General features: G+C 51.8%; 43 protein-coding genes (2 of these 43 running past the window's edge). 40 read left to right on the top strand and 3 right to left on the bottom strand.

From position 1 onward, the window contains the following. The 6 genes from AC0YOB_RS07500 to AC0YOB_RS07475 form a co-directional block, all read left to right on the top strand. A protein-coding gene (locus tag AC0YOB_RS07500) for an extracellular solute-binding protein (protein ID WP_475792238.1) crosses the window boundary here: on the top strand, positions 1–1,232 show its 3' portion. 235 nt of this gene lie to the left of the window's left edge; 1,232 of the gene's 1,467 nt are visible here — the last part of the coding sequence; the start codon falls outside the window, past its left edge; it ends in the stop codon at positions 1,230–1,232. Positions 1,233–1,316: 84 nt separating this feature from the next. Next, on the top strand, positions 1,317–2,225 hold the full coding sequence (locus AC0YOB_RS07495; RefSeq protein ID WP_475792237.1) for a carbohydrate ABC transporter permease: 909 nt from the start codon (positions 1,317–1,319) through the stop codon (positions 2,223–2,225). Between the two features lie 28 nt (positions 2,226–2,253). Then, entirely contained in the window at positions 2,254–3,576 is a 1,323-nt protein-coding gene (locus AC0YOB_RS07490; protein ID WP_475792236.1) for a carbohydrate ABC transporter permease, read from the top strand. Between the two features lie 30 nt (positions 3,577–3,606). Next, positions 3,607–4,395 (top strand): SDR family NAD(P)-dependent oxidoreductase, encoded by a 789-nt coding sequence (locus AC0YOB_RS07485; RefSeq protein ID WP_475792235.1) that lies wholly within the window; start codon positions 3,607–3,609, stop codon positions 4,393–4,395. Between the two features lie 101 nt (positions 4,396–4,496). Continuing rightward, a complete protein-coding gene (gene dgoD / locus AC0YOB_RS07480) occupies positions 4,497–5,630 on the top strand; it encodes a galactonate dehydratase (RefSeq protein WP_475792234.1) in 1,134 nt (377 codons plus the stop codon). 298 nt (positions 5,631–5,928) lie between these two features. Next, positions 5,929–6,969, top strand: coding sequence for a Gfo/Idh/MocA family protein (locus AC0YOB_RS07475; protein ID WP_475792233.1), 1,041 nt, complete (start codon positions 5,929–5,931; stop codon positions 6,967–6,969). Positions 6,970–7,042: 73 nt separating this feature from the next. On the opposite strand, the gene AC0YOB_RS07470 is transcribed toward AC0YOB_RS07475, so the two are convergent. After that, positions 7,043–8,116: a GntR family transcriptional regulator gene (locus tag AC0YOB_RS07470; protein WP_475792232.1), complete on the bottom strand. Its 1,074-nt coding sequence runs from the start codon at positions 8,114–8,116 to the stop codon at positions 7,043–7,045. Between the two features lie 717 nt (positions 8,117–8,833). On the opposite strand from AC0YOB_RS07470, the gene AC0YOB_RS07465 reads away from it, so the two are divergent. From AC0YOB_RS07465 to AC0YOB_RS07355, 23 genes are all read left to right on the top strand, one after another. Then, positions 8,834–9,715 carry an ABC transporter permease gene (locus tag AC0YOB_RS07465; RefSeq protein ID WP_475792340.1) on the top strand — a complete coding sequence of 294 codons (882 nt, stop codon included), beginning with the start codon at positions 8,834–8,836 and terminating at the stop codon, positions 9,713–9,715. Positions 9,716–9,726: 11 nt separating this feature from the next. After that, a complete protein-coding gene (locus tag AC0YOB_RS07460; RefSeq protein ID WP_475792231.1) occupies positions 9,727–10,623 on the top strand; it encodes a carbohydrate ABC transporter permease in 897 nt (298 codons plus the stop codon). Between the two features lie 80 nt (positions 10,624–10,703). Continuing rightward, a complete protein-coding gene (locus AC0YOB_RS07455) occupies positions 10,704–12,329 on the top strand; it encodes a type 2 periplasmic-binding domain-containing protein (RefSeq protein WP_475792230.1) in 1,626 nt (541 codons plus the stop codon). Between the two features lie 46 nt (positions 12,330–12,375). After that, positions 12,376–13,995 (top strand): hypothetical protein, encoded by a 1,620-nt coding sequence (locus AC0YOB_RS07450; protein WP_475792229.1) that lies wholly within the window; start codon positions 12,376–12,378, stop codon positions 13,993–13,995. A gap of 298 nt (positions 13,996–14,293) precedes the next feature. Next, positions 14,294–17,308: a pectinesterase gene (locus AC0YOB_RS07445; RefSeq protein ID WP_475792228.1), complete on the top strand. Its 3,015-nt coding sequence runs from the start codon at positions 14,294–14,296 to the stop codon at positions 17,306–17,308. Positions 17,309–17,684: 376 nt separating this feature from the next. Beyond that, positions 17,685–20,126 carry a glycoside hydrolase family 2 TIM barrel-domain containing protein gene (locus AC0YOB_RS07440; protein WP_475792227.1) on the top strand — a complete coding sequence of 814 codons (2,442 nt, stop codon included), beginning with the start codon at positions 17,685–17,687 and terminating at the stop codon, positions 20,124–20,126. A gap of 213 nt (positions 20,127–20,339) precedes the next feature. Then, positions 20,340–21,908: a response regulator gene (locus tag AC0YOB_RS07435; RefSeq protein WP_475792226.1), complete on the top strand. Its 1,569-nt coding sequence runs from the start codon at positions 20,340–20,342 to the stop codon at positions 21,906–21,908. Then, positions 21,905–23,692, top strand: coding sequence for a cache domain-containing sensor histidine kinase (locus AC0YOB_RS07430; RefSeq protein WP_475792225.1), 1,788 nt, complete (start codon positions 21,905–21,907; stop codon positions 23,690–23,692). The genes AC0YOB_RS07435 and AC0YOB_RS07430 overlap by 4 nt, the downstream gene beginning before the upstream one ends. Positions 23,693–23,824: 132 nt before the next feature. Beyond that, entirely contained in the window at positions 23,825–24,808 is a 984-nt protein-coding gene (locus AC0YOB_RS07425) for an ABC transporter permease (RefSeq protein ID WP_475792224.1), read from the top strand. 12 nt (positions 24,809–24,820) lie between these two features. Next, complete coding sequence (locus tag AC0YOB_RS07420) at positions 24,821–25,705, top strand: carbohydrate ABC transporter permease (RefSeq protein WP_475792223.1); 885 nt, start codon at positions 24,821–24,823, stop codon at positions 25,703–25,705. Between the two features lie 49 nt (positions 25,706–25,754). Further along, a complete protein-coding gene (locus tag AC0YOB_RS07415; RefSeq protein ID WP_475792222.1) occupies positions 25,755–27,362 on the top strand; it encodes a DUF3502 domain-containing protein in 1,608 nt (535 codons plus the stop codon). 16 nt (positions 27,363–27,378) lie between these two features. Next, positions 27,379–28,227, top strand: a complete 849-nt coding sequence (locus AC0YOB_RS07410) for a phytanoyl-CoA dioxygenase family protein (RefSeq protein WP_475792221.1) — start codon at positions 27,379–27,381, stop codon at positions 28,225–28,227. A gap of 30 nt (positions 28,228–28,257) precedes the next feature. After that, the gene (locus tag AC0YOB_RS07405; RefSeq protein WP_475792220.1) at positions 28,258–29,076 is read left to right on the top strand and encodes a phytanoyl-CoA dioxygenase family protein; all 819 of its coding nucleotides are present in this window, start codon (positions 28,258–28,260) and stop codon (positions 29,074–29,076) included. 531 nt (positions 29,077–29,607) lie between these two features. Next, entirely contained in the window at positions 29,608–30,486 is an 879-nt protein-coding gene (locus AC0YOB_RS07400; protein WP_379113669.1) for an ABC transporter permease, read from the top strand. Continuing rightward, positions 30,486–31,355 (top strand): carbohydrate ABC transporter permease, encoded by an 870-nt coding sequence (locus tag AC0YOB_RS07395; protein WP_210045910.1) that lies wholly within the window; start codon positions 30,486–30,488, stop codon positions 31,353–31,355. The genes AC0YOB_RS07400 and AC0YOB_RS07395 overlap by 1 nt, the downstream gene beginning before the upstream one ends. Positions 31,356–31,438: 83 nt before the next feature. Beyond that, positions 31,439–32,983 (top strand): extracellular solute-binding protein, encoded by a 1,545-nt coding sequence (locus AC0YOB_RS07390; protein WP_475792219.1) that lies wholly within the window; start codon positions 31,439–31,441, stop codon positions 32,981–32,983. An 81-nt stretch (positions 32,984–33,064) separates the two neighbouring features. Further along, entirely contained in the window at positions 33,065–34,420 is a 1,356-nt protein-coding gene (locus AC0YOB_RS07385) for a Gfo/Idh/MocA family protein (protein WP_475792218.1), read from the top strand. After that, entirely contained in the window at positions 34,417–36,609 is a 2,193-nt protein-coding gene (locus AC0YOB_RS07380) for a glycoside hydrolase family 88/105 protein (RefSeq protein WP_475792217.1), read from the top strand. Before AC0YOB_RS07385 ends, AC0YOB_RS07380 begins: the two co-directional genes overlap by 4 nt. Positions 36,610–36,697: 88 nt before the next feature. Next, positions 36,698–38,977: a helix-turn-helix domain-containing protein gene (locus tag AC0YOB_RS07375; protein WP_475792216.1), complete on the top strand. Its 2,280-nt coding sequence runs from the start codon at positions 36,698–36,700 to the stop codon at positions 38,975–38,977. 44 nt (positions 38,978–39,021) lie between these two features. Beyond that, complete coding sequence (locus tag AC0YOB_RS07370) at positions 39,022–41,097, top strand: glycoside hydrolase family 65 (RefSeq protein ID WP_475792215.1); 2,076 nt, start codon at positions 39,022–39,024, stop codon at positions 41,095–41,097. Between the two features lie 32 nt (positions 41,098–41,129). Then, entirely contained in the window at positions 41,130–42,272 is a 1,143-nt protein-coding gene (locus AC0YOB_RS07365) for an oligogalacturonate lyase family protein (RefSeq protein ID WP_475792214.1), read from the top strand. Positions 42,273–42,289: 17 nt separating this feature from the next. Then, positions 42,290–43,456: a glycoside hydrolase family 88/105 protein gene (locus tag AC0YOB_RS07360; RefSeq protein WP_475792213.1), complete on the top strand. Its 1,167-nt coding sequence runs from the start codon at positions 42,290–42,292 to the stop codon at positions 43,454–43,456. A gap of 43 nt (positions 43,457–43,499) precedes the next feature. Beyond that, positions 43,500–45,914, top strand: coding sequence for a glycosyl hydrolase family 95 catalytic domain-containing protein (locus tag AC0YOB_RS07355; protein WP_475792212.1), 2,415 nt, complete (start codon positions 43,500–43,502; stop codon positions 45,912–45,914). A 145-nt stretch (positions 45,915–46,059) separates the two neighbouring features. Here AC0YOB_RS07355 and AC0YOB_RS07350 read toward each other — a convergent pair whose 3' ends face one another. Together AC0YOB_RS07350 and AC0YOB_RS07345 are read right to left on the bottom strand one after the other, a co-directional pair. Continuing rightward, a complete protein-coding gene (locus AC0YOB_RS07350; RefSeq protein ID WP_475792211.1) occupies positions 46,060–46,692 on the bottom strand; it encodes a ThuA domain-containing protein in 633 nt (210 codons plus the stop codon). 17 nt (positions 46,693–46,709) lie between these two features. Beyond that, positions 46,710–47,429, bottom strand: a complete 720-nt coding sequence (locus AC0YOB_RS07345; RefSeq protein ID WP_475792210.1) for an SDR family NAD(P)-dependent oxidoreductase — start codon at positions 47,427–47,429, stop codon at positions 46,710–46,712. 325 nt (positions 47,430–47,754) lie between these two features. On the opposite strand from AC0YOB_RS07345, the gene AC0YOB_RS07340 reads away from it, so the two are divergent. From AC0YOB_RS07340 to AC0YOB_RS07290, 11 genes are all read left to right on the top strand, one after another. Further along, positions 47,755–48,633, top strand: coding sequence for a zinc-binding dehydrogenase (locus AC0YOB_RS07340; protein ID WP_475792209.1), 879 nt, complete (start codon positions 47,755–47,757; stop codon positions 48,631–48,633). Continuing rightward, complete coding sequence (locus AC0YOB_RS07335) at positions 48,612–48,869, top strand: hypothetical protein (RefSeq protein WP_475792208.1); 258 nt, start codon at positions 48,612–48,614, stop codon at positions 48,867–48,869. Before AC0YOB_RS07340 ends, AC0YOB_RS07335 begins: the two co-directional genes overlap by 22 nt. Before the next feature lie 196 nt (positions 48,870–49,065). After that, complete coding sequence (locus AC0YOB_RS07330) at positions 49,066–50,274, top strand: ROK family protein (RefSeq protein WP_475792207.1); 1,209 nt, start codon at positions 49,066–49,068, stop codon at positions 50,272–50,274. Between the two features lie 242 nt (positions 50,275–50,516). After that, positions 50,517–51,467: a 6-phosphogluconolactonase gene (locus AC0YOB_RS07325; protein ID WP_475792206.1), complete on the top strand. Its 951-nt coding sequence runs from the start codon at positions 50,517–50,519 to the stop codon at positions 51,465–51,467. Positions 51,468–51,484: 17 nt separating this feature from the next. After that, a complete protein-coding gene (locus AC0YOB_RS07320) occupies positions 51,485–52,186 on the top strand; it encodes a PIG-L deacetylase family protein (protein ID WP_475792205.1) in 702 nt (233 codons plus the stop codon). A gap of 36 nt (positions 52,187–52,222) precedes the next feature. Beyond that, the gene (locus AC0YOB_RS07315; RefSeq protein WP_475792204.1) at positions 52,223–53,239 is read left to right on the top strand and encodes a Gfo/Idh/MocA family protein; all 1,017 of its coding nucleotides are present in this window, start codon (positions 52,223–52,225) and stop codon (positions 53,237–53,239) included. A 146-nt stretch (positions 53,240–53,385) separates the two neighbouring features. Further along, entirely contained in the window at positions 53,386–54,336 is a 951-nt protein-coding gene (locus AC0YOB_RS07310; RefSeq protein WP_475792203.1) for a carbohydrate ABC transporter permease, read from the top strand. Positions 54,337–54,359: 23 nt separating this feature from the next. Next, the gene (locus AC0YOB_RS07305) at positions 54,360–55,232 is read left to right on the top strand and encodes a carbohydrate ABC transporter permease (protein WP_475792202.1); all 873 of its coding nucleotides are present in this window, start codon (positions 54,360–54,362) and stop codon (positions 55,230–55,232) included. Positions 55,233–55,352: 120 nt separating this feature from the next. Next, positions 55,353–56,714: an ABC transporter substrate-binding protein gene (locus AC0YOB_RS07300; protein ID WP_475792201.1), complete on the top strand. Its 1,362-nt coding sequence runs from the start codon at positions 55,353–55,355 to the stop codon at positions 56,712–56,714. A 92-nt stretch (positions 56,715–56,806) separates the two neighbouring features. Next, positions 56,807–57,637 (top strand): sugar phosphate isomerase/epimerase family protein, encoded by an 831-nt coding sequence (locus AC0YOB_RS07295; protein ID WP_475792200.1) that lies wholly within the window; start codon positions 56,807–56,809, stop codon positions 57,635–57,637. Positions 57,638–57,664: 27 nt separating this feature from the next. Beyond that, positions 57,665–57,671, top strand: the start of a protein-coding gene (locus AC0YOB_RS07290) for a sugar phosphate isomerase/epimerase family protein (protein WP_475792199.1). The gene runs 857 nt beyond the window's last position; only the first 7 of its 864 coding nucleotides appear in the window; it begins with the start codon at positions 57,665–57,667; its stop codon lies beyond the right edge, outside the window.

Below are 57,671 nucleotides of genomic sequence, written 5' to 3'. Positions count from 1 at the left end.
TATGGGACCAGCCGCAGCCCGAGGATCCGAACAAACCGGTATGGGAAGAAATCCAGGCCGGCTTCGAAGCGGCGAATCCGAACATCAAGGTCACGCACGAGACGATGCCGCAAGGCACAAACGACCGCGAGGTGTTCGTGACGTCGATGGTCGGCGGCAACGGCCCGGATGCCTATCAATCGGCGCATTTCCCGATCATCGGCGACTGGGTCGGCCAAGGCCTGGCGCTCGATCTGACGCCTTATTGGGACGGATATGCGGATAAGGATCAATTCATTCCTTCTTCGATGACGGCCGGCACGATCGACGGCAAAGTGTACGGCATTCCGCATGACATGTACGCGACGGGGCTGTTCTACAACAAGAAGATGTTCACGGCCGCGGGGCTCGATCCCAATAAGCCGCCGGCAAATTGGGACGAACTGGTCGCGGACGGCATCAAGCTCACGGATACGGCCAAGAAACAGTACGGCATCACGCTGCTCGGCATGGAATGGGCGGACTGGTGGTTCGAGTATTACGTCTGGCAGGCGGGCGGCGACCTGACGCATCTGAACGACGACGGTACGGTGACGCTCGCCTTCACGGAAGAGCCGTCCGTTACGGCGCTGCAATTCTACAAGGATCTGAAGTGGAAGCACAAAATCGTGCAGAACAACGTGCTGCAGAGCTACCAGGACAACATGAACGATATCTTCCAGGGACGCGCGGCGATGTCGAACGGTGCGTCCAGCGGCTTCGGGGATTACGCTGCGAACGGCATGGATCTCGCGGACGTCGGCTTCGCGCCGTATCCGGTCGGTCCCTCCGGCCAAGGCCCTAGCCAGATCGGCGGCGCGTACTGGATCATCAATCCGAAGACGTCCAAGGAGAAACAGGACGCAGCCTGGAAGTACATCACCTACATTAATTCCAAGGAAGTGCTCGAGAAATACCTGCAATTCCAGTCCGACAACGGCATATTCCCGAACCTGCTGTCGGTCCGCAGCGACGTGAACCCGGCGGATTTCGCGGAGAACGTCTCGCAGGAGCTGATCGACAACGTCAACAAGGCGGCAGCCAATACCCATCTGGAGTACTTCCTGAAGGAACGCTTGACGCCGTACGTGGTCAAAGCAGTCCAGAAGGCGCTGACCGACGAGAATTCTGATCCGGAGGCGCTGCTCGCGGAAGCGCAGGCGGCCGCGCAGAAGGAAGTCGTCGATGCGTACAACGCATCCGTGAAGAAATAAATACCGGAGCGGAGACTTGAAGCGGGGCCAGGCGGCCGCAGAGGGCTCCGCTCACCAATTTCACGCGAAAGGATGCGGACGAGAATGAAAACAGCCCTGCAGCAGCCGGGAACGCCGTTGCGAGCAAAGCCCGGCTTCCGCTTCAAGATTGCCTGGACGCCGATATTGTTCCTGACCCCGGCGGTGCTCGCTTTTTTGATATTCAAATATTATCCATTGTTTCAAGCGGTCTACATGAGCTTCTTCGACTACAAGGTCATCGATCCCCCGGGACGCTTCGTCTTGCTTGACAACTATGCGTACCTGATCCATTCGACCGAATTCTGGAATGCGCTCAAGAACACGTTCGCCTTCTTCGGCATTTATTTCATCCTGACGTTCTGGATTCCGATCATGCAGGCGATTCTGCTGAACGAAGTCACGACGGCGAACAAGACGATCCGCGTCCTGTACCTGCTGCCGACGGCGGTTCCGGCGGTCGCCGGCTACCTGCTGTGGAAGTGGCTGTACAACCCGGATTACGGGTTGCTGAATTACCTGCTGCACTTCGTCGGGCTTGGTCCTTACGGCTGGCTGAACGACCCGCACATGGCCAAATGGGCGATCGTGTTTCCCGGCGTGTTCGGCACCGGGCTCAGCATGCTGATCTATTACTCGGCGCTCAAGGGCATCCCGGCGGAGAACATCGAAGCGGCCAAAATCGACGGCGCCGGACCTTGGAAGCGGATGTCCGCCATCGTTTTCCCGAGCTTGAAATTCGTTATCGGCATCCAGTTCGTGGCGTTCATCTCCGGTGTGTTCCTGACGTTCGACCCGATGTACATCATGACCGGCGGCGGGCCGGCGAACAGCACGCGAACGCTGTCCATGCTCGTCTTCGACAGCTCCTTCAAGGAGTTCCGCTTCGGGGTGGCGGGCGCCGTCTCCTTCGTGATGTTCTTCATCATCGCGCTCATTACGTACGCACAAATCAAAATGTCGGGCAGGGAATGACTCTGAACCTGCCGGGAAGGAGCCAGCCATGGCTGCACGGAACAAACGCATAAGGGAGCGCGGCGCTTTATCCGTCAAAATCGTTTCCTATTCGGTCGCCGCGTTTTTCATCATCGTCTCCGTCATTCCGTTATTGTGGATGATCAGCTCGTCGATGAAGGACAACATCTCCATTTACAAGTTTCCGCCGACCTGGGTCCCGAAAGTGCCCAAGTCCGTCAACATTACCTTGAATTACGACGGCACGAAGCTGCAGAAGCCGGAAGAGCTCGAATTGGACGCCATGGAGGCGATCTGGTTCACGTGGAAAAAAATGCAAAACGAAGCGATCGGCTCCATGCGCGTGACAGGAATCAAGGATGGCCATGTCGTATATATAGCATACATGCCTGCGTACAACTTCACGATCGGACGGCCGCAAATCGTGCCGACCCAGCTGGCCACGGACGCGACGATGCGGATCAAGCTGCCGCAAATCCGCGAGCGGGGCCTGACTGAATTCCGCATGCCCGGATCCGGCGGAGCTGAGTATAACGGAGCAATGACGGTCCCGGCTGAGCTGCCGGAGACGGCGAGCACGGTCCAGCGGCTGATCTTGGAATCCAAGGTCATCAAAGGAGAATTGCAAACGATTTCAGAGTCAGGGGACTGGAAGCGGCTGTTCGATAATTATATCGTGCTCTGGCAGATGGCAAGCGGCGATGATAACGCTTACGGCTTCCAGCACTTCCTGCTGAACAGCGTGATCGTGACGGGCGCGACGATCGTGTCCCAGCTGCTGATCGGCGGCATGGCGGGCTATGCGCTGGCCCATCTCGTGCGCAGGCGCATTGGCGGCTGGCTAACGCTTTTCTTCGTCGCGACAATCATGATTCCGGAGCTGGCGATCCTCGTTCCGCTTTACTTGACGATGGATAAGCTGCATTTGGTTAACACGCTGTGGGGCATTATTCTGCCGCATACCGCGTGGGGAATCGTGATCTTCCTGTTCAAGGGGTTCTTCGATCAGCTGCCGGGCGAGCTCATTCAGGCGGGGAGAATCGACGGAGCCTCGGAGGTTCATATTTTCTGGCGGATCATCATTCCGATGTCCACGCCGATCTTCACGGTCGTCTCGGTCATGACGTTCATCGCCGTATGGAACGAATTCCTGTGGCCGCTCGTCGTGGCGAAATCGCCGCAGGTGTGGACCTTCACGGTCGCGTTGAACGATTTTCAGAACCGGCAGAGCATGGGAGCGAACGTCATTATGTCCAGTCTCGTCATCGCCACCATCCCGCTTATGATCATTATTATTTCCTGCCAGAAGCTGATCGAGAAAGGCGTGTCGTTTACGGGGCTGAAAGGATAACAGCAGTTGCGGCTGCGGTCGCGGCCGACAGTGCGAGGAAGCGAGGGATGGAATATGGAACGCAAAGTAGCATTGGTTACGGGCTCCGGCAGAGGCATCGGCAGAGGCATCGCGCTGGCATTTGCGAGAGCTGGCTATGATGTCTGCGTGAATTACAACCGCAGCGCGGAGAAGGCGGAGGCTGTCGTGCAGGAAATTCGGGCCATCGGTGTGCGCGCCGAATCGGTACAGGCGGATATCTCGACGATTGAAGGCGTGGACGCGTTGTACGACGGCGCGCGCGCGGCGTTCGGCCGATTGGACGTGAGCGTGGCGAATTCCGGCATTACGCGGATGCAGCCGTTTCTGGAGACTACGCCGGAGCTGTACGACGAAGTGATGAACACGGATTTGAAGGGGCTCTACTTCTGTTCGCAGCGGGCGGCGCGCATCATGGCGGAGCAGGGGACGAAAGGCGCGCTCATCCATATCAGCTCCAACCATGCGGAAGGCACGTGGTCGAACGCGACGGTGTACGCCGCGGCGAAGGCGGCGGTCAACAAGCTGACGAAGAACATGGCGCTTGACCTGGCCGGCTACGGCATCCGCGTCGTTGGCATCGCGCCGGGCTACACCCTGCTCGGCGAGCCGAAGGATGAGCAGGTGCGCGCGCGCATTGCCGGCGTGGCCTCGCGTATTCCGCTCGGCCGATTCGCCACGACGGACGAGGTCGGCGAGGCGGCCGTGTACCTTTCTTCCGACAAAGCGGGCTATATGACGGGCACGACGGTATACATGGACGGCGGCGCACTGCTGCCGGTATGGGCGGATAAAGGCTAGACGGAAGCGAAACCGAGAATGCGGCATAAGTGACCGGTAAACGGATGACGGCAGGCGACGCAGTACGAATCCAAGTGAAACGCAGGAGGAGACGGATCGTTATGAAAATCACCGATATGAAGCTATACCATGTGAAACCGCGCTGGTTGTTTCTGAAGATCGAGACAGACGAAGGGATAAACGGGTGGGGAGAACCGATCGTCGAAGGCCGTGCGCTTACCGTCGCGACAGCGGTGGAAGAGCTGAAGCGCTACTTGATCGGCCAAGATCCGCTGCGCATCGAGCACCACTGGCAGATCATGTACCGGGGCACCTTTTACCGCGGCGGCCCGGTGCTGGTCAGCGCGATCAGCGGCATCGAGCAGGCGCTGTGGGATATTAAGGGCAAGTTCTACAACATGCCCGTCTACGAAATGCTCGGCGGCAAAGTACGCGAGACCATCCGCATGTACAGCCACTGCAGCGGGGCGACGCCGGACGAGATCGCGGCGAACGCGAAGAAGCGAATGGAAGCGGGCTTCACCGCCATCAAGATCGGCGTCGACGCGCCGGTGCGACAGGTCGACACGCTGGCGTTCGTGGAGAACGTGGCGAATAAGTTCGCGGCCATCCGCGAAGCGGCCGGCAGCGGTCTCGACATCGCCATTGATTTCCACGGGCGAGTCAGCCCGGCGATGTCGATCCGGCTTGCGGCCGCCCTGGAGCCGTATTACCCGATGTTCATCGAGGAACCGTGCCTGCCGGAGAACGTGGACGCGCTGCTTCGCGTCGCTCAGTCGACGAGCATTCCGATCGCCACCGGGGAGCGGCTGTTCACCCGCTGGGGCTTCCGCGAGGCGCTGGAGAAAGGCGCCGTCGCCATTGTCCAGCCGGATCTGTGCCATGCCGGCGGCATCTTCGAGGGCCGCAAAATCGCGGCGATGGCCGAGATGCACTATGCAACAGTGGCCCCGCACAACCCGCTCGGGCCGATCTCGCTCGCTTCCTGCCTCCAGCTCGACGCCTGCACGCCGAACTTCCTCATCCAGGAGCATCCGTCCATGGCGGAGAAGTGGGACCTCGGCGAAGGCTACCTGAAACAGCCGTTTGTGGTCGAGGGCGGCAATATCGCCGTGCCGCAAGGCCCGGGCCTCGGCATCGAGATCAACGAGGAAGCGTTGATCGAACGCGGCTACGGCGGCGATTGGGATACGCCGAGACTGGCTTACGACGACGGCTCGTTCGCCGAATGGTAGGCGAGCTGGAAGAAGGCGGAGCCGTCGCATTCAAAGGAGCGGAAAGACCCGAAGCCATACAGGACAGAGGAAGGTATTGCGAAAGTTCGGGAGCTGACGAATGGGGAAGCGACTCGTGCACAAGCAGCTTTCGTGTTCATCAGAATGTTGCGAGCGCTAGGAATGATTGACTGATTCGTCGTGACTTGCGAAAGTCAAATCCAGCCTGAGTGGAATATCTCCACTCAGGCTGATGGCATTCGGGATCATAACGATCGATAGACACGCACTAATGATAAATAATTTGCGAGGGGAAACAATGATGAAATTGAAAGTCGTACTTGTCGGAACGAAAGGCTGGGCCGATGCTCATGCCAGGGCATATCAAGCAAGCGACGGTATCGAACTTGTCGGGATTTGCGGACACTCGAATACAGAGAGATTGAATAAACTGGCTGACCGCTATCAGATTGCAACCCGTTCGTTGGATTTGGCCAAATTGCTGCAAGAGACGAGCCCCGATATCGTAGACATTGTCAGCAGTGCCGACGCTCGTCTGGAATTGATAAAGGTGGCCGTCCGGTTTCCTGGCGTTAAGCTGATCAATATTGAAAAGCCGCTGGCGCTAACCCCGTCGGAAGCCTGCGAAATCGAGGAACTTTGCAATACATACGGCAAGATGGTGCTGGTCAATCATCAGCATAAATATTTGCCGGCATGGCGCAAGGCGCAGCAATTGCTGCGTGATGGCGCGATCGGAGAGATCGAGTTTATTCGCGCTTCCACCAAGGTCAACATAATGGAGCAGGGCTCGCATCTGATTGATATGGTAATGTACTTTAATGATTTTAGTCCCGTCCGCTGGGTGATGGGACAAACCGGTCCGTATGAGGGCAAGGACAGCTCTTCGATCGTCGCGCCGGACGAGGCGATGGCCTCGATTTTGTTTGCCAACGGCGTGCGGGCTACGATTGAATGCGGCGCATTTGCGCGGTCGCTCAAAGGTGAAACGAACCCGTTCTATCATATCGGAGTGGATGTATACGGCACAGAAGGGCACCTGAATATCGCACTTAATCAATCGCTGGAAGTGAGAAATTACATAACGGGCGAGCATACGATCGAAAAGTCGAGTTGGGAAGACAGTTACATGGATGCTTTGATCGATTATGTCAATTCCATTCCCCGATACGTGGCGAATCCGCAAGCCGGTCACATCTGCGATTTGGCTCATGCGATACTGTCGTATCAAGTCATTATGGCCATCTACCATACTGCTGAATACGGCGGCAAGGTTGAATTGCCACATCGGTTCGAGGACAGTATTGTGGAGCGGTTTGCCGCCGATGCGAACCGGTGAACCAGCTCCATAAAACCGCTCGAAGGCTGCCGGCTTAATGGATTCGAAAGCTGAAATGAGGATATCGGCGGCGTTAAATTGTACTGATCGATTTTCGAATGACAAGATTGGTGGACAGTAATACTTTTTTGTAACCTTGCGAGGTATTGTTGATGCTCTCGAAGAGAAGTTTTGTGCCTTCATAACCAAGCACGTCGAAATGCTGCTTGACGGTGCTCAAGGATACTTTGGCGAATTTGGAGCTTTCAATGTCATCGAAGCCCATGATGGATAGTTGCTCCGGTATTTTGACGCCTTGCAGCGTAAGCTGCTCAATCACTTCGAGAGCCCGTCTGTCGTTCACGCAAAAGAGAGCGGTAAGCTCACCTTTTTGAATTTGTCTCAACAGCTTGGAATAGTCCAGATCCCGCTGAAGATATAAAATATCGTCATCTGGAGTACGTGAGGCGTTTACCATGGCATTGCGGTACCCGTTGTACCGTTCGTTCTCCGTACTCAGATGAAAATCATAAGCGGCAAATCCGATATTTTGGTGGCCTTGGGCTATCAAATACTCAACAGCTGCATATGCGCCGTCATGGTTGTTGCATGTAATACAGTTGACCGGATATCCGGACGGAAAACGGTCGAGCATGACAAACGGTATTGATTTTTTGCGAATTTCGTTGAGATACTCTTTTGCTGCGTCGGGGTTGGCTGAATAAATAAGCAGCCCCCGGTTCTCTGATTGAATCAGTTTCAGAATGAGTTCCCGTTCCTGCTCAACATCATTCTCCACAAATTCAATAATGAGCTTGCAGCCCTGCTGGTTCAAGAAGGACTGAACTCCTTTAATGATCTGCATATAGGAACTGTCATACATTTCGTTGCCGGAAATAATAAAGGTAACGTAATTGGACGTTTTATTGACAGAAGCCTCCTGATTCGCGACAAAGCTCCCTTTTCCCCTCACCCGATAAATGACCCCTTCATTGACCAGCTCCGTCAACGCTTTTCGCACCGTAATCGAGCTAACATCGAGCAGTTTGGAAAACTCCGATTCGCTAGGAATTCGATCATCCTTGCCGAGCTCATTTTTCTCTATTTGTAAAAGCACATAATCCTTTACCAGCTGATACTTTGGCAATATCGAATCTTTCTTGCTCATGTAAGCTCTCCTCTTATTGGACATATGTTCAATTATAACGCACTTTATAATAGAATGTATACTAACTTATTCTAACCCACTCGACTTCCATCGGCAAATAGCCCTTCCTGGCCAGACAAGCATTTCAGCGCTTGAGTTGACACAGATTAAGGATAGCGATCACCCGTCAATCCTATATTCCCGGCGTGTTTCATTTCATCAAACCGGCTGTTCCCCAGCTTCCAGCCCATGGGGCGTGAGCGGATGATCACGCAGTAGAAAATTAAGTATACTAACTTTTGATATTAAATTAAAAAAATCCATATTGACGCATAAAATAGTATGTGTTATTCTTCGCTTAGCATAATAAGCCAAGGAATAGGGCATGGAGAAACCGGCATTTTCGTATAACTAACGGAAGTGCAAAGCCGTATGGATGGAGCTTCGGCAAACACGCTGCATGTCTATATTGGAAGCGTTTAAACGTTGGCAGAAGCGCACAAGATTCGAGTTTGCAAGCTTATTCGGCTCATGTCTATTGGCATCTGCGAAGGGAATGTTTAATCATTGCTCTAGTTGTAATGCAGTTAGTATGCGATGTTAAAGGCAAACTTGTTTAAGCCGAAATTTGAATGCGCTTCCAATTGCGGGACTGACGGGGTAGCAAATGATGACACGAAGCAAAAAGTAAAAGGGGTGTTTTTTTTGGAAACAACCAATAAAATTCGATGGTCAAAAATGTGGAAACACCGATACCTTTACCTGATGGTGCTGCCTGGTTTTCTAACGGTACTCATATTCAGTTACTTTCCGATGTATGGGATAACCATAGCGTTTAAGGATTTCAGCGCTTCAAAAGGGATCATAGGAAGTCCCTGGATCGGATTTAAATATTTTAACACTTTTTTTCATGACCCGATGGCATTCAGAGTTTTAAAAAACACATTGCTTTTGGGTCTGTATACGTTGCTCTGGTCATTTCCTGCACCAATTATACTTGCATTATTATTTAACGAACTAAGAAACAAGCATTTTAAAAAGATTGTACAGACGGTTTCTTACTTTCCTCATTTTATATCTGTTGTAATCGTTGCTGGAATGCTTAAGGATTTTACTGCAAGAGATGGTCTCTTTAATCATATCATTACATATTTTGGCGGAAGCCCGATCATGTTTCTCCTGGAACCGGGCTATTTCAGAACAATATTCATTTCTTCAGGCATATGGCAGGGCGTTGGTTTTGGAACCATAATCTATCTTGCCGCTTTGAGCGGGATAGACCCTACCTTTTATGATGTTGCTGAAGTGGATGGTGCCGGCAGATGGAAAAAACTCGTGCACATCACTTGGCCGTCAATTAGGCCGACAACAATCATATTACTCATATTCGCCTTGGGCGGAATACTGGGAACGGATTTCCAGAAAATTATTCTGCTTTATTCACCCGAAACTTACAGTGTGGCTGACGTGATCGGATCCTATGTATATCGACAAGGAATTTTAGGTGCAAGATATGAGTATACCACTGCAATCGGATTATTCATGTCCGTTATATCCTTTATCATTCTTTATATCTCAAATTGGGTTAGCCGCAAGGCTTCAGAAACGAGTTTGTTTTAGGGGGGAGAACATTGAGAAAAGTCAGTTTGGGTTCCAGAACGTTTGATGCGATTAATATTTTCATTATGATATTGATTCTTGTCGTTGTGCTATACCCCATATTGAACATTATAGCTACATCCCTGAGCAGTGCACGGTACATATCCTCGGGAAGCCTTACGATTTGGCCGAGAGGTTTCACTATACAGGCATATGTAGATGTATTTCACGACGCGCTTATTTATAAGGGGTATATGAATTCTATCCTTTACGCAGTTGGTTCGACCGGCATCATGTTGTTGTTTACATCCTTATTGGCTTATCCGCTCACGGTTCCAGGATTTGCGGGAAAAAAATTCATTACCATATTTCTCATGATCACGATGTTTTTCAGTGGAGGCTTAATCCCTACCTACTTGCTTATGCGCAGTATGCATTTGTTAAATACGGTTTGGGTTATGATACTTCCCGGCGCGGTTGGAGCATACAATGTGTTTTTATTTAGAATTTTCTTTTTAAATGTTCCGGCAGAGTTGAAAGAATCCGCGGTCATCGATGGAGCAAATGATTTTGTGGTTCTATTTAGAATTATTTTACCTTTATCGAAAGCCCTTCTTGCAACTTTTGCTTTGTTTGGTTTAGTAGGAAGCTGGAACAGCTGGTTTGAAGCTTTAATCTACCTCAAGGATCAGGACAAGTATCCATTGCAGATGATTCTAAGAAACTATCTGTTCACCATGGATACAAGTGCTATTCAAGGAAGAGTAGGGGCTGGTAATATTGCCATTAATTCATCAGGAACTGCCCTCGATCCCAAGGCAATAAGAATGAGTGTAATCATTATTACCATGTTCCCCATTATGGTCATTTACCCATTTTTTCAAAAGCACTTTACAAAGGGTGTATTGGTCGGAGCGATTAAGGGCTAATGAAAGGGATCAAGGATTTGATGTAAAAGATTCTCTTTTACGTCTTATCATAAAAAATATATTCATAGGGAGGAATTTGGGTGATTAAAAAGGCAAAAAAGCTCAGCCTGATCATGATTTGTTTGCTCGCCTTTTCCGCATCGGCCTGCACCAACACAAATGAAGCTTCAGATGATTCGAATGAAAGTGATACCTTATCTTTTTCTGTGACTCTAAGTTCGAATGGGGTGGATAACGAGAATAGTTTGGTCGGAAAAGAATGGAAGAAGCAGATGGAAGCAAAGCTGGGCAAAAAACTGAATATAACGTTTAATTATATTCCTGCATCCGAATATGATGAAAAAGTTAAACTCATGATTGCAAGTGATGATATGACAGATTTCTTCGTGACTCCTTTATTCTATGATATTACGGATATGGCCAAGCAGGGCCAGATTCTTGAGTTAAGTCAATACAAGGATGATATGCCTAACTATATGAATTATCTCAGCAAGGTTAAAAATGGCATGGCACGAGTAACAAATTCCGAAGGTGAAATGTATTCTTTCAAAGAAACATCTACGCCCCGTTTTCCTTTGGATAAAGGAATGTTGATTCAGAATGTATCTGCATACAGATATGATATATTTCAGGCAAATAATATAAAAATCCCGCAAACGCTTGATGAATTCTATGACGCGGCAATAAAACTCAAACAGCTCTACCCGGATAAATATCCTGTTGATACAAAATGGAACAGCTTAAGATCGCTTTTCTCTGCCAACCACGTGAAGGATGATATTTTCTGGGATGGAAGCAAATATGTGTATGGCATTTTTGATGAAGGATATCAAGACGCAATTCAATTCGCCAATAAGCTTTATGCAGAAAAGCTGCTGGATCCTGAATATACAATCGATACAGACGATACGATCAAGAAAAAGGCTTTAAACGGAGATACCTTTATGTGGTTAACGCAGTGGTTTACAGAACCGGGCGATTATACCAGAACGGCTAATGACGGTAAAACATTTGCCGTTTCATTGTATCCGGATAATCCAAAGTACGGTACAGCCTGGCAGGAGGTTGCTAATGGAAATACACCGGATTTAGGTTGGGCTACCTTCTGTATCAGTTCGAAAACCAAAAATCCTGAAGAGCTGATTAAGCTTATCGATTTGCAATATTCCGATGAAAATATGAGGCTCGTTACTTGGGGAATCGAGGGCACCACCTATAAAATCGGAGAAGACGGCAACCCGACCTTTGTGGATTCCTTTAAAACGGCAGCCGACCCATGGGTGGAAGGAGATAAATACGGTATCAGGGCAAGCAAAAAATATAATCCTGGTTTACAAATGGTAAACGATTCAAAAGCATTCGTGGATTTCGCGGCAACTGATTATACTGTTTTTGATAACAAATATGAAGAAGTACCCATTGAAAAGTCGCCGTATTTAAGAAATTTACCTATGCCCAATAATGATTATGTTCCATCCTGGTATACGGAGCCGGCCATTCAATTTACACCGGACGAAAGCCAGGAAATATCCGAGATTATGAACCCGGTAAAAACCTTTGTTACTGAAGAGCAGGCGAAGTTTGTTGCCGGCAAGCAGAGCTTTGATAACTGGCCCAAATTTATAGACCAGGTTAAAAATATGGGAGATATCGATAAAGTGTTAAAGATATATAACGATGCTGCGCAAAGAGTCCTATCCAAATAATTGGAGTAACCATCACAAATCGACAACAGTCGGGAGGTAACGAGAGATGAAATTGAAGCCGGGGAAGAATGCAGGATTATGGGCATGCGCCATGCTGATGGTCATGATGGCGCCTGGCGTTACGACGTCGGCGCAGGCAGCGGACAGCAGCGCCAAGCAGGAGGCAGGCAGCATGGTCCAAAAGAAAAAGGCGCCGTTCATGATTAAGGTCGTCGATGCCGGGACGGGCCGCGGCATTCCGCTCGTGGAGTTGAAGACAACCAATAACATCCTATATTACACGGACAGCGCCGGTATCGTGGCGTTTGATGAACCGGGCCTTATGGATCAGCAAGTATTCTTTCACATGTCCAGTGACGGCTACGAGGTGCCAACCGACATGTTCGGTTACCGCGGCCAGGCCGTCGACGTAAAGCCCGGCGGGAGCGTCACGCTGAAGATGAACCGGGTCAATATTGCCGAGCGGTTGTACCGGGTTACCGGACAGGGCATATACCGCGACAGTTTGCTGCTCGGCTTGAACGCGCCGATTCAAGAGCCGGTTATCAACGGTCTGGTCATGGGCCAGGATTCCGTGCAAACGATCGAGTATAACAATAAGCTGTACTGGTTCTGGGGGGATACGGACAGACCGGCCTACCCGCTGGGGAATTTCCGCACGACGGGCGCGACGTCAAAGCTGCCGCAAAAAGGCGGACTGGACCCGGATGTCGGCGTTGATCTGCACTATTTCACCAATGAGGACGGTTTTGTGAAAAGCATGGTGCCTTCTCTTCCCGATGGGGCGAACATGGCTTGGATTTTCGGACTGATGACGGCCAAGGACAGCACGGGAAAAGAACGCCTCCTCACAGGCTACAGCACGCTAAATCCAGATTTGACCGCGCGCGGCATTCTCGTCTTTAACGATCTGACAGAGCAATTCGAGCAGGTCGTCCAGTTCCCCTCCAAGGACGACTGGCGCCATCCGGGCGGCCAGGCGACCTATTACGAGGAGAACGGCAAGGGCTATTGGCTCTTTACCGAGCACCGGATTCCGAATTTGCGCGTTGCCGCCAGTTATGACGCCATTATTGACTATACCGAATACGAGTCGTTTACGTGCCTGGTGCCGGGATCGACCTATGACGGGGCTAATACGCCGCTCGAACGCGACTTGAACGGCAAGCTCGTTTGGGCCTGGAAAAAGAACACCCCTCCGGTCAGCCAGGATCAGGAGAAGGAGCTGATTAATCTCGGTCTGATCAAAGCGGAAGATCAGCGCTACTATCAATTGAAAGATGCCGATACCGGTGACGAAATTGCGCTGGCCCAAAGCTCTGTCGAGTGGAACGAATACCGGCAGCGCTATGTGATGATTGGACAGCAGACTCTGGGGAAAACATCGGTTCTCGGGGAGCTTTGGTACGCGGAGGCGGCTTCGCCGCAGGGTCCTTGGACAACGGCCAAAAAAATCATTACACATAACAATTACACGTTCTATAACCCGGCTCAGCATAAGTTCTTCTTCGAAGACGGCGGCCGCGTCATTTACTTCGAGGCGACCTATACGAATACATTCACGGATCATGTTGCGACGCCGCGCTACAACTATAATCAGGTGATGTATAAACTTGACTTGACTAATCCGGCACTAGGCCTTCCATCCGTTCAAGGAACTGCCTGAGGGAGGTATGGTGTATGGATCGGTAATCCTTTGAAGACCTGCAGCCGATATTCGGATGCAGGTTTTCTGCTTTTTATTGTGGTTCAACCGTCATATGCGCGCGAAATCCCGTTATTGTGCATGGATTGGAGGATTGAACCATTGAATGTGGCGGCACTGCGCGGGTAAGATGGCGGTACATGCAGATAAAGGAGGTGAATAGCGGGAAAAGAAGCAATCGCAACCACAGTGTTGTAAGCAGGTTGCGGCCAATCCGGTGGGTATAGAAGGAAATAAAATCGAAAACAGGAGGTTCAGCATGAAAAGATGGTTAGCAATCGTTTTATGTATTGTCCTTGGTCTTTCTTTATTCCAGCCACCTATTCCAACTGCAAAAGCGAGCTATGATGCGATATCGGCATTTCCGGGGGCAGAAGGCTTCGGTTATTCCGCAGCAGGGGGCCGCGGAGGCGAAGTATACCACGTGACCAGCTACGAGCTTACCGGTCCGGGGACGTTCCATGATGCGCTCATGACCGCCGGAACGGCACCGCGAACCATCGTATTTGATATTTCGGGCGAAATTACGATCCCCCAGATCGTAGTAAGTGACAAATCCAGGATCACCATTGCTGGTCAGACCGCGCCGAGGGACGGAGTGACCATCCGGGGCAACAATATTCGCTTTATCAATTGCAGCGATATCGTCATTCGATATTTGCGCTTCCGCATGGGCGTTCAGAATTTTAATGACGATACGATGTATTTCGAAGATTGCCAGAACGTGATCATCGATCACTCCTCGTTCTCATGGGGGACTGATGAAGTGTTATCCATCAAGAGCAAGGATTACGATAATCCTAAATCCAAAAATATTACAGTGCAGTGGTCGATCATTTCAGAAGGGCTTCTCACCCACTCCATGGGCGGGTTAATCGAAATGAATACGATCACCATGCATCATAACCTCTATGCCCATAACAACGACCGCAATCCCAAAACGAAGGGCCAGATCGATTTCGTGAACAATATTATCTACAACTGGGGCGGTTACCCCTATGTAGCCGGCGGTGAATCCGGCACCAAAGGCTATGGAAATGTGGCTGGAAATTATTTTATTGCAGGCGTTAACTCGGCAAGCCCCCAATATGCGGTTGTGCGCGGAAACGAGAATTATAGCCTGTACCTTGAAAACAACCGCATTGACAGCAACAAAAACGGCATTCTCGATGGAACGGATACAGGGACCGGGATGATGGAGGCTGAAAAGCCCAGCGTCGTGGTTCCGGGGCGTTTCGAATATCCTCCGGTTCATATGCAGGATCCAGAGGTCGCATACGATTATATTCTGGATCACTCCGGTGCGTCGCTCGTCCGGGACAAGGTGGATCAGCGGGTGATCAACAGCGTACGGAAGCAAACCGGCGTCATTATCGGTCATGAGAACGACGTCGGAGGGTTTCCGCATCTGGCACAAGGAAGAGCCCCCCGCGACACGGACCTTGACGGGATGCCCGATGCATGGGAAAAGGCGAAAGGACTGAATCCGAACAATCCGGAGGACCGAAACGGCGACAGGAACAAAGACGGCTACACGAACCTCGAGGATTACCTGAATAAACTGGCGGCGCCGGGCTTCCCCGCAAAATACCCTGAAGCCCCGCCGGCATGGTCAGGAACGCCATTCATCCCGCCAGTCGAACCAACGACGGAGCCTGAATCAGAGCCGGTGCCCAGTTTGGACGGGGAAGCGGTCAGGAGCGTTGTCGTCAGAGATAACAGCAGCAACGGAAGCGGCAATGCGGCCAACTGGTCGGTAGAAGAGAATCTGCAGACGGGAGACTTCGTGGCTGGGGACCGATTGACCGGCAGCAGTGTGTATAAATTCGTTACCATCCCTAATGAATTGAAGGGCATGGAATGGATCCGGTCGGCGGTGGGTTCCAGAAGCGCCACGAGCGACGATTTGCTCTCCTTCTATTTGGCAGCCGATGCAGATGTATATGTCGCCCACGATTCAAGGATAACGACCCGGCCGCCATGGCTGACATCCTCCTACGAAGATACGGCGCTGATCATCGCAGATGACCAACCGGTGCAGTTCAAGCTCTACAAGAAGCATTATACAGCTGGCTCTTACGTTACAATGGGGGCCAATAACAGCACCTCCAGCATGAACTACTTCGTCATCCTGAAACCGGCAAATCCGGAAGCGGCTCCTCCTGCGGAATCGCCCTCGGGATTGAATGGGCAGCTGACGGACGGCCCTGAGGTTTCACTCCACTGGGAGCCCGTAAGCGGAGCGGACGCATATCTGATCTACAGTTCCACGTCAATAGATCCTTACTTTAAAGTCATTGGTCATTCCGATACTACAGAGTACAAGGACACTGCCGCTATGATGGGAGTTGCCTATCATTATAAAGTGTCCGGCCTAAATGCCGGAGGCGAATCCCCGCACTCCACATCGGTGGAAGTATTGGCATACGATGCAACGAAGCCGCTCCCGCAAGCGCCGGCAGGACTAAAGATTACAGCGGCAAAGAGTATCTCCGTAGCGCTTGAATGGACACCTGTTGACGGCGCCGTCAGCTATGTGATTCACAGGGCAGATTCCCCGGAGGGTGCGTATCACAATTTAGGCAGTGTTTCAACCACGGCATATACCGATAAGACGGTGAGCCCTTCTATGACGTATTACTATAAAGTTTCCACGACGGCGCCTGGCGGAGAATCCGCAGCGTCCGATAGCGTCAGCACGACGACGAATCCGCCGGTGGCGATTCCGCAAGTGCCTGCAGGCTTGTCTGCCGGCGATATTACGACCTCCTCATTGGCAATTGCATGGAAACCGGTTGACGATGTTGAAGGTTATAATATTTATAGGAAAGGAAATGGCGAGAACGAGTTTGTCCGAATAGACAGCACGGTTTCACCCCGTTATATCGACGATAGCGTTAGCGTGGACCATACAGGTTACAGCTACAAGGTGACAGCGGAGAACGAGATGGGCGAGTCGGCTCCGTCCGATGAACTTGATATCGCCATGCCCTTGCCCGCCAAGCCTTCGAATCTCTTTGTCGGTTTGAAGGGTAAAACATTCGTCGGACTTGTATGGACGTCTCATGGCGCAGCGACCCAATACAATATTTTCAGGGAATCCGAAGGAGAATCGGCTCAATACGTGGGGTATGCCAAGGTAGATACGTATTACGACCGCACCGTCAAACCAGGAGTGGAGTACACGTACTATATCAAAGGCAAAAGCGCCAGCGGAGAATCGGAACCTTCCAATTCCGTAGTGGTCAGGACGCTCGGGGCACCAGGAAAGTGATGCTTCCCGTAACGGCTTGCGTGCCTGAAAAACTAGCAAACCAATATCCTTGAAGAAGCTTCCAGCAGCGACTGCTTCCCGATACGTGAGCCGGGGAGCAGTCTTTTTAAGTTGTTCTACAACTGGCTGGGGACAAGATATACATGAATAAGGCATGATCGAAATACCGTGACTCTTGCTTGTTGCCGGTATCGATATGGGCGGCCGTCTTAAGAGATAATATTACCCATAATGAGAAGAAAGCGCTATTACATGGAAATGGGGTGAATGTTATGATTTAAATGAGATAGCTTCCAGACATAAATGTGGGATTAATTGAAGACTTGAATGTCTGGGAATCTTCCATTTCAGAAGAATGAAGGAGGGAAAGCGTATAATGATGGAACAACAGGCGAAGCCGGTTCGGATTACGGAACGGATGGACAACAATTGGAAATTTCAACTCGGCGATATGGAAGGAGCATCCACGGAGGATTTTCCCGATACAGGCTGGAGAACGTTGAATCTTCCCCACGATTGGAGCGTGGAAGGGGAATTCGCCATTGATCACCCGGCAGGGGGCGACGGTGCTTATTTGCCCGCAGGGATCGGGTGGTACCGAAAGCGCTTCTCTATTCCCGAGGACTGGAAGGAGCATAACGTCTCCGTCCGATTCGACGGCGTATACATGAACAGCGAGGTTTGGATCAACGGATGCTGTCTGGGCAAACGGCCGAACGGCTATGTCAGCTTTCATTATGATTTGACGCCTTACTTGCATTGGGATGGACTCAGCAATACGATGGCGGTTCGAGTTGATAATTCGGAACAGCCGGACTCGCGCTGGTACACGGGTTCGGGCATATACCGGCATGTTTGGCTGATCCGCGCCGGACGTGCGAGAATCGATCATTGGGGTGTCTGTGTAACTACCCCGGACGTTTCGGAGACTTTGGCCGTGGCTAAGGTGACCACGAGAATTATAAATGAGCCCGGAGAGAGTCAGTACGCACGCCTGAGATCCGAAATCGCCGATGCGGATGGGAATACCCTTGCTTCGAAGCAGACAGGTGCTTTTCTTGCCGGGGATACGCATGACATGACCCTGGAGCTCCAGATAAATAATCCCAGGCTGTGGTCGGATCTTAATCCATACCTGTATACGCTGAAATCGACTTTATGGGTCGGTGACCGCTTAACAGATGAGACCGCGACGCCTTTCGGTTTTCGTTCCATTTCGTTTGATGCCGATCGCGGCTTTATTCTCAATGGCCAACGAGTGAAGCTGAACGGGGTATGCCTGCATCATGACGGCGGCTGCGTCGGTGCGGCCGTTCCAGACAGGGTTTGGGAAAGAAGGCTCCGCCTGCTGAAGGAGATGGGCTGCAATGCCATCAGGATGAGCCACAATCCTCCTTCGTCCGAATTGCTGGATCTATGCGACAGGATGGGCTTCTTCGTCATGGACGAAGCGTTCGACGAATGGACGCATTCCAAGGCCAAGAGCGGATCGATGGCATTCGGCTATTATAAATATTTCGATGAATGGTGGGAACGCGACTTGACTTCCATGCTTCGTCGGGATCGTAATCACCCTTCCGTCATACTATGGAGCGTCGGCAACGAAATACCGGAGCAGTCGCAAGCCGTCGGTCCCGAAATTCTGAAGAAGCTCATAGAGGTATGCCGCAGGGAGGACGCGACCCGTCCGGTTACGTTAGCTTGCGATAATATCAGCGCGGACATCAACGCGGCAGCGGAATCGTTCTTCGAACTGCTGGATGTGGTGGGCTATAATTATGTAAACAGGTGGCGCGGACGGACTGAAACCCTCTATGCGGAAGACAGGATCCAATATCCGAGGATGAAAATCATCGGAAGCGAACACTCAACCGTGCGCAGCACAAGGGCGGATTATCGCTTGCGCCAGCCGCTTATGGCGGATACGAGGAAGGATGAAGCTGCGCCTTGGCGAAATCCCCCCTATTATTCGGGCATGATCCGTGCCGAACGGCTTTGGAAATTTACACGAATGCACGATTACGTGGCAGGCGACTTCATGTGGACCGGAATCGATCATTTGGGCGAAGCGCGCTGGCCGAACAAGAACAGCAGCTCGGGCGTCCTCGACATGTGCGGTTTTCCAAAGGACGGCTATTATTTCTACCAAAGCCAATGGACGGCGGAGCCGATGATACATCCATTTCCCCATTGGAACTGGGAGGGCTGCGAAGGAGAGGTAATTCCGGTTCTGTGTTACACGAATTGCGATACAGTCGAATTGTTCGTGAACGGCAAATCATACGGCGTCAAGAGCTGCGAGTTCCCTCTGCAAGGGATGACAAAACGGTACGGCCATTACGACAAGCACTTCATTCATGCCACAACCTCGGATCTGCACCTGACCTGGGACGTTCCTTACGAGCCGGGACGGCTTGAATTTGTCGGAACCCGGGATGGCATAGAGGTTTGTGCTGCAGAGATGGCAACGACCGGCAAGCCGGTACGGATCGAAGCAGCAGCTGACAGCGACCAGATTTCGGCGGACGGTATGGATGTCGCGCATGTCACGGTCCGTTTGGTGGACGATCAGGGCAAACTTGTGCGGACCTCCGATTGTCCGGTAATTGTCACGGTGGAAGGAGCGGGACTCCTGATCGGGGCAGATAACGGGAATCCGGAGAGCCACGAGTCCTTCAAATCGAATATCAGATCAACTTACGGCGGCATGTGCCTGGCAATCGTTCAGTCCGACTCTCAATCGGGATCGATCATAGTACGGGTGGAAGCAGCGGGTTTGAAGGCTGCGCAAACGATTATTCAGGCAAAACAGGAGTAAAGCGAATGGAATGAATGGAATATGCAGGGCAGTCAAATTGCGGGCATTCGGAATTTACGCCTTTTCTCCTGGAATATAAAACGTTATATTAAATGATGCAAGCGCTTTATAACGGATGATATGCGTGTTCTCTATGTATAAGCGTTGTTATTTACAGTCCGCAGCAGAAGTTTCGCAGGTTAGCCTGAGTTCTCCAAAAAAGGGGGGAGAAGCTTGAAGCTGTTGGTTGTCGACGATGAGAAAATGACGAGAGAGGGAATCGCGGGAAGTATCGAGGGCGGGCTGTCTATTCAACAGATCGAGCTGGCGGACTCCGGAATCACCGCAATCGAAAAGCTGGACGTCTTTCAGCCGGATATTATCTTGACGGACGTGCGCATGCCGCTCATGGACGGAATTGAATTTGCGGCCAGAGTCCGGGTCCTGCTGCCGGACTGCAAAATCATATTCATGAGCGGATTTACAGACAAGGAATATTTAAAATCGGCCATACAATTGAAAGCGCTTAACTATATTGAAAAGCCGATCGATTTTGACGAGCTGAAAGAAGCCCTGCAAACGGCTGTCAATCTCAGGCTGGAAGAACAGTTGAACAAACAGCGTGTTTCCGAGCTGAACCGTACACTGCTTGAGAGCATCCCGCTGATCAAGGCGGAAATTGCGTCGCAGCTTATGACCGGCAAATCCGATATTGAGCATCTCCTGGCCAGGGCGCGCATGGCTGGACTTACATTGCCGAGGCGAGGTTTTTTTCGGACGGTCATCGTGAGATTTGATCCCCGCCAAAGCGGCTGGACGGATTCGGAATGGATGTCGATACGCTTGCGGATCAGTCATGAGGCAGAGGCGTTTTTCATCGGGAAAGGCTACGAATGCCTGTCCGTTTTGAAGGATGGCTCGGCCATGGTATGCCATCTGTTAAACATGCGGTCACCGATTTCCATAAGTGTGCTCGAGGCTTTTGCCGAACTGCTGTCTGCGGCGAATTCGGAGCAGCTCCATCTGACCGTTGCCTGCGGGGATCCAGTCGGTGAAATGGAGCAAATTTTCCAGTCGTATAAACAAGCAAACTCGCTGCTCCCTGCTTCTTTTTACCACGCAAGCGGTTCCGTGTTAACACGGACGGAAATGGCCCCCGTGATGGTCTTCGATCCTTCCGTACCTGGTATTTTCGCGGATTGCATCGCCTTGGAGAAGCAATCCAAAGCAGAACAAATTCTTGTCGACTTGGCGGTCGATCTAAGCCTGCATGACCAGACGCCAGTCGAATCGACGAAGTATTATTTCTTCAAGCTGCTTACGCCACTCTTTGAAGACAATGAGAAGTGGTGCGGCCAAGAAACGGACCATTCGCTGTATTGGGACATTCTCAATCGCTTTGTATCGCTTCACGACATCGTCGACTTCGCACTGCAGACGCTCCATCGGCACTTCGACGAGTATCAAAAGCAGAAAGGAACGAGGCGGATCGTCAGGGAAGTGATCCGTTATATCCAGGTTTCATACGCGGATGAAGCGCTGTCCATTCAAAAAATATGCGGACATACTTTTTTGACTCCGGCATACTTGTGCAGCTTGTTTAAGCTGCACACGAATCAAACAATCAACGGTTATTTAACTGAATACCGCATTAATAAGGCCAAATCCCTCATGTCTGACTCCAAGCTGACGATCCAGCAAATCGCTGTGCTTGTCGGCTACAGCAACAGCAATTATTTTGCCAAGGTATTCCGCAAGATGGTTGGCATGACGCCTACGGAATACAGGGAAGGATTAATATGAAGCCTATGCGGAGCCTATATCACAAACTCTTGTATGACATGAAGCTGCGCCACAAAATATTGCTATCCTATCTTGTCCTGATCGTCATCCCGCTCGGGCTGTTTCAGTGGCTTGCTTCGGATAAAATGTCCGGCTTGCTGGAGCAGCATATTTATTACTCGGCCAAGCAGGGATTCGAGCAGACATTCTCATTCCTCAGCTACAAGCTGGATAAAATGGCAGAAACGACGGATGTAATCGTGGTCAATGGACCGGTCGTCCAGGCGATGGAAGATTCGGCGCGATCCACCGTAAACCGGCAGTTGGATGATTATACTTCATTGAAACAATTTCTGCGCGCATTGCAGAACAAAGATGTGTCACGGGTCGCTCTATACGTGCCGGATGACCTTATTTATGCCTCGGATCATCAAAACTTCTACCCCCTGGTCTCGGGACCGGACTCCGAATGCCTGCGAAAAATGAAAACGGAGAAGATGGCCTATCTCTGGTGTACCCCGTCGGAATTGGAATATGAAACGGGAACCAGCGATGGACACATTTATCTGACTCGTTACATTCGCCATTCCAACAATTATTTGCTGCCGGTTGCCCGCGTAAGCCTTGAGATCGATAACACCACAATCCAGACGATTCTTAACGGTGCCAATGTGGTCAAGGATAGCGTCAGCTATTTGGTATCATCGGACGACCGGATTATTGTCTCATCCGTCTCCGAGACCGATTTGATTCACCTGCCAAACCTGCCTGTGCCGGATTCGGAATTCCAGTCGGCATCGGTTCATAGGGGTGACCGCTATTATCTTTATCATTCAATCCCGTCCTCGCACTGGGCAATGGTCACGTCAATCCCCTTGCAGGAAATCGTTTCCGGGAGCGCAAAGCTCAAATACGATCTGTATCTTTGGGTCGTTGCCATCGCGACAATCGCTTACCTGTTCGCCTTCTGGCTCGCGCATTCAATTACTCGGCGAATATCCCAACTAATAAGACGTTTACGGAACATTGAGAAGGGCGGCTTGGTCGCATTGAACCGAATGGGGGGTAAAGACGAGATCGGTGAACTGGTTCACACCTACAATTTAATGATCCACCGCATCGAGCAGATGAACCAGGAGCAGTTCAAATTGGGACAGGAGGTGAAGAATGCCGAACTAAAGGCTTTACAATCCCAGATCAATCCCCATTTTCTGTACAATACACTGGATCTGATCAATTGGATGGCTGCCAGGGGGATGCAGAAGGATATCCATCGCATCATTAAAGCGCTAAGCAGATTCTACAAGCTCAGCCTGAATAACGGGAAGGATATGATAACGATTCGTGACGAGCTTAGTCATATATCCTTCTATATGGAAATCCAGAACATGCGGTTCGAGAACAAAATTTCATTCCGCATCGATGTGCATGAAGATGTGATGGCATATATCATTCCCAAAATCACGCTGCAGCCGATTGTAGAGAATGCGATTTATCACGGTATTCTGGAACGGGCGAGCCGAACGGGGGAGATAGTGGTGACGGGGAGAAAAGAAGGCTCGGACCTTATTATCTGCGTCAAAGACGACGGCATCGGAATGAAAGAAGAACAGCTGCTGGGGATTGCCAGGGGGGAGATATCAAGCGGCTCGGGAAGCGGGTATGGGGTGAAGAACGTTAAGCTGCGTATTTCGCAGCGCTTCGGGGATGCGTACGGATTGGTGTTCCGAAGCGTGGAGGGAGTCGAAACGACGGTTGAAATCCATATTCCAGCTGTCCGTTCCTTGGATTTGACGGAATACTGACGAGACGGCTGGATATACAATCAATGCCGAAAGAATTTACCCTTATTCAATGAATAATACGATTTACCCGTTCTGGTATCATTGTTACGATAGTAGCAGTTACATGACATTAAGAGCATTGGAGGGAAAGAGGTGGATAACAAAGCCCAGTTTGCTCAAGATGAAAATTCAAATATGAAAGCGTTGTCAACTCGCAACAGACGCTGGGGCATATGGAAAACATTAAAAAAGGACAAAACGCTGCTATTGATGCTGTTGCCGGCGTTTCTCCTGATCCTTGTGTTCGCTTATTTCCCGATGATCGGTTTGGTGATGGCGTTCAAACAGTTCGACTACCGTTTGGGCATCTTTAACAGTCCCTGGGTGGGACTGGATAACTTTTTATTCTTTTTTAAATCAGGGCAGGCTCTTCTGGTTACGCGCAACACGGTTTTATATAACCTCGTTTTTATGTTCTCGACGATCATCCTCCAGGTTGGCTTTGCCATCATTTTGAGCGAAATAGCCGGTAAGCGCTATAAGAAAATGCTACAGTCGGCGATGTTTTTACCCTTCTTTATTTCATGGGTCGTTGTAGCCTCGATCGTTTACAATTTGCTGAACTTCGAGCACGGCATCCTGAACGGCATATTGACAGGCATTGGCATGGAACCTGTCAATGTCTACAACACGCCGGAATTATGGAAGTATCTCCTGGTCTTCTTCAATGCCTGGAAAATTGTCGGCTACGGTACGGTCATATATCTCGCCGCAATCGTCGGAATCGATCAGCAAATCTACGAAAGCGCCGAAATCGATGGAGCGAATATCTTTATGAGGACGTTCCATATAACAATCCCATCCATCTTCCCAACCATAATGATCCTTACCTTGCTTGCCATCGGTCAAATTTTCAGGGGAGATTTCGGGCTGTTCTATAATCTGGTCGGCAATAACGGTGCGTTATTCGATGCAACGGATATCATCGATACGTTCGTATTCCGGGCGCTGGTGAACACGGGGGATATCGGCATGGCATCGGCGGCGGGCTTCTACCAATCCGTTATGTGCTTCATCACGATTCTGATCACGAATTCTATTGTGAAAAAGGCGAACAAGGATTATGCGCTGTTCTAGGAGGCTGCTCATGTGAGAGTGAAGACGAAAGATCAGCTTATCTTCAATGCGGTTGGCTATACCTTAGTCACCATCTTCGCGGTGCTTTGCATCATTCCGTTTATTATGGTGATCTTTTCATCGTTAACGAGCGAGCGATACATTCAAACAAACGGGTTTACTCTATTCCCCAGGGATTTCTCCATGGAGGCCTACCGTTTCGTATTCCAGAATCCATGGATCATTATCCGGGCTTACGGGGTTACTTTGTTCGTCACGATTGCGGGTACGGGACTCGCGGTTTTTCTCAACACCATGACCGGTTATGTCCTTCACCGCAAGGATTTCAAATGGCGTAATTACTTTTCCTTCTACTTCTTCTTCACAATGCTGTTTAATGGCGGACTTGTGCCGTGGTACATTCTCTGCATTAAATATTTGGGCATGAAAAATCAGTTGCTTGCCCTGTTCGTGCCGACATTGATTTCCGTATGGAACATTCTGCTGGTGAAAGGCTTTATGATGAGCGTGCCCCATGAAATCACGGAATCAGCCAAAATGGACGGAGCCGGAGATTTCCGCATATTCATGCAGCTTATCATTCCGTTATCCACACCGGTTATCGTCACAATCGGGTTATTTACATCATTGTTCTATTGGAATGACTGGTTCGCGAGCTTGATCTTCATATCCGACCCGAAGCTCTACACGCTGCAATACCTGCTCTATAATTTGCTTGCCAGCATCGAATCGCTGCGCATGGTCATGGCGGCATCCGGCATGGTGGTTGATTCCTTCCCGACTGAATCCATCAAGATGGCACTTACGATTATTGTTACGGGACCGATCTTTCTGCTCTATCCCTTTGTTCAGAAATATTTTGTGAAGGGTTTGACCATCGGGGCGGTCAAAGGGTAAGACCGGCATTACCATTCATCTATCATGAATCCAATAGGAGGCCGTAAAGATGAAAAGGATTTCAAGGACGCGCAAGACCGTATTGGTGATTATGTTGTTTTTGATTTCTTTAATGACCGCTTGCACTGGCAGCGGCGATAATTCCGGAAAATCTCCGCCTGCGAACGAGAAATCGGGCAACGGCAATCAACCGGCGGACGGGGAACAATCAGCAAGCGGGGTTGATCTTTCGAAGAAAGTCAATTTAAAGATGTATCTGCTGGGCGACAAGCCTGCGGATGGCGATGTCGTCCTGGCGGAATTGAACAAATTGATCCTCCGGGATTTAAATGCTGAGATGACAATCGAATATTTGCCATGGAGCGACTGGCAGCAGAAGTATCCGCTGATTCTGGCGTCCGGCGAGAATGTCGATCTGATCTATACGTCGGATTGGGCGCTTTACCAGCAGGAAGCCGCCAAAGGGGCATTCGTAGAAGTAACGGACGATATCCTGGAGAAGTACTTGCCGCTCACGGCGGAGAAACAAGACAAAGTATCATTGGATCAAGGCAGGCTTAACGGCAAACTGTACTTTGTTCCGCGCAGCAACGCGACATACACCGGAGAATCCGCCGTTCTGATCAGGGGAGATTTGAGGGAGAAATATGGCCTTCCGGAGCTTAAGTCGGTCAATGATTTGGAGAACTACTATAAGGCGGTTGCGGCAAATGAAAAAGGCATATTCCCGCTTGCCAATTCGCTTGACAACGATTCCAAAAGCATAACCTTCGGCCAGACGCGAAACAATGTGACCGTATATACGACGATGGTCGGAGTTGGAGAGTTTTCCTATTTATACAAAGAAGGCGAGCCGTTCTCGGCCGATAAAGTGAGCTACAATTTCTTTCAGCCGGATTATCCGGATTGGGCGAAGAAGATGAAATCCTGGGCAGATTCAGGCTACTGGTCCAAGAACGCGCTCGTCAATAAAACGGAAGCAAGAGATGCGTTTGAGAGCGGCACTTCCGCATCCATGGTATGGAATATCGGCACTCTGGCCGTTTCTGCGGATAAGGTCCTTCAGGAGCATCCGGAATGGAAGCCTGAAATTTATGATGTTACACCCGACTCTATTAAACAATTGGGCTTGTATACGAATGATGGCATGGCGGTTGCCTATACCTCCCAGAATGTCGAACGCAGCTTTATACTGCTCGATAAACTGAAGTTCGACAAAGCCTACAATGAACTCTTTATCTATGGGGTAGAGGGCAAGCACTGGATCGCGGAGGGCGATGACAAGTATAAACCGGGTCCTGATTTTGACAAGTTTAAAGGCGGACAGAACGGGACCTGGGGCGTAAACAATTCGGAAAACCTGCGTACGCTTGTGGGTGAAAATCCCGCAGTCGCGCAAATGCAGGAAGCCTGGGTACCGAAAACCGTCCATCCGGTTACGGAGGGTTTTAAATTCGATCCGGCCAAAGTCAAATCCGAGCTGGCCACCTTCATGTCGCTAGAAGCGAAGTACGGTCCTCTTCTGGATCTCGGTTTGGTCAGCAACGTTGAAGAAACCTTGGCCGAATTCAAAGATCAGGCCATGAAGGCGGGGTTCGGGAAAATCGACCAGGAATTGAAAGCGCAGCTGGATGCTTTCGTGAAATCCAAACAGTAGGGGGAGAACGCAAAATATGCTGACCAAAGAACAATTGGATCAATGGTACGAAGAAGGCTACTGCATCGTCAAAGATGTCATACCGCAGGATGAGCTCCCGAAATATCGTGAAGCCTTTGAACGCATGGTAACAAAGGTACGCGCCAATCCCAGCCGGGAACGATATAATACGCGTCTTGTCAAGAATATCGACAGGAAGAACCCCAACGCGATCAGTGAATTGGAAAGCTGGGGCTGCGACTTCCTGCTGCACCCCGATCTATACGAGCCCGCATTTACCGATTATCTTAACAATGAGAAGCTGCTCTCCTCTTTGTCCAGCATTCTGGGGAGCGATCTCCGCGTGGAAGGTCTGAAGGCGCTTTGGTCCCCTGAGAGAGTGGATTACGATCTCTTCTGGCATCGGGACGGACTCAAGGAGATTTACTCTGAGGACGGCTCCCAGAAGCATCTTCAATTCAACACGGCCCTATACCGCGACGATAGCTTCCGGCTTGTTCCGGTTTCGCATCGCAGACCGCTGACGGACGCGGAGCTTGCGCAGGTGCGAGCAGGCGTTGACGATTTGCCGGGTCAGCTGGTTTGTGTCCTGGAACCCGGCGACGTGCTGTTCATGCATTCGATGGTGCTGCACAGGGGGAAATCGCCGCGCACCGATATGCGCAGAACCTTCCACTATATTCTGGCACGGACGGATCTGCCCATCGGGACAGCGCTGTTAAAGCAGTTCAAAGGCTGGTATGAGGAACTGCGCCTGGATGAACAATTGGCTCCCACGGCCAAGAAGCTCTTCCGTAATTTCTTGAACTGGGAAGGCAGGACGATAAATGACGATTGGTATCCCAACTTGCCCTATAAGGAATAAACATTCGGGAATCGAAGGGAGTTTTCCAACATGCTGGCAGATTCGCAAATCAAGCAATTCTATTCTGAAGGATATACTGTTGTGAAGGATGTGATTCCCCATACGAAGCTTCCCGAATACAGGGAAGCCTACGAACGTATGGTAGAGAAGGTCCGTGCGCACCCCGGCCGTGAGAAGTATAATACCCGCCTCATTCAAGGAAACGATAAAGAATGCTGGGGCTGCGACTTCCTGCTGCATCCCGATTTGTATGAGCCCGCGTTTACGGATTATTTAAACAACAGGAAGCTGTTAACCTCATTAGGCAGTATCCTTGGCGACGATCTTCGCATCAGCGGGCTGAAGGCCATCTGGTCTCCAATCCGCGCAAACTATGATTTAGGCTGGCATCGGGACGGTCCGAAGGACATCTACTCGGAGGACGGGACACAAGCCTATATTCAATTCAACACCGCATTGTACCATGATGAAAGTTTTCGTCTTGTGCCCGGGTCGCATCTTCGGCCTTTGACAGAAGAGGAAGATACGAAATACCGCAGCGTAGAGGATATTGCGAATCAACTGGTATGCACGCTTGAGCCTGGGGACGCCATGTTTATGCATGCCGCGGTTCTGCACCGGGGAAAAGCGGCCTCCAGCACGAAAAGGCGTACCCTGCATTACATCATAGCAAGCTCGGATTATGAGGTGGGAACCAAACGGCTGAATCAATTCAAAGCATGGTATGATGAAATGAGGCTGGACGAGAAGCTGGAGCCTGCTGCAAAGAAATTATTCGATAACTTCTTTGCATGGCAAGGCAAAACATTTGATGATCATTATTACCCTGGCCTGAATTATAAAAATTAACGGCATTACACTGCAGCTAATGGTCCGATAAGCTAAGAGTAACCTGGCAGCGAGTCTCTACAGGCATATAGGCATAGCCGATAAAAAGTGGCAGTCAGAACGCGAAAAGTTCTGTACGGCCACTTTTTTCTGGATGCTTGCCATTCCATTCAGCATCAGCCTGGGCCGCAATTTCCCAAGACAGCCCTCATTACCAACCAATCCGCCACAGCACCAACCAATCCGCCGAAGCCTCGCTGCTGCGGCTTTTTTGCGTTTCTTTAAGAAGAGCATCCGCCAGCGGCTATCAGCATTTGCCCATCCCCTTATTGCAGTTTGAATGCGCGAATCTTCCAAAACGGGCAAAATCATGGATTTGTTCATCACATGGAGAAATGATCAATTGTTATGGGGGTTCTTGAACAGGTAAGATGGCGGTACAAGAAGCGAAGGAGGTTCATGATGGCCAAAGTGCACAATCCATTGGAGCCCGGCTCCACCCGTACGCCGGCAGGAAGGTACAACCTGACCCGGAATCGTTACCTCGTAAATATGCGAAAGTATTGGATGCTCTATGTAATGATCCTGCCCGGCGTCATCTACTATCTTGTATTCAAGTATTTACCGCTGGCCGGAAGCGTCATCGCGTTTCAGGACTACCAGATTTTCAAAGGCATGCTGTCAAGCTCATGGGTCGGATTGGACAACTTCAAATTTATTTTCACGTATAGAGACTTTTATCTAGTTATGAGGAATACGGCGACAATCGCCTTTTATCAGCTTGTATTCGGTTTTCCGGCTCCGATCATCCTCGCGCTTCTATTTAATGAAGTCAGGGTGATGCTGGCCAAGCGGGTGATGCAAAGTTTATTCTATCTCCCGCACTTTTTATCGTGGGTCGTCGTTGGGGGCATCGTATTCGAATTGCTGTCAAGTCAGGGCGTCCTCAATATGATGCGCGGCTGGTTCGGATTGGATACGATCCTGTTCATGCAGGAGCAGCGATATTTCCGCACCATCGTCGTCATATCCGGCATTTGGAAGGATGTGGGCTGGGGGACGATCATCTACCTGGCTGCCATTGCCGGCATTAATCCGAGCCTGTATGAAGCGGCTGTCATGGACGGAGCAAACCGGTGGAAGCAGACGTTCCATATTACGCTGCCTACGATGTTCCCAACCATACTGGTGCTGTTCCTGCTGAATATCGGCAATTTCCTGGAGCTTGGATTTGATCAGATCTATAATTTATTGACGCCGATGACATATTCGGTCGGAGATATTATCGAGACGTATGTATACCGGGCAGGGGTGCTGCAGGGGCAGTATAGCGTAACGACAGCAATCGGATTATTCCAGTCGGGGATTGGCTTCATCCTCTTGTGGATATTTAACCGGATGGCCCGAAAAACAGAACAGGGGTTGTGGTGATGAAACGGACTAAAGGAGATCAACTATTCCAATTAATCAACTATGCATTTCTGATCGCAGCCGCGGCGACGATGCTGCTGCCGCTTATTCAGCTGCTGGCCGTATCCTTCAGTTCGCCAATCGCGGCGGATTCCAAGCTGGTGTTCCTGTTTCCCGTTGAATTCACGACGGCATCCTGGTCGCACATTTTGCAGAACAAGGGGCTGTGGACGTCGTTTGGCATCACCGTGTATATTACGGTGGCGGGTACTTTACTGAGCATGCTGTTCTCGGTGCTGACGGCGTATCCGCTGTCGCATCGGCAATTTCTCTTGCGCAAGCCGATCATGCTCGGCATTATCATTACGATGATCTTCAATGCGCCGATGATCCCGTTCTTTCTGACGGTTCGCGAGCTGGGCCTGATGAACTCGTTGTGGTCGCTCATTTTGCCCGGGGTGATCGGCACGTTCAATATGATCATTATCCGTACCTTCTTTATGGGCATCCCAAAAGAGCTTGATGATTCTGCACGAATCGATGGCTGCAATGAGGCCGGTCTGTTAATCCGGATTTATTTGCCGCTCTCGAAGCCGGTGATGGCGACCGTAAGCCTGTTTTATGCGGTTGGCTATTGGAATACCTTTCAACGGGCGGTGCTGTTCATTCGCGATCCGGAGAAATGGCCGCTGCAAACGAAGCTTCGCGCTTATCTGACTTCGCCGGAGGAGCTGGCGGCAGTCAATCTGGTTCTGGGTGATTACGATTTCAATACGACAACCTTGAAAGCGGCTACAATCTTGTTCGCCACCATACCGATTGTTCTCGTATACCCTTATTTGCAGAAATATTTCGTAAAAGGTTCTATGCTCGGGTCCTTGAAAGAGTAGTTCGTCTTATCTTGGGAGAGTTATGAAGCCGGTTCGCCGGCTTGATATATAGCTTTTATTAATGGAAAAGGGAGGCTGAAATCATGATGAAGCATGTATTTGGAAGGTCGGTCAAAGGGTCCGTTTTGGCGTCGCTGCTTGTAATTTCACTCGTTACCGGCTGCTCTAACAGCGGAGAAAAGCCGGCAGTTTCGGGAGGGAATGAGGAGAAGGACCAGCCTGTTACGGTAAAGGTATTCAAAAGCCATATGGGCGTAGGGACCATTCCCGACAGTAATAATGAGCATGTGAAATATGTGGAAGAGAAGACGGGCGTCGTATATGAGCTGATCACGACGGCCCCGGGCTCGGAGCCGACAGAATTTCTGAATCTGATGATTGCGTCCGATGATCTGCCTGACATACTGCGCCCGATTGGAGGCGTAGAGCAGACGCTGATCAAGCAAGGCGGTGCTTTGCCGCTCGATGATCTGCTGCCTAAGTATGCGCCTAATGTTTGGAAGAACATTCCGGAAGAAGCATGGGATATCGTACGGTCAGCTTCCCCGGACGGCCACATCTATTACGTGCCCAAGGTGTTCCTTGTTCCCGAGCGGGCGCCGATGATCCGTCAGGATTGGCTTGATAAGGTAGGATTGTCAATGCCGAAAACAACAGAGGAGTATAAGGAAGTACTGCGGGCATTCCGGGATAAGGACCCGAACGGCAATGGCAAAGCGGATGAGCTGCCTACCACGGGCCGCGAGTTCGGCAAGTGGATGGACCACCTGTTCGGCATTTATGGTGTCGCGATGTGGGAAGGCGTTCCGGAATGGGATGTCTATGAAGGGGAAATCCAATACGCGGGCGTTACGAAAAATATGAAGGCTGCTATCGCTTTTATTCGTGAGCTTTACGAAGAGAAGCTGTTGGACAATGAGACATTCCTGAACAAAGGCGATGTTTGGCAGGCCAAAATCAACAATAATCTGGTTGGAAGCTGGTATCATCTTCCCGCCAACCTCCGGGATCGTTATACTGCGATGCTCAAGGGTGCGCCGGATGCTTATGTCGTCGGCATGCCGATGCCGAAGGCAGAGGGTTTTGAAGGATTCGTTACGCAGAAGAGCATGGGTGAGCCGGAGTGGATGATCCCGACTGTCGCTAAGGATAAAGCGGAATATTCACTTAAGCTGCTCGATTTCTTCTATGATCAAAGCAATGATGAATTCATTCGCTTTGGCATTGAGGGGCAGCAGCATGAAGTCGTAAATGGCAAGAAGGTGGTGCTTCCGCCAGAGGACAGCCGCCCGATCGCGCTTGGGATGCGCAATCTGACGACGAAAGAGGATATGGACATCCGGATTAAGGAGACGATTCCGGAAGACATGCAGAAGATGGTTCAGGATATCTTCACTGTCAGCACGGCAGACGCGCACCGGATCGCAGGCGACGGATTGCCGAATACGGTGTACGAAGGCTTCCCGGATATTCAATCACACAAGCTGTTCCAGGAGTATCTGACGAAGATCGTTATTGGAGAATGGCCGCTTGAGAAATTTGACGAGTTCGTGGACCGCTGGAATAAAGCTGGAGGAGATACGGTTACCAAGCGCGCCCAGGAATGGTATGCCAAGGTGAAGAAATAAGCGGTCTGCGGCAATGCCGCAATCTGGCCAGACCTGCAGTTGTCTGCATGACAGCATCAATGCCTGAAAGGATGGGTTCAGTTGAAAAAACGATACGCAATCTGCGGAGTGAGCGGACGTGCGCTGGGCATGTTCGCCAAGCCTATCCTCACCTCCTTCGCTGGAAGCTGTGAGCTTATCGGTCTGCTCGACCGCGATCCGATGCGTTTTGAGCTTTACCGTTCGAGATTCCCGGAGCATGCCGGCATCAGCACGTACGGCGAAGGTGAGTTCGACCGGATGGTAGATGAGACGAAGCCGGATGTGATCATTGTCGCCGGTCGTGACGACACGCATGCACAGTACCTGATAGCCGCCCTTGAGCGTGATCTGGATGTTATTACAGAGAAACCGATGGTGACAACAGGAGCGGACAGCAGGCGCGTCATGGAGGCGGAACAAGCGAGCAAGGGCTCTGTTATGGTGACATTCAATTATCGTTATGCCCCGATTCATACGAAGATCAAGGAGATTGTGCAGGAGGGGAAGCTTGGCAGAATAACGTCGGTTGACTTGAACTGGTACCTGGATACGTACCACGGCTCCAGCTACTTCAAAAGGTGGAACAGGGACCGCCGGCTGTCCGGCGGATTATCCGTCCACAAGAGCACGCATCATTTTGATCTGGTCAACTGGTGGATTAATCAGAAGCCGGTTGAGGTGTTCGCCTTTGGCGCTTTGAATTATTACGGCGCTGATGGAGAGGCGAATCCGAAGAAGGAAGATGGCCGGTTCTGCAGTACCTGCGCGCATACCGAGGATTGCTCGTATTACTCGCGCTGGAATGCCCGCAGCCGGAATCTTGAAGTGCCGGATGATCATCTGGGATCTCTCGATGCAGGGAAATCCCCGGCATTTCCCTATTCCGATTACCGGCCTGACCGATGCATCTTCGATTCGGATATCCAGATTGAAGATACGTATACCGCGACCGTGAAATACAGCGGCGGCGCGCTCCTCAGTTACTCGGTTAATTTCTCGCTGCCTTATGAGGGCTACCGTCTTGCCATCAACGGGACGAAAGGGAGAATCGAGACGGTGGAATATCATATGCCTGGCAGAACCCCTTTCCCTACGCCAGTGCAGACGATCGACTACTTTCCATTGTTCGGCTCGAAGGAAACGATTCATGTCGTACATCGGGAAGGCGGGCATGGCGGGGGAGATCCGCTGCTGCTTGAAGACTTGTTCATGGGCGAGGATCGCAGACGGCCGTACCGCATCTTGTCGGGCGCGGTGGATGGCGCTTATTCGGTGGCGACGGGCGAAGCGGTATGGCGCTCGGTGAAGGAGCATCGTCTGGTCACGATCGAGGAGGTGCTGGGCAGCGGTACCGACAGCGGCGGAGCGCGGGAGCGAAGCGAAAGCCTAAGCGGCCAGAGAGGCGGTGTATTGTGACAGCTAATCTAAGCGGGTATTTCGATGCAATCGAAAGTATGGCCGCACAGACGGAGGGCGGGAGCATACCGCATGTGCTTAAGGTCATCGCGCAGCGCTATGTCGGTGACAATCCGCCGCATGAACCGGTATACCGGGTAACGCGGACCAGCGATATCCGCAAGGGAGCGGATCATCTGTATGAATTTCCGCGCCGCATGTTTCCGGACATGGGAGAAGGCAAGCGGGTATACGCCTGGGCAAGGCTGTGGATCGATCAACCGCAGGAATTCATTTTCCATCTTCGCTGCTTCGGGCAGGTCAAGCTGTATCACAATGGGGTTCAGCGTTTCGGATCTTCCCCGGAGGAGGAGATCTCCGGAGTGGAGCCAGCCTCGGAGGCGCTGCCCCTAAAGCTGAAGGTAAATCTGGCGCAGGGATGGAATCACTTCGTTCTGGAGCTGGCCAGGGGCCGGGAGGGGAACTGCGGAGCCGCCTTCGGAACAGGCAGCCGCAAGAATAAACCTTTTCACTTCTTGTCTCCCTCTGTTGAGCGGGAAGGAGAGGAAGGCTGGATCTATACGCTTCCGTTGACCCGACCGCTGGATCGCATCCCGGGTACGAATCAGACGGAAGCCGCCACCGGAGCGGAATGGCTTCCTGCCCGATCAGAGGGGACAGGGCATCTGGATCTTATATATGGCATGCATTCGGGCTGTTCCTCATTTGCATGGACGACGATTGTCAACCGCTCCGCTTCGAATAAGAGCGTTATGCTCACTGGAACTGCCTATGGTCCTGTACGGTTCATATGGCAGGGGAAGCTGCTGTATGAAGCTCGGAAGCCGGGTGACTTCTCCTTCGCCCTCGACGCAGCCCCGGGGCGGGGCGACCTGATTGCCCATTGTTATTGTGAACATCATGGATGGGGCTTCCGGCTTCGGGACATTGCTGGTACGGAGGTTGAACTTGCTGCCGGGCGGCGCGTGCATGGCTACAAAGGTCAGTGGCTGCATCTCGGCCCGCTCCCGGCGGAAGCGAATATCGATCCGGACGATTATCCGAAGCTCGATAAGCTGGCGGCCGGCCGGCACAAGAACGTCTTCTGGATGACGGATCAGCCGGGAGCGCATGTGCGTCCATTTCTCGAAAATGAGTTGTACGGCCGTTGGAATTATCCGCTTGGGGTCACGCTGTCCGGACTGCTGGGGACGAGCCGGCTGCTGCAGCGCGAAGATCTTGCAAATTACGTCGCAGACCATGTCGAATTCGCGACCTCGACTTATGCATACTCGCTGTGGGACCGCGGGCGCTTCGGAGCAGCGGGCTTGAACAATCAGCTGTCGCATATCGACAGCCTCGACGACTGCGGCTCCTTCGGGACGCTTACCATTTTGGCTGAACGGCTCCGTCCGCTTGAAGGAGCGCGTGCGGTGGCTGACGATATTGCCCACTATATCATGAACGTACAGGATCGCATGGAGGACGGAGCGCTGTACCGCAAGGTCGGCGTCTCGCCAAGTATGCATAACACGATGTGGTGCGACGATATGTACATGAGCGTTCCATTCCTGTGCCGGTATTCCGGGCTTACCGGCGATCCGCGTTACATGGACGAAGCTGCAAGGCAGCTTCTGCTCTATAAGAAGTATTTGTATATGGCGGAGCAGCAGATTATGTCTCATGTGTATGATGTGCGCAGCGGGAAGCCTTCGCGTACGGCCTGGGGCAGGGGCAATGGCTGGGTGTTTTTCTCACTGGCCGTGTTGCTCGAATTACTGCCGAAGACGCATGCGAGCCATCCGTCTATACTGGCTTTCTATCGGGAGTTGGCGGAAGGGTACCGCAGACTGCAGGGCAAGCATGGTCTGTGGCATCAAGTATTGACCGATCCGGAGTCGTATGAGGAAGCCTCATGCTCCTCGATGTTCATATACGGCTTCGCGCTTGGCGTTCGCAGCAGCTGGCTGGAGAACCCGGATCCTTATGTCCGTGCGGCGCTGGATGGGTGGCAGGGCTTATGCGAGCGGGCTATCGACAAACGGGGAAATCTGTACGGCGTATGCAAAGGCTCCAGCTGGTCATACTCTCATGCTTACTATAAGCATGATCTGGGCTGGAATTTGAACGATACACACGGTATCGGCATCGTGCTGCTTGCAGGTATTGAAACTCAGCTGATGAAAGAATGGCTGATAGAGAAAACATAAGCTGAACAGGAGAACAGGCGTCGTATTTTACGAGGGCAGGATCACCAAGATATAATGGAAGGATCCTCGGTATAAGGTGGAATTTACCATGACACAGTCTATCAAGAAATGGTTGAAATACAATCTGGCTCACACCCAGGTCAGACTCGTGCTTATTTTGACCATTTCAGTCTTTCTCATTATTCTGGCTGTAAGTCTGACCTCGTACTATACGTCGAAGTCGGTGATGCAAGAAGAGCTCGGCGAATTGCAGCGTCAGATGCTGAAGCTCGAAATGAACGTGATCGACGAGTTGGTTAGCGAAAGCGACAAGGTCGCGATTCAAGTCGCCTTGAATGATAATGTCTACCAATTTTTGACCAGCAAAGTACAGAGCTCTTATATGAATATTACGGGGACATATCAGTTTCTGTCGACACTAATCAGCAACTCCAAGTATATCAAAAGTATCTATGTCTATGATCTGACGCGGGAAAGCTTCCTGGCAATACCGCAAGGCTTCAGCTCCAGCAAGCTGACCTTCACCGATTCCGACTGGACCAGTGTCGTTTCTGAATTCGGTGAAAGGACTACCCTCATAAAGAAGCGCATGGTGCCTGAAGGGGCAGGGGCCAAGGGATCGAGCGTTACGCTGTTTCGCAAGATTATGATTCAAGGGGAGTTCAAGGGAATCGTCGCCGTCAATCTTAAAACCGAGGAGCTGTTCGCCAAGCTGAATCCGCCAATTATGAACAATTTGAACCGGATGCGCTATATTATTGACGAGCATGACGAGCTGCTTTACTCCGTCTCGAACTATGACTTCAATCAGGATTCAGTGAGTCATGCGATGGATACGCTTGGAAAGGACGACGGCGCGGATATCACGATCCAGAACCGCCAGCTGCTCATTAACCAGCTCGCATCGCCTGTGACGGGATGGAGGTATGTGTCCATTATTGAGCAGGATAGTCTGCTGGCCAAGTCCAAACGGGTGGCCAAGGTGGTTCTGCTGGTATCTATTGCGGCTCTCGTGCTGGGCGGGGCTACGATATTCTATATTAATGCGGCGGCTTTCCGCCCTGTCCGCCGGCTGAAGCAGTTGTTCAGCAAATATGACCGCAAGACCAACGGCCCCGATGGCATCAATCTGGAGAGGCTTGCCGGGGAACTGCTCACCAATCAAGTGCATCTGTCACAGCTTGTCCGGGAGTCGATGTCCGAGGTTGCATCCAAGCTGCTCACTGATATTTATTCCGGCAATCTGAGCGGGAAGCGGGATATTGAAGAGAAATGGAGACGTTACTTCGGAGAATGGTCGGCAGCGCCGGTGACGGTGGCCGTTCTGTCGATCGACCGGTACGAGGAATGGTCCCGGACCTTCAGCGGCAGCGATCATTCTCTGTTGAAATTCGCGATGGCCAATATCGTGGCAGAGCTGTTCGAGCCGCAATGGCGAATTGTATGCGCCGATTTCGGGAAGGACAAGACGGCCATTCTGCTGCAGCCGCGTACAGAAGGGCTGCGATGCGAGAGAATACTCGCGGAGTCGCTGGAGATCGTGTCGCGCCTGTTGAAATTCAGCGTATCGGCGGGGATCGGCAATCCGCAGACGGAAATTGCAAGATTGAAGCAAGTGATGCTGGAAGCGGAGAATGCGCTCACATACCGGCTTTACCAGGGCTATGGACAGGTGATCACGTTCCAAGAGGTGTCCGGACATGAAGTGATTGAGCCGCCTCAGTATGAAAGCGCTCTTAACGAACTGATTGGGGCCATAGAAGCAGGCAATGAGCCGGAGTCCCTGGAGGCACTCGGACGATTAATCGATAATATCCGCAGTCAATACGGGTATCCGTCGGCGGCGGTATCTTTCCTGCAGTCGGTCGCCGAGAGAATCGAACAGATCGTTCCTGCCGCAAACGGCGTTTTGTGCCAAAACGATTTCAAGTTTGACACGCTTGATTTGGAGGATAGCAAAGGTGTGCTGGAGAGCCGCGTTATCCTGCTGGCACAACGATTCTGCCGGCTTGCCCAGAGCAAGGATTTCATCATGTGCCAACGCATGATTGATTTTTTGAAGCAGCATCTTAACCAGCCGATCGGCATACCCGAAATATCTGAATCGATTGGCATCAGCAGCAGCCTGGCCAGCCAGTTGTTCAAACAGGAAACAGGCGAGACGATCTATAACTATTTGACACGGCTCCGCATAGATCGGGCAAGCGAGCTGCTGCTGAAGACGGGCGACCGCATATCGGATATCGCGTTGATGGTCGGTTATCAGCATGAGAATAGCTTTATTCGCAGTTTCCGCAAAATAAAAGATATTACCCCGGGCAAGTACCGGGACATGATGAGAACCCGGATGGAATTCCCGCTTGAATAGATATAGTTCAGGCGGCTCCGGGTTCAAGCAGACAGGAGGATCCAATGGACAGACGACAGATCGTGGAACGCCATCAACCGGAGCTGAATAAATGGGACCCTGTGTCCCCGTTTTCCGTAGGCAACGGAGAGTTTGCCTTCAGCGCCGATATTACCGGCCTGCAGACATTTCCGGATCAATATGAGGTGCCGCTTGGCACGCAGTCCAATTGGGGATGGCATTATACAGGCGGTCCCGGACGCTTCACCTCGCGCGATGCCGCATACCAAAGCTACGATACGTACGGCAGGCCGGTCGGGTATGCGATGAAGCCCGGCGACAAAGTGGAGGCTTACCACTGGCTTCGTCAGAACCCGCATCGCCTTCAGCTTGGCCGCATTTCGTTCCGGTTCCTGAGTGAATCGGGTGATGATGCCCAAGCGGAGGATATATCGAATATCCGCCAAACAATGAATCTATGGTCAGGTATGCTGACAAGTGAATTTGCCGTACAAGATGTGCCGGTTCATGTAGTGACGGCCTGCCATCCGGCAATTGACGCCATAGGCGTGAGAGTCGTTTCCCCCTTAATCGGGCAGGGAAGGCTGCAGGTGTTCATTCGTTTTCCGGCACCGGATATGACGTCTGCCACATGGGCCAAGGCCGTCTTCCCGGATCTGGGCAATGATGACAGGCATCGGACGGAGCTGGGCGAGTCGGCCGCTAACGGGGCAAGAATCGTCAGAAGCATGGACGAGGACCGTTACGAGCTCTGCTGGTCCTGGAACGCCGGGAGTCTGGAGCGGACCGGGGTGCATGAGTTCACGCTGCTGCCGGAGGCTCGCGGCGAATCACTGGAATTCTCGGTCGGCTTCGCCCAGGAGTCCGCGCAGACGGCGGATGTCGGGGCTATCGAGGCCGCAAGCGCGCGTCACTGGGAGTCGTTCTGGATGAGCGGCGCGGCAATCGACTTCTCCGGAAGCGCTGATCCCAGAGCCTACGAGCTGGAGAGACGCGTCGTACTGTCCCAATTCTTGCTGGCCATACATAGCGGCGGGTCGCTGCCTCCCCAAGAGACGGGCCTGATGTATAACAGCTGGTTTGGCAAGTCCCATCTGGAGATGCATTGGTGGCATGCGGCGCATTTCCCCTTGTGGGGCAGAGAAAACTATCTGCTGAGAAGTATGGATTGGTATGAACAGATCCTGCCGGTGGCGCGTGGACTGGCGTCGTCTCAAGGCTATGCAGGGGCGCGCTGGCCGAAGATGGTCGGCTTCGACGGCGAGCCTTGTCCGTCGCCGGTGGCGAACGGCCTGATCTGGCAGCAGCCGCATCCGATGGCGCTCGCCGAGCTGTGCTATCTGGCTGATCCGTCGAGCGCAACTCTTGCGAGGTTCCGCAACATCGTATTCGAAGCGGCTGACTTCATGGTATCATTCGCTCACTGGAATGAAGAGAAGCAGGTCTATGATCTGGGACCGCCCCTTATTCCGGCCCAGGAATGTCATCCTTTGGAAGGCAGCAAAAACCCTCCTTTTGAGCTGGAATATTGGAAGTATGGCTTGGAAATTGCGATTCGCTGGGCACAGCGCATGGAGCAGACGATCAACCCGCTATGGGCAAAAGTTGCCGGAGCGTTAGCCGGGCCTCCGCAGGCGGAGGGTGTATATCTTGCCCATGAGCTCTGCCCGGAGACCTTTCTGACGAAAAACCGCGACCATCCGTCCATGCTGGGGGCGCTGGGCATTCTGCCGGGCACGTCAATCGACCGAAAGGTCATGCTGGACACGCTGCTGAAGGTGAAGGAAGTTTGGATCTGGGAGTCGGCATGGGGCTGGGATTTCCCGATGTGCGCCATGACGGCGGCAAGACTCGGTGAGCCGGATCTTGCGGTGGATTTCCTGCTGATGGATGCATCCAAGAATACGTATTTAACCAACGGACATAATTATCAGCGCCCTGGCTTGTCCGCTTATCTGCCGGGCAACGGCGGTCTGCTGGCTGCGGTTGCGATGATGGCTTCTGGCTGGAGGGATGGCGAAGGCGGAGAATCGGCGTCGGAGGCGGCTGTCCGCAATCCCGGTTTCCCGCAGGATGGAAGCTGGTCGGTGAAATGGGAAGGGCTGAAGCCCTGGCTGTAGAGATTTCTAAAGTTCACATAGGAGGCGGGAGCATGTCTGCAAAAGGAACGGTATGGCCCTCGGAGCGCAAGACGGAGACCGATCGGCTGACAGGGCTTGAAGTGACGCAATTGACCCATTATAAAGCGCATAGCCATCATTTATATTTTACAGAAAACGGTTGGTATGACGGAGAACAGCGGCTTCTGATGATCTCGGATAGAGGCAATAGCACCAATTTGTACAGCCTGCATGTGGAAAGCGGATTGATCACACAGCTGACGGATTACAAGGATGTTGATAAATTGGATGCTTGCCTGTTGCCGGATGGAAGCTCGGCGTTTGTCAAGATTGGCCGGCGGTTGATCCGTCTGGATCTGAATTCGCTTGAAGAGAAGCTGTGCTACGAAGCGCCGGAGGGCTATCATTTGGGCAATGCGAACGCGACCGCTGACGGGCGGTTCGTGATGACCTGCGTGCAGGAGGATCTGTCGCACCGCATTCGGCTTGATCTGGGCAACGGTTATGTCGGCCACAGGGAGCTGATGGAGGCTGCGCCCCACAGCATGATCGTCCGCATCGATGCTCAGGCAGGCGGAGGAGAAAAAGTCTATGAAGAAAACCAGTTCATTACCCATATCAATACATCACCGAAGGAGCCATGGCTGATGACCTTCTGTCATGAGGGCCCATGGCATCTGGTCGATCATCGTATTTGGGGGCTTGACCTGCGAACCGGTGCGGTTTGGAAAATCAGAGAGCGGCTGGAGAGCGGCGAGAAGGTCGGGCATGAATTTTTCTACCCGGACGGAGTGACGATTGGCTATCACGGATTCCGGGCGGACGGCACCAATTTTTTCGGTAGCATCCGTTATGACAATACGGGTATGGAAGAGACGGAGTTCGGGTTCGATACCTGGCATGGATATGCGGATGGATTGGGCCAGGTGGTCGTGGACGGCAAGGGAGCGGTCAAGACGCTGAGTCTTTGGCGCAAAATCGACGGTGTGTACGAAGGTCCGCGCATCCTGTGCGAGCTGCGCTGCAGCTTTCACTCACAGAAGGTGCATGCCCACCCGCGCTTTAACGCAGACGGGAAGCGTCTGCTGTTTACAAGCGATAAGAACGGCTATGGAAATCTGTATATAGTGGAAATTCCAGAGGATTTCACTTCTTTGCCGCTAATGGCAACGTAACGAGGAGGAGCAGGCAGATGAACAAATCAGAAACGCAAATTCCTGGTGCCCAGCGCATATCCGTTAGGGTAGCGGGAACGATCCTTTCCCGCTGCCAGGACGGCTATCACCCGAATATTGCCAACAAGTGGGGTTATGTGGCCGGAATGGCGCTGACGGCGATCAGTCAGCTTGCCGATTGGACGGGAGAACCCGAATACCAGGCAATTGTAAAGCGGCATATGGACGTCTTCATCCGGGAGGACGGTTCCATACGCGGCTATACGCTGGAGGAATATAATCTCGACCATATCAACAAAGGAAAAAATCTATTGAGGTTATGGAGAGAGACTGGTGAATCCAAGTATGAGCAGGCGGCCAGGCGTTTAATCACCCAATTGACCGGCCAGCCTCGTACGGAGGAAGGCGGATACTGGCACAAGAAAATATACCCCTGTCAAATGTGGCTGGATGGCCTGTACATGTCTTCTCCGTTCATGGCCGAATTCGCCCGGACCTTCGGCGATAGCATCTGGTTTGATGAAGCTGCGCATCAACTGCTGCTGATCGAAAAGCGCACGCGCGACCCGCAAACGGGATTGCTGCATCATGCCTGGGACGAGAGCAGGGAGCAGCGATGGTGCGATGGCAGCACAGGCCGCTCCCGGCATGTCTGGGGACGGGCGATGGGCTGGTACGCAATGGCGCTCGCGGACTCGCTCGAGCATTTTCCCGTTCATCATCCGAAACGCGGACAGCTGATGGGGATTTTTGAACGGATGGCGAATGCTGTGCTTCGGGTGCAGGATCAAGAAAGCGGGGTATGGTATCAGCTAATGGACTGCAATGGCCGCCGGGAGAACTATTTGGAAGCGTCCGGCTCCTGCATGCTGGCGTACGCCCTGGCCAAGGGCATCCGGCTCGGCTATTTGGCCGAGATAGACAGACAGGCCGTAGAGAACGCCTATGATGGCATTCTTGACCGCTTCGTAACCGAGGACGAGCAAGGCATCCATCTCCATAGCATCTGTAACGGGGCTGGCTTGGGCGGACGCAAATACCGCGATGGCTCCTACGCCTATTACATGAGCGAGAAGGTTGTCAGCGATGTGCTGATGGGCGTTGCTCCGCTGCTGCTTGCAAGCATCGAGCTGGAACGGCTGCGCGAGCAGACTGGCAAACTGGCGGATTCAGGCGGTAATTAGATGGAGGGCAAGATGGGAAGTGAATGAAGGAGAGGTGATCCGGATGCAGATGCAAGAAGACAACCGAAGCCCGGATAAGCTCGTAATGAGTTATCCGGCCTCATGGTGGAGGAATATGTGGCGCGAAGCGCTTCCCTCCGGCAATGGCGTTATTGGCGCATCCGTATTCGGCGGCGTTCAGGAGGAGACGGTAATTCTTAATCATGCCCGCCTCTGGCACTGGGGGAGCAAGGATGAGCTGCCGGATGTAAGCGGCACACTCGCTCAGACCCGCAGGCTGATGGATGAAGAGCAGTATGCCGAGGCAAGCTGGCAGCTCGCGAACGCATTAAAGGAACGCGGTTACGCGACGAAGCTCGCCTCCAGATTTCCGCTGGCGGCGATAAAGCTTGTCATGCCCTGCGCCAGCGCCTTTCGCGGGTACAGCCGGACGCTTGCCATGGACAGCGGAGAGATAACGGTCGGCTGGTCGGCCGGGCCGGGCTCGTACAAGCGGAGGCTGTTCGTCTCGCGTGCCGACGATACGGTTGTCTACGAGCTCGAAGGGGACGAGAAATCCCGTGTATCCGGGGAGATTGGTCTTATTCTTCACCCGAGCGACCGCTGGGCGGATACGCCGGAATTCAAGGAGCTGGAACAGTCTGTTGAGGCTGGAGCCAGCGGCGCTTATGCATGGTTCGCCGGAACAAATGACGATGGGACGGATTTCGGAGCGGTCATGCGGGTCATTCCGGAGGGAGGCCGCATCGAAGCGGAGGGGAGCGTAATCCGCTTCGAAGGGGCAAGACGAATGCTGGTGCTGGTGAAGCTGTTCGTCCTTGGCGCGCGGTCCGGGGATTGGGAACGGCTGAAGCAGGAATTGGCCGAGCTTGTTGTTGATGCCTCTTACGATAAGCTGCTCAAGCGCCATCTCGCTCTGCACCGGCCGTTGTACCGCTCAGTCTCGCTGGAACTGGAGGATGCGGATAATGATCCGCGAACCAATGAGCGGCTGCTGCTGGATGCATATGAGGGGGAGGCGCCGCCTGCGCTTGTACGTAAAATGTGGGCTTATGGCCGTTATTTGTTCATGAGCGGTACTGCAGCGGCGGAAGATGCGGAGCCTTTCGGGCTGTATGGGCTGTGGGGAGGAGATTACAGGCTGGTATGGAGCCACAACATGGCCAATGAGAACATTCAGATGATGTACTGGCATGCGCATGTTGGCGGTCTGGGTGAATTGGTCCCACCGTTATTCCATTACTATGAGGGATTGATGGATGATTTTCGTGAAAATGCGCGTAAGCTGTACGGCTGCCGGGGCATCTATATACCGGCAGGCTCTACGCCGGGCATTGGCATTCCGAATCAGATCGTGCCCGTTATTCTGAATTGGACCGGTGCGGCCGGGTGGCTGTCCCGTCACTATTATGAACATTTCCGTTATACCGGCGATCTGCAATTTTTGCGGGAGACGGCTCTGCCGTTCATGCTCGAGGCGCTGCGGTTTTACGAGGACTTCCTGGTTACGGACGCGGATGGGCTTTACAGGATATATCCCTCCGTTTCGCCTGAGAATACGCCTCTCAATTACATGCCGGCGGATGGCAAACCGCTTGCGCATCCTATGCCTACGGCGATCAATGCGGCGATGGATATCGCCATTCTGAAAGAGCTTCTGAAGAGTTTAATAGAAGCGAATCAGAAAGCGGGCAGCGATGAGGCGGAGAAGGAATGGAACCGCATGCTGACGCGTTTGCCGGATTATCGGCTGAATAAGGACGGCGCAATCAGTGAATGGATTCATCCTGCATTCGAGGACCGTTACGCACACCGTCATCTCTCTCATCTGTACCCTGTATTCCCGGGGCAGGAAGTGACGAGAGAGAGCGATCCGAACATGTTCGGTGCATTCGAAACGGCGGTGCACAGGCGAGAGATGGGGGCACAAAGCGGCTGGTCGCTTGCTCATATGGCAGCTCTGTATGCGCGGCTGGGCGATGGAGACGCCTCTTTGAATTGTCTGGATATTCTCTCCAGATCGAGTCTGCTGCCGAATCTGTTTACGCTTCATAATGACTGGCGGGGAATGGGCGTCTCCCTGCAGATGCCCGCGGCTCCGGTGCAATTGGACGCTAATATGGGCTGGGTCAACGCCGTTCAGGAGCAGCTGCTTCAGGTATCGGCCAATCTGGTTAAATTGCTGCCTGCGCTGCCGGGTCGTTGGAAGCGTGGGAGTCTGGCCGATTGGAGGTTTCATACGGGCAAAGTGTCGTTATCATGGAACAGGGATACAGGTTCGTTCCGAGCGCAATTGACGGCAGACCGGGATACCGACACGATCGTCAAGCTGCCTGATTGGGTGGGAGCATGCAGCATAGCCGGCGGTGAGGTTCAGCCTTCGCCGCTTGGCCGCGGGTACTACACACTGCGAATGAAGAACGGAGCGCCGCCGATCGTCTTCGAGTCATGCGGATAATCACCGGTTTCAAAAGAGGGGAAGGAGCAGCCATCGTGCTGTTCCTTCCCCTCTTTGCCGTTGCAGATGAAGCCGCATACCGGTGGGCGATTCCTCGGCAGGAAACCGGAGGAAAAGCCTTTTTGCGATAATGCGGACTAGCGGATTACCGGCTGCAGACCCACCGGGCTCCGTTAAGCACAAGCCGCCGATAGGACGCGGGCCTGAACGAGGGGGCGTGATGCCCCGGCTGCAGATAGACGACTTTGCCAAGCCCGTAGGCATGCTCCCATCCCGCGGGATAACGTTTGCCTTCGAATTCGTATTCCAGGAAAACCTCTCGTTTGGAGAAGGAGTCCAACTCGAACATGTATGGCTCCTCATCCAGACTGAACCCATCGACACCCTCGAGCAGGGGATGTCCGGCAAGGGGATGATAGCGGAGAGGCTGGTAGGGCGGATGCCCGGTGAAACGGGCGCCGATCAGTTGCCCAAGCTCATGGCTGCTTTGCAGCGAAATGCCGTTGTGCAGAACAAGCAGTCCTCCGCCGCCCGCAACGTAACGAAGCAGACCTGCCGTTTGCTCCGGCTTTAATGTGCGCTCCCAGCAGTCCGTGTACGAGATGCATATAGGGTACTCCTTCTGGTCCAGCCGGCTGAGAGTATCGTAGTTTTCCGTAGCAGTCAAGTCAAATGCGGTGTCAAGGATGGCCTGCAGCTCCGCACGCGCCGGCTCCAGCGGATGCCAGGGGGCTGCGGTGAAGTCGCCGAGAAGCAGCGCCCGTATGGGATCGTTCATTGTCATCTCTCCTCTCTTTACCAGGGCAGTTCTTTGCCTGTATCCGCTTCCAGGTACAAGGGCAAATCATGCAGCTCGCTGCCGCGCGCTTCGATTCGTCCCAGGATATGGGCTGCCGCCTCTTCAGGCGTGTGCGTGCCCGCGTCGTTCCAGCTGCCGCTCATGAACGTTTTCACCCAGCCGGGGTGAAGCAGCAGCACGCGTCCGCCATCCTTGCGAATCCGGTTATGGATGATGGTCGAGCCCATATTGAGCGCGGCTTTGGACATGCAATAGCCGAACCAGGCCTCGCGATAGCTGTTCCCGATGCTTCCGGCCTCGGAAGTAACATTCACGATCAGCTTGCCGCCGTTCATGATGGGTTCAAGCAGGGCATTGGCCATGCGGATCGCGCCGAGCGCCGATACGTTGTACACCCGCTGCATGTCGTCAAAATCGAGATCATCCGCTACGGTTTTGCCCGTGTCCCCGAGCAGGGCGGCGTTATTGATCAGCATGTCGAGGACAGGCGTAAGACCGCGAATCCGTTCCGCGGCTTCCCTCACGCTGGCGTCGCTTCCTACGTCCAGTCGGAAAGAATGCAGCCGATCCGGGAATTGCTCTGTCAGCTGCAGGAGCTCAGGATTCGGGTCGGCAATGCCGCCCGCATAAACGGTGCAGCCGGCTTGCAGCAGAGCCTTCACCAATTCGAGCCCGATCCCGCGGTCGGTACCCGTGATGCAAACATTCTGTGGCATAAGAATCTTCCTCCATTTTGTGGAATTTGTTTCAGGGAAATATCGCGTAGTGGATACCGGTGACTTAATTTCATTATAGGGAAAAGCTGGGCATATGCCTATGATAAATCGCTTGAATCGCGCAAGACAGATTGAGATGAGAAGACTGCTCTAGCTAGGCCGTTTCTTCACGATCGCATTTCGCGGACATTGATTTCGGACGCTGCAAACCTGTAAAAGTGATAAATATTAATGTAACAGCGCTAACCTCAATCGGGTTTTTTCAGTATATAATGATGAAAGCGCTTTAAAAAAATCTTCGCTATCGAAACGGAGGATACGGGGAATGAAACAGCTTATAGCAGTTGCGCCCAGGAAAGCCGCTTTGTTGGATATGAATACGAGAGCGGTGGAGCCGCATGAAGTCAGGGTGCGCATCAAATACGCATCGCCGAAGCACGGCTCGGAGCTTGCCGCCTTCCGCAACGAAGGCCCGCATATTCACGAGTATTACGATGAAGAGTGGCATGCGTTCATGCCGAGGAAAACACAGGTGGAAGGCCAGGGCAATTTCGGCCATTGGAATCTCGGCAATCAATGGGTTGGCGTTATCGTCGAAAAGGGCAGCCAGGTGAGCGATTATACAATAGGGGATCAGGTATGCGGCTATGGCGGCATTCGTGAGGAGCATATCGTAAGCGCCGTCGACAATTATTATTTGATGAAAATGCCGGAAGGAATGCCATGGCAGAACGCCGTCTGCTTCGATCCGGCGCAATTCGCATTGGGCGGCATCCGCGACAGCCATCTGCGCGCAGGCGATACGGCGGTCGTATTCGGGCTTGGGGCGATCGGACAAATTGCGGCTCAATTGGCGAAGCAGGCTGGAGCGAGCTACGTTGCGGTCGTCGATCCGATCGAGCGCAGGAGGACGGCCGCGCTTGAGGCGGGAGCGGATGCAGCATTCGATCCGACGAAGGATGATGTCGGGCTGGAGCTCAAGAAAGCGACCGAGAAGCGTGGCGTTGACGTGGTCCTGGAGACGAGCGCGAACGAGTTCGCTTTGCAGCATGCGCTGCGCGGTCTCGCATACGGCGTCACGATCGCCTATGTCGGCTGGGCCAGAATGTTTAAGGGCGGCATGGATTGGGGCAAGGAAGCGGCGATTTCAAAACCTTTTTATATATCATGCTGCCGCTCATCATGCCGGCAGTCACTTCGCTGATTGTGTTTGAATTCAGCGCGTCCTGGAACGATTTTCTGCTTCCGCTGCTGTTCGTATATGACGATGCTTACCGGACGCTCCCGCTTGGGTTGATGTATTTTTCAGGCGAATATACGACCAATCAGTCGCTTGTTGCTGCCGGCGTCACGATTGCGATCGTGCCTATTATTGTCGTATTCGTTATTTTCCAGCGCAAGTTCATCGAAGGAATTACAGCCGGTTCCGTAAAAGGATAACGATCCCGACGACCAGGAAGTCATCCGCTGTCTCTGTCATGAGTTGATTTTGTCGGTCTTGGGATTTAAACTTCACAGTAGAGTGTCCTCCTGCAGCATACGTCGAATCGATTGGACACCAGCAGTTGTGGATTAGATTCTTATTAGGGGGATATTTGCCAGCCAGCCTTCGAAGGAGAGGAGGATAGAGCGCAGCATGAAGAAGGTCACTCAACAGCAGATCAAACAAGCGAACATGGAGACTGTATTCCGGTTGATACAGACAAGTAAGGGGGCCTCGCGTGCGAGCCTGTCGAAGGTAACCCAATTGAGCCCGACAACCATATCGACGATCGTCGATGATCTTATCAAGAAAAGCATCGTCGTTGAAAGTGCCCTGATTGACAATCCCGGCGCAGGGCGCAAAGCGATCACACTGGAAATCAATAATGGGAGTAAATATCTGATCGGCATGGAGTTAAATGAACTTGGTGTAGCCGGGACGATTTACAACCTGAAAAATGATCCGTTCATTACCAAGACACTCCTGTATAACAAAAAAAATCACGACAAGGATGAGTTCTTGCGGCTTATCGTTGATCTGGTTCGGATGCTGGTCGATGCCGTACCGGACAAGACGAAGGAGCTGCTGGGCATCTGCATAGGCGTTCCAGGCATGCTGGACAGTGAAAGGCGCTCGATCGTCGTCTCTACGCCGCTGCTCATCAAGGATATGGAAATAATCAACAAGCTAAGTCTGGAGCTCCCATATCCGGTTTATATGGAGAATGAATCCCTTCTGGCTGCCATTGCAGAGAAGGAGCATTTCAAGACGACGACAGGTCCGTTTATTTATCTTAATGTCAATAAGGGTCTTGGCGTGAGCATAATGATTAACGATAAGCCTATGCTTGGCGTCAGTAAGGTATTCCCCGAGATCGGACATATGTCTCTTGATGTGAATGGCCCACTCTGCCCGTGCGGCAACAGAGGCTGTTTTGAAACGATGGTTTCCCTTACCGCCTTGACCGAACGCACCGTAATGCTGATGCCGGAGTACAAGGACTCGGTCCTCCACAAGCTCACCGGAAGTGATCCCGAAAAGATCAATGAGCTGGTTATTGCACAAGCGGTTAAATTGAACGATCCGCTTGCGCTTGCGGTCGTACAGGAGATCTCAAGGAATCTGGCCTACGGTATTGTTAACCTGATTAATATTTTCAATCCCGAGGTCATTGTGATTGGCGGCAGATTGTCACATCTGGGAGAGGTTCTGCTTGCTTCGGTTGTCGATATTGTCCATGAGCGGGCGCTTGCGCCGTTCTCGCAGGCATGCAGCATCTTCCTGTCCCGGCTTAACGTGAATAACGTATCTGCCGGTGCGTCGCTGTATGTGCTGAACAAAGTGCTTGAAGAGCAAATTTAGCGAAAATAACAATGATTTCCTGGTGCTGCCCCTCATGACGAGGTGGCGGCACTTTTTATAGTTGATGACATTAATTTCATGGAATAAAGATATTTCCAGCTATTATAATGTTTAATCGTTTAATCCCATTAATTAATTTATTTTAAAGAATCGATTGACTTTTCAGAATATTCTAGATATAAATAAAATGAATTAATAAAGTCACTGGATTAATTAAACTCAATTCAGGAGGAGGGTCAATATTGAATCTGTTGAATACGCTTAAGGGCTCCATGATGGAGGGTTTCTTCCCCGCAGGATGGGATATGGACGCTATCGACAAATGCGCTGCAAATAGTCCTGGGCAGGTTCTGGAAAGGCAACCCAAATGGCACTCAGGCTTTCAGCCTGCACCGTGCGATTCGATCTATGATTTCGACACGTTCATGGGCCATGAACTGGCGCTGCAAATCAAGCTTGCGAAAGAACATGGCGAACAGCTTGCGCTGATTCTTCCGGTAGGTCCGATGGGGTTATACCGCTGGGCGGTGTTTTTCCTGAAAAGCTGGAGCATCGACGCCAAACATGTACATGCTTTTAATATGGATGAGTGGAGCGATGAACATGGCAATACGCTGCCCTCCAGCAATTCCGCTTCTTTTCAACACGGCATGGAGCAGGCATTTTATAATCCGCTCGGGGAGCTGACGGTTCCTGTGAGCCAACGGAATTTTGCAACCAAAGACAATCTGCCGGCCTATGCCGGCAAGATCGGCGAATTGAAGGCAAAGGGTGCCAGGCTGATTGTGGTGTACGGCATAGGCCGCTGCTTCCATATCGCTTTCTGGGAGCCGCACTTTGCAGGCGAATTTGCAAGTGAGCAGGAATGGGCGCTGCAAACGCACCGCATTGGCGCGAAGCTGCATCCGATGACGATCGAGCAGAATGCGCTCACGAGCTTTAAGAGCCGGACCACCCTGGTTCCTTGCTTTGCCAACACGATTGGCCCGGGCTTGTTCATGCAGGCGGATTATACGATCGGCGGCGCAGACGGCGCCATGGGACGCGGCATGATGTGGCAGGGTTTATCGCTTTGGACGACCTTGAGGCATGAGAAATCACCATGGATTCCATCCTCCTACATGCCGTCTATGCCCGGAAAGCTCTTCTTCCTGAAAGAACTTGCCGGACCGCTTACTGCAGATTTGAATTAGTGGAAGGAGCAACTAGCATGATGGTTCTGGCCATTGGCGCCCATCCTGATGATACCGAAATTTTATGTGCCGGCACTCTGGCAAAAATGAAACGGATCGGACACGAAGTCATTTTGTGCCACGCAAGCACGGGAGATAAAGGCCACTACATGATTCCGGCTGAGGAATTGATCCGTATCCGGCAGCAAGAAGCACAGGATGCGGGAGCGGTCATCGCAAGCAAAGTGATCTCCCTAGGGCTGAAGGACGGCGAAATTTCCAGCGAGAGCGAAGCAGCCAGGCTGAAGTTTATCGAGTTGATCCGCACGGTCAGGCCCGATATGATCATCACCCATGCTCCCAATGATTACATGCCCGATCATGTGGCGGTCAGCAAGCTGGTCTTCGACACGTCCTTCCTTGCGACATTGCCCGGCTTCTCCGACATCCCGGTGGCAGATAAAATACCAGCGCTATATTACATGGATAATTTATCGGGTATCAATTTTCAACCGACGATCTATGTCGACGTTGAAGAAACATTTCAAACGAAGATTGAAATGCTTAAGAAACACCAAAGCCAACTGGTTTGGCTGAAGGAACACGACAATGTGGATATCGTGGACTTCGTGGCTACATTGGGCAAATTGCGCGGAATTCAGGCGGGCTGCAATTACGCGGAAGGTTTTATCCAGCACATGGTCTGGACCAGGCCGAACGCGGTAAGGTTCCCCGTATAAGTAATAGTCATTATTTCAAAGGGAGGGTATTGCAGAATGGCGATCAGAATAGCTGTTGCCGGAACGGGCTGGGTTGCCGGTGAATACATGAAAGCGACCGTACAGAACCCGGGGGCGGAGTTAGCCGGAATCTACAGCCGGGACCGCGCTTTCGCACAACAACGCTTGACCGAAATGGGCTTTGATACGCCGGTTTTTGATTCCTATGAGAAGATGGTTCAGGATCCTGATGTGGATGCGGTTGTTTTATGCTCAACGCCTGAGGTCAGGACGGAGCAGACAATTCTGGCTGCCCAGAGCGGAAAGCATTTGGTGATTGAAAAACCGATGGCGATGAACAAGGAGAACCTTTGGAAAATGGCGGATGCACTCACGGCAAACCCGGTCACGACCGTCGTCAGCTTTGTTCTTCGATGGAATCCCGGATTCGACAACATCAAATCGCTGATCAATGACGATGCATTGGGCCGCGTCTTCATGGCGCAGATCGACTACTGGCACGATATCGGTCCGCATTACGGGCAATACAGATGGAGCAGCAAGAAAGAACTTGGAGGAAGCAGCATGCTTTCCGCAGGCTGCCACGCGGTAGATGCGGTGCGTTATTTCTCCGGCGATATTGAGGAGGTTACGGCTTACAGCTGCGGAACGAGGAAGGAGTCCGGTTATGAGTTCGATCCGAACACACTGGCGATCTTCAAGCTTGCGAACGGCGGTATCGGCAAAGTGTCGTCTTCGCTCGAGTGCAAAACGCCTTACCGCTTCAACATTCATCTTCTGGGCGAGAAAGGCTCTGTGATGAACAATCAAGTATTCACGCATAAGCTGCCCGGCCAAACCGAGTACGCGACCGTGCCTACGATTCTTCCGGACAGCGGTGATGTCAGCCACCACCCGTTCGTGCATGAAATCAATGATTTCGTTGAATCCATCGTTCAGAAGAAACAAACCCGATGCGATTTCTTCGATGCATTCAAATCGATGGAAGTCTGCTTTGCAATCGACGAGTCGGCAGCGACCGGCAAAAAGATAACATTACCGTTGACCCGATAGGTGGCGGCTGGATAATAAACAAGCGTGTAAGCCTGATAGGGATCGGGGGGATTGCCCAGGCCCATCTCGGCTCATTGTCGAATTTGGCAGCTAGCCGGTCCGCAGAACAGCTTACGCCTATGACGCTTGGGAGAGGGGGCTAATTAATGGCTGAGAAAACAGGAATTCTCGACGGACAGCCGCAAATGCGGCAGATAAAGCGAAAAGACTGGCTCAAAAAGAATGATTGGACGGGTTTTCTGTTCGTTTCACCGCTGGTGCTGGGCATATTAATCTTTGCGATTTACCCGATGCTCGCTGCTTTGCTTATGAGCTTTAAACAAGTCTCGGGAACAGGCTTTGGCGGTACATGGGTCGGTTTGAACAACTATAATTACATTCTGAATGATCCGATTTTTTGGCAATCGCTTTATAACACATTTTATATGGGTTTTCTGTCCGTTATCCTCGGTATCATGGTTTCCTTCATTCTTGCCAGCATGATCAACAGCCTGAAGTGGGGGGGAGCCAAGAACTGGTACAAAGGCATCTTCTTCCTGCCGAACGTTATATCCGCAGTCGCGTCTTCTCTGCTATTCACCTTCATGTTCTTCCCCACCAATCAGGGTATCATCAACTATGCATTTGGCTTTGTAGGCATTGATCCTGTCGGCTGGTTCACCGATCCGAATTACTCCCGGATTACCATCGTGCTCATGAGCATGTGGGGAGCGCTCGGTTACAATACCATCATCTTCATTGCCGGTCTGCAGAGTGTTCCGCGGGAACTTTATGAAGCGGCCGAAGTAGACGGCGCAAGCGGGCTGAGGCGCTGGTTCTATATCACAATCCCGTACCTGCGTTCAATTTTCGTGTTCATGCTCGTCATGGGCACTATCCAGAGCATGAAACGATTTACCGATGTCTGGTTGATTGGCGGTACGGCCGGTAATCCCAGCGGTTCCTTGCTTACCTCGGTGTTATACATTTACCGGAACGCATTTCTTGCCAATCAAATGGGAATGGCGACGGCGGCTTCCTACCTGTTATTCATTGTCATCTTCATATTGACGGTTCTCTTGCTTCGGCTGAACACCAAAAAAGACAGCCTTGATTAAATTTTGGGGAGGGATGGAGGGAGATGTCTTTTCAGACTGCAGCTATTAAAAACGGCTCAAAACGCCGCGCCGATGCCATAACACAGTGGACGCTGATGATTTTGCTGGCTTTCGGTTCATTGTTCATGATCATACCGTTTATCTGGATGCTCAGTACCAGCTTTGACTGGTCGGCCAGACTTGAACTTAGCTTTCCGCCCAGATTCTTTCCGGCTGAGCCCTCAATGAAAAACTATCAGGCGGCGTTCACCAACGTGCCAATGTTAAGATATATCGTTAATTCTCTCATCGTCAGTATCGGTACAATCGTAATCAGCGTATTATCCGCCCTGCTCTCCGGCTATGCGCTTTCCAAGATTCGTTTCAGAGGCGCGACGGTTGTGCTGGTGCTGGCTCTTAGCACCATGATGATCCCTTTCGAAATGACCATGATTCCGCAGTACATGATGTTCAGCAAATTCGGCCTGCTTGATTCCTACTGGGCGTTCTACCTTCCAGCCATCGGATACACCTTCGGTACATTCCTGGCGAAAGCTTTCATGGATCAGCTTCCTGGCGCTTTGCGGGAAGCCGCGATTATTGACGGGGCAGGCGAAGGCACGGTATTCGGGCGGATTTACTTGCCCTTGTGTGCGCCGATTGTCGCAACGCTTGTCATTCTCCTGTTTCTGGGCGTATGGAACGACTTGCTCTGGCCTTTGCTTGTACTGAAAAGCGCGGACAAATTCACCATCCAGCTCGGTCTTGGGATGTTCGCTTACAACAACGGTCTCAATCGTTTTCCTTCCATAATATTAGCCGCAACGACAGTCAGTCTGCTACCGGTCTTCGTGCTGTACCTGTTCCTGCAAAGGTATATCATCGAGAGCATCGCACTTTCCGGTATCAAGCAGTAATTGGACCGGATGTATTCAAGGGAGGTGAACTATATTCAATACCTGGTAGTTGGACTCGATTTTGACCCGAAAAGGTAAGAGTTCGCCAAAATTCGAAAATCGGAAGGGGTTTTTGAACAAATGAAGAAAATCGTGCTTGCTGCTCTTGCGATCTTCATGGCCCTGTCTCTGGCTGCTTGCGCCGGAGGAAACAACAACGCTCCGGCTAGCGACGGGGGACCGGAAGGAACCGTTCGTGTTGCTCTGGCAGGCTGGACGCTCGAGAACGGTATTGACCCGCTGACAGGAAACAACTCCGTAGGCTTGAACGAATTTCTGGAGAAGAATTTCAAACCAAAATATCCGAATATCAAGCTCGAAATCTATCAAATCCCTTGGGAAAACGCAAAAGCAAAACAATCCGCCATGCTGCTCTCCAAAGATGTTGATGTCATGTATACCGGTGGCGCTTATGCCGCTCAATGGTACCAGGAAGGTTTGCTTCGCGATATTGACGATCTGATCGACGTAGACACTGACTTTGGTCCCGGCATTTATCTGAATGGCGTGTGGAACAACTCCTACTCGACCAAGTCGCTTGACGGAACAAAACAATTCGGTATTCCTGCAGTTTTAGGCCGCCGTATGACGATTTATGATAAAAAGCTGTTCGAGGATTGGGGCGTAGAACCGCTTTCTGCCAAAGCCACACCGGAGGAAATACTGACAGCAGCGAAAAAAATGACCGGCAAGAACCCGAAGACGGGAGAAGAGAACTACGGTATCTATTGGAGCGGTAACACCATCAACGGTTCTACAATGGTAGCCTTGACGCTTGCTTTCGGCGCCAGCGGTGCTGAGGGCAGCCTTTCAGACATGAAGAATATCAAATGGCAGTTAAACTCCCCGGAGATGGTCAAGGTTATGGATTGGCTGAAGGAAGCAGCGCCGCTGGCGCCTCCGGGATTCGTCAACGCACAAGGCGCCGAGAACTTCGGATTGTCCAAGAATAACATCGCAATTGCACTTGATAACAATGCCGGCTCCACGATGTCTGATTTCAGAACCACCAAAGACAAGGCTAATCTGGACAGATTCGTACCCGCCATGAACATGGGGCCGAACGGCGAGAGCTGGGTGGCTGTCGATCCGTTCGTCATGGCCAAAGATGCAAAGAACGTTGAAGCTTCCTGGGAAGTTATGAAGTTCCTTGCCGGGTATGAGACGCAAAAGCATAACTACCAATACTTTTCTTACACGCCTACCCTCAAGAGCCCGGACTTCATCCTGCCTGAAGACATGTATGTTCAAGAAGCGCTGAAAATCGCAGACCTCGCCCATTCCAAGCTTATGGACGAAGTGAATCCATTCTTTCAGTCCGATATAAACTCGGCTGTCAACGGCTTCATTTCCGAAGCTGCAAAAGGCAATGCGCCCGACAGCAAGGCGTTTCTTGACGGCCTCCAGAAGCGTGCAGAAAACTGGTCCAAAAACCTGAAGTAATGAAGCGGGCGGGAGGGACCGGGTTACTTTGACTCTCCAATCTAAAAGAATCGATAGAATTGGAATAATAGAATGGGAGGGAGACTTGAATAATGTTGAAGGGAATAAATCAATGGTGTTTTCCGGAAGGAACGCCGCTGGAGACCATTTTCGATACCTGCCAGAAAGCGGGTTACGATGCTGTCGAATTGAATCTGTACGAGCCGGGCGGCGTTGGTTTGACGATCGATATGAACGCCTCCCAAGTTGAGGATGTCGGCAAGCTTGCTGAAAAGTACAATTTGAAATTGCGAAGCTTGTCCACCGGCCTGTTGGGCAAATACCCGTTTTCCTCAAACGATGAATCCATCAGAGAGATGGCCCACATAGCCGTGGGAAAACAGCTTGAAGTTGCCGCCATACTTGGAATCGATACGATTCTGGTCATTCCCGGCCGAGTGACGGAAGAAGTGCCTTATGACATCGTTTATAAACGAAGCCAGGAGGAATTGACGAAGGTCCTGCCGACTGCGGAAAAGCTTAAGATCCATATGGGCATTGAGAATGTTTGGAACAAGTTTCTCCTTTCGCCTCTGGAAATGGCGCGTTACGTCGACGAATTGAATTCTCCGTATGCGGCAGTATATTTCGACGTGGGCAACGTTATGATTTGGGGATTCCCGGACCAGTGGATTCGTATTCTGAACAAGCGGATCAAGAAGGTGCATGTGAAGGAATTCAAAACAGGCGCAGGAAACTACAATGGATTCGTTCCGCTTCTTGCAGGAGACATCAACTGGGCGGCAGTCAGGAAGGCATTGAATGAAGTCGGATACACGGATACCCTTACCGCCGAATTGGATGCTTACAAGTCCACGCCGGACCAATTGATCTATGATACGGCGCGTCATATCGAATTCATTATTAGCGGAGAAGTGAAATAACAATAATAGCAAAGGCTGTGATAGCGAGTGAAAA

This window comes from Paenibacillus sp. JT31N17 (assembly GCF_056269255.1).
Note: the sequence above shows the minus strand (reverse complement) of the source record. Positions and strands in the feature narration are given on the sequence as shown.

What these genes read in the sequence shown, in the direction of transcription:
- AC0YOB_RS07495 (WP_475792237.1), top strand. Translation starts at nt 1,317, where the DNA reads ATGAAAACAGCCCTGCAGCAGCCGGGAACGCCGTTGCGAGCAAAGCCC.
- AC0YOB_RS07490 (WP_475792236.1), top strand. Translation starts at nt 2,254, where the DNA reads ATGGCTGCACGGAACAAACGCATAAGGGAGCGCGGCGCTTTATCCGTC.
- dgoD (WP_475792234.1), top strand. Translation starts at nt 4,497, where the DNA reads ATGAAAATCACCGATATGAAGCTATACCATGTGAAACCGCGCTGGTTG.
- AC0YOB_RS07475 (WP_475792233.1), top strand. Translation starts at nt 5,929, where the DNA reads ATGATGAAATTGAAAGTCGTACTTGTCGGAACGAAAGGCTGGGCCGAT.
- AC0YOB_RS07470 (WP_475792232.1), bottom strand. Translation starts at nt 8,116, where the DNA reads ATGAGCAAGAAAGATTCGATATTGCCAAAGTATCAGCTGGTAAAGGAT.
- AC0YOB_RS07465 (WP_475792340.1), top strand. Translation starts at nt 8,834, where the DNA reads ATGTGGAAACACCGATACCTTTACCTGATGGTGCTGCCTGGTTTTCTA.
- AC0YOB_RS07450 (WP_475792229.1), top strand. Translation starts at nt 12,376, where the DNA reads ATGAAATTGAAGCCGGGGAAGAATGCAGGATTATGGGCATGCGCCATG.
- AC0YOB_RS07445 (WP_475792228.1), top strand. Translation starts at nt 14,294, where the DNA reads ATGAAAAGATGGTTAGCAATCGTTTTATGTATTGTCCTTGGTCTTTCT.
- AC0YOB_RS07440 (WP_475792227.1), top strand. Translation starts at nt 17,685, where the DNA reads ATGATGGAACAACAGGCGAAGCCGGTTCGGATTACGGAACGGATGGAC.
- AC0YOB_RS07430 (WP_475792225.1), top strand. Translation starts at nt 21,905, where the DNA reads ATGAAGCCTATGCGGAGCCTATATCACAAACTCTTGTATGACATGAAG.
- AC0YOB_RS07415 (WP_475792222.1), top strand. Translation starts at nt 25,755, where the DNA reads ATGAAAAGGATTTCAAGGACGCGCAAGACCGTATTGGTGATTATGTTG.
- AC0YOB_RS07410 (WP_475792221.1), top strand. Translation starts at nt 27,379, where the DNA reads ATGCTGACCAAAGAACAATTGGATCAATGGTACGAAGAAGGCTACTGC.
- AC0YOB_RS07405 (WP_475792220.1), top strand. Translation starts at nt 28,258, where the DNA reads ATGCTGGCAGATTCGCAAATCAAGCAATTCTATTCTGAAGGATATACT.
- AC0YOB_RS07400 (WP_379113669.1), top strand. Translation starts at nt 29,608, where the DNA reads ATGCGAAAGTATTGGATGCTCTATGTAATGATCCTGCCCGGCGTCATC.
- AC0YOB_RS07395 (WP_210045910.1), top strand. Translation starts at nt 30,486, where the DNA reads ATGAAACGGACTAAAGGAGATCAACTATTCCAATTAATCAACTATGCA.
- AC0YOB_RS07390 (WP_475792219.1), top strand. Translation starts at nt 31,439, where the DNA reads ATGATGAAGCATGTATTTGGAAGGTCGGTCAAAGGGTCCGTTTTGGCG.
- AC0YOB_RS07375 (WP_475792216.1), top strand. Translation starts at nt 36,698, where the DNA reads ATGACACAGTCTATCAAGAAATGGTTGAAATACAATCTGGCTCACACC.
- AC0YOB_RS07370 (WP_475792215.1), top strand. Translation starts at nt 39,022, where the DNA reads ATGGACAGACGACAGATCGTGGAACGCCATCAACCGGAGCTGAATAAA.
- AC0YOB_RS07365 (WP_475792214.1), top strand. Translation starts at nt 41,130, where the DNA reads ATGTCTGCAAAAGGAACGGTATGGCCCTCGGAGCGCAAGACGGAGACC.
- AC0YOB_RS07360 (WP_475792213.1), top strand. Translation starts at nt 42,290, where the DNA reads ATGAACAAATCAGAAACGCAAATTCCTGGTGCCCAGCGCATATCCGTT.
- AC0YOB_RS07355 (WP_475792212.1), top strand. Translation starts at nt 43,500, where the DNA reads ATGCAGATGCAAGAAGACAACCGAAGCCCGGATAAGCTCGTAATGAGT.
- AC0YOB_RS07350 (WP_475792211.1), bottom strand. Translation starts at nt 46,692, where the DNA reads ATGAACGATCCCATACGGGCGCTGCTTCTCGGCGACTTCACCGCAGCC.
- AC0YOB_RS07345 (WP_475792210.1), bottom strand. Translation starts at nt 47,429, where the DNA reads ATGCCACAGAATGTTTGCATCACGGGTACCGACCGCGGGATCGGGCTC.
- AC0YOB_RS07340 (WP_475792209.1), top strand. Translation starts at nt 47,755, where the DNA reads ATGAAACAGCTTATAGCAGTTGCGCCCAGGAAAGCCGCTTTGTTGGAT.
- AC0YOB_RS07335 (WP_475792208.1), top strand. Translation starts at nt 48,612, where the DNA reads ATGCCGGCAGTCACTTCGCTGATTGTGTTTGAATTCAGCGCGTCCTGG.
- AC0YOB_RS07330 (WP_475792207.1), top strand. Translation starts at nt 49,066, where the DNA reads ATGAAGAAGGTCACTCAACAGCAGATCAAACAAGCGAACATGGAGACT.
- AC0YOB_RS07320 (WP_475792205.1), top strand. Translation starts at nt 51,485, where the DNA reads ATGATGGTTCTGGCCATTGGCGCCCATCCTGATGATACCGAAATTTTA.
- AC0YOB_RS07315 (WP_475792204.1), top strand. Translation starts at nt 52,223, where the DNA reads ATGGCGATCAGAATAGCTGTTGCCGGAACGGGCTGGGTTGCCGGTGAA.
- AC0YOB_RS07310 (WP_475792203.1), top strand. Translation starts at nt 53,386, where the DNA reads ATGGCTGAGAAAACAGGAATTCTCGACGGACAGCCGCAAATGCGGCAG.
- AC0YOB_RS07305 (WP_475792202.1), top strand. Translation starts at nt 54,360, where the DNA reads ATGTCTTTTCAGACTGCAGCTATTAAAAACGGCTCAAAACGCCGCGCC.
- AC0YOB_RS07300 (WP_475792201.1), top strand. Translation starts at nt 55,353, where the DNA reads ATGAAGAAAATCGTGCTTGCTGCTCTTGCGATCTTCATGGCCCTGTCT.
- AC0YOB_RS07295 (WP_475792200.1), top strand. Translation starts at nt 56,807, where the DNA reads ATGTTGAAGGGAATAAATCAATGGTGTTTTCCGGAAGGAACGCCGCTG.